Raw genomic sequence first — 57,671 nt, forward strand, 5'->3', positions numbered from 1 at the left:
CATCATCATCACTTGCGAGTGCCAGCCCCAAGCCTTCTTCGCATTTTGAGGGTACCTGTTCGAGGAGTCGAGACGATATCATTAGACCAATCACCAAGCCGAAAAAAAGCGATATCTCTCAATAGTTAACCAGTCGTTAATAAAACACGGCATACCTCTGGTCGAACCCGCGTGTGTTTTGGGCCTCGCCAGTGCGTTTTACCGCCACCCTTGAGGGATTAACCAGTCTCGGCGCGACTATCGCTTACACCGTGCGCACAGATTACGGCCAATACGCACAGGACGCATATCGCGAGGCTAGCATAGCCTCGGTCCAACCATGCCAGAATGGATACCGTTGCGATTCCGCCTAGCCGAGCAAACGTGATGTCCAGGCTTGCCGAGAGGGCGGTCAATCCCTCAGGCGCAAATCTCAGGATCAACTGCGTCGACGGTGCATTGCTACACGCCAGTCCTGCACCGATCAGAACTGACGACAGCCCGACGAGCAGAAAGCTTTGATGATTGAACAAAAGCAGCACTGCGACAGCCATAAATAGCGGAGCAGCAAGCATGATCCCTTGGATATGACGCCGATCGACCAGGTTCCTTAGCAGGGTGCTGATACAGGAAAAGGTCAGCCACGCCACTGATAAGAAGAGGCCAATACTGGAGGCGCCTATTTCGTTCTCGGACAGCCAAACCGGTAGGCGAAACAAGTAATAGGAGATGCTCCCGTACGTGCAGAACACGTATGCAAATGTTACGAGAAGGTCTCGGCTGCGGAAAATCTCCCAGTAGTTCCGTTTGCCTGAAGTGGAACGCTCCGGGTCTTGCGATACCTGTGATCTAATCAGCAATACCCATGCGCCGGCGGCGACGGTCGCCATGAAGACGAAAGCTATTCTCCAGCTGTGATCCCCGAGGAGATGACCGTATAGAAGAGGGGCGAAAGCTGCGATGTAGCCTGCGATACTTCCCCACAGAATCAATGTGCGTCCCGGGGTGTCTGGAGAGGCGCGCGTCAAATATATCGGGACAAGCGGGGAGAAAACACCGCTCCCGAAACCTTGCAGAAGTCGCCCGGCAATAAAGGTTTCATAATTCTGCGCTGTTGCTGACACCAGCGCACCCGTAGCGAAAAGGGCGACCCCCCATCCAAAAATTCTTCTTATGTTAAGGGTGTCGCCGACGAATCCGCAAAACAGCACGCCAAGGGCGACCGCTGCACCGTAGGAGTTGAACACCCAAGCAAGATCCCCAACGGACAAGCCAAATTGCGACTGTATGGCTGGCAACAACAGCGGTACGAGGGTGAGATCCAATACAAAGGCGATGTAGGCCGCAATTGGTCCAATAATCACAGCACGGGGTACGGCAAGTTCTCCGGCAATCTTGCGGATGTCTGCCGTTTTCTGCGTCAATTGCGAGAGGTATTGCTCAGCCATTGACAGGCACTCCAACATCAAGGGCCGCCCGCGCGAGTGAGGCAGCAAACGGTGTCACGGGGGTACAGGCCCCTCCTTGGGTTGCCGGTCGTGTCTTTGAAAGAGTTCGCGCCAATTCACTTGCTTCCATCCAGATAAGATAGTCTTCTTCGGTTACTTGCTGGTCTGGCCCGATCCACTGCCCGGGCTCACAATGGTTGAAGCAATAGCGCAAATGAGCCCCCTTGGTGGCTACCCGCTGCGGCACAAGTGCAAAGACATATGATGGGTTCCATGTCGCCACCGCAACCTCGAGCATCAGACGCGACAGCAGGGTAGTTACTCCTTGACTACGCGGGCCACCAAGGCCCTGGGCACGAAGCCAAAATTCGCCCTGATAGCAGACCCGCCCGGTTATGAACTGAAGCGCATCAGGCCCCGAATAAAAGGTCTGGTCCGGGTCAGGTGTGGAGTCAGGAGTGATGTATTTGTGACGATGACGATCCAAATGCATATTCAGCGAGCCTCCCGACAGGTCGAGAAGGCGCACGGCTTGCGTGTGGATCAGATCGCCGTCTTCGTTGAATCCGCATATCCAAAAGCCGTTCGTGTGGTCAATGTAAGAAGCTGCCACGTCGAACATGGGATAAATCGGCCCACGACCAGACAACTTGCTTCGGTAGGCGCGGTATTTGGTAAAGTCGTCGCCAATCTCAATGCGAATGCCCGCTTTTTCCAGATCTCGAACAATACTGGACAAGTGTGTCATCAGTTCAAAAAGTTTACTTGGCGACGTCATCTTCGAGTTGCTCCTCATACCCAGGTTGCCAAGTATTTTTTGAGTGCAATATGGTTAACATTTCGTTAGGCGCGACCCGTGACATCAACAGTGTCAAGTAGTCTTCGGCTCTGGTTCAGGATCCAATCGGCCATATCGGGTGTCAGCATTTGTGGTCGTGAACAGGATCTTTGCAGGTCCATTGCCCTGAAATTGCAGCACGCTTGCCGTCACATGACGCAAGCTCAAGTGAGGATTGTCATCATTGAGCCCGGAACGATTCCCAGTTTCATATATGACCAAGATGCTTGCGTTTGAGCGGAAAGAGATGCGTGTCTACGCGGCAAGCAAGCAGGCCCATTGCTCCCTGGGTCCATGGCAAGTATGCTGTTCGCACGTAGTTTAAGACAAATGTGGCGAAGGTTGGCATCGTATTTTCGAATAGCGGAATTGGCTTTCCGAACCTTTGCCCATTCCAAGCGGCTTTTGTGGGCGACACATTTGAGCCTGGCAAAGTGTAAGTCGTTAGAATATCTGAGAGTTGTGAGTCGGGTAAACATCATCACTCCCCGAAGACGCGCAATCCATACAGCCTTAAGGCAAATTAGACCATATCATGATCTACTGAATTTCTTAAATTTGGCATCGAAGAAGTGAAATTGTGCCTCTCGAAATACTGTTTGATATTGCTGTCTCCGTCTGCTGCCCACCGCCTGGATCGGTGAACGTGCGTCGGGGTAAACCTGTAGAAGGTCCGGGCGGACGATGGATTCCTTGCGTCTGTGCGCTCGCTGACAAGACGTTCGTGTCATGTGTCTATGAGGTTGGGCCTGGGCAAAGACAGGTTTGTAGCCTCCATCCGCCAACAAACAGTGACGACGAAGCCCTTTCTCGGGCGTTTAGACTTGCGACGCTCGCCGCTGCCTAGGCCGGCCGACGGGCGCCCCATCGCAAATTCGGGCCTTGTCAGAGGAACTTGGGTTGAGCGGGGCAGGGCGGTTGCATAGCGTCGCTAGATGACCAAACGATCCCCTTTCAAGTATTTCAAAACCAGCTCTGAGATCATCCGCCTGGCAGTGACGTATTATGTGCGGTTCCCGCTCTCGCTCAGGAACGTGGAGGATTTGCTCCACGAGCGTGGCGTAGAAGTGAGTCACGAGACCATCCGATATTGGTGGCAGCGTTTCGGCCCGATGTTTGCGTCAGAGATCAAGAAGCGCCGGATCCAAGGCCTTAAATCAAGCCGCTGGCGGTGGCATCTGGACGAGGTTTTCGTGCGGATAAACGGCAGGCAGCACTATCTTTGGCGTGCTGTCGATCATGAGGGCGAGGTGCTGGAGAGCTTTGTCACGAAGCGGCGTGACAAGAAGGCTCCGCTGAAATTCTTAAGAAAAGCAATACCAAAGCACGGCCGGCCCGAGGTGGTCGTGACCGACAAGCTGCGCTCTTACGGCGCTGCTCTCAAGGAACTAGGCGGCGCGGATCGGCAAGAGACAGGCCGCTGGGTCAACAATCGAGCGGAGAATTCGCACTTACCTTTTCGACGAAGAGAACGGGCGATGCTTCGGTTCCGACGCATGCGAAGTCTGCAGAAATTTGCTTCCGTTCACGCATCTGTCTCCAATCACTTCAACCAGGAACGCCACCTCAATTCACGCGACAACTTTAAGCTGAACCGGACCGCCGCTCTGTCGGAGTGGCGGGTTCTTTGCGCTGAATAAGTGGCAGTGACCTTGTCCTACCTGAGACTGGTTCGAATTTGTCTGACAGCACCCAACAAAGCCCTTCAATTCCTTAACGTGGACCGCTCAATTCTCCCTAATTTTTATACCCTTTCTGACCGCCAATTCACGACCAGCGAAAGCCAAACCACCACTCCACGGACTCAAATTCCTTGTTTTTTATTCAGCTTTGCGCGTAGCCTCGGGGTATTGTTTCATGCGGGGGCGTTTATTTTTGGCCCCCACCACCTGGTCGCCAAGGGCTCTGCCACTTGGAAAGGGGAGCCTTTATATGGCGAGTATTTCCGCATCCAGCCTGACGTCGTGGCTCGAACAGATCGGGGTTTTGGTTAACCTTTTGACCACCACCGACGACGGGTTTGACGTCAATGAGGCTTGGTTCGAACACCCCTGGGGCGATGGCGATATCAAGAACATCGACGGTGTGCCGCAACGCCCCGAGGTGCTGTTCCCGCTGGTTGATGCGATCCTTGGACCAGCGGCCACGGGCGGTGGCATTCCTGGCCTGACGGACCCTGCGGGTAACACGCTCAACTGGTATCCGATCAATTTCGGCGAGACGGTCACGGGCGTCAGCCTTGTGATGAGCGACCCCACTGCGTCCTTCGAGACGACGCCCGGCGATATCGGCGTGGGGATGCAGCACACGTTCACCTCCACAAGCGCCAAGGGCAGCGTCGATGTTTTCGGCTACGCGCCGATCTATGCGCTTTTGACCGGCGGCGACGCGGATTTCGCGCTGGCGGGCGCGGACACGCCCCTGACGGTGTCGTTTGTCGTCAATCTCGACACGCCTGCTCCGTTTGAAAGTTCATCCGTCTCGAAGATCACCATCACCGGGTTCCTGAGCCTGGCGGACAAGGTGTCGCCCTCTTTTGAGGTTGATTTCTTTGACGCCGACGACACCAAACTCGCCAGCGCGACCAGCCTGACGGAGCTGATTGGCAGCTCAATCGAGATGGGGCTCGACACGCTGTTGCAAACGAAATCGGTGACGGACTTCCTGAATTCGAGTATTGGCGAAACCAGCCTGACGGTTGGGCAATTGCTGGTCGCGGGCTTGCTATTGCAGGAAAATAGCGGCGTCTACACGCTGGCGGATTACTCCGCTTGGTCCGACAAAAGTGCCCTCCAGATTGCGGCCGAGATCGTGTTCCACATGCTCGACGAGCTCAGCGAAGAGCAGAGCGTTCTGATCCCGATGGGCAACGGCGGGCTCTATGTTGTGGCGCAACAGACCTCGGACACGGCCACCGATTATGGCCTGCGGATCTGCCTGCCCGACTACGCTTTGGGCAAGGTGGCCGCGGACGACAGCGGCACGACGGAGGCCCCGAATGAGCCGGACACCGGCGCCAACAAGAACAAACCGCAGCTGACCCTGCAAATCGGCAAATGGCTGACTGGAGAGGATGATTACGCCAACTCCTGGATCTCGCGCTCGGTCAACGACACACCCGCGACGGAGCCGACCGAGGCCGGGTCCCCCAACGACGATCCGACCGCGCTGCAACCGGGCGTCTCGGTCATGTTGATCGAATATGACACCGCCGCCGACCAGGAAATTGCCTTCGCACCCCGGCTAGAGTTCGTGTCCGTGGGCGTCGACTACATCGGCACCAACGGAAATCCGCTTCTGGACGTCGCGGGCGTGACTTTGGGCGGGATCGAGTTGCGCGGGTTGGTGTCGCTGAACCTGTCCTCAACTCCGGATCTTCAGATCGGCGGCGCGGCGCGGCTGGACGATCTGGGCATTCCGCTTGGCACCAGTTTCGATGCCGCCGACACGGAGGGTGACAACCCCACGGCGGCCAACAGCGTCGCCTCGGGTGATGGCGAAGGCGGCAATGCCACGACCGACGCGACCGATCCGGTGAACCCGCCGTTCTCTGTCTCTGCCGCTTATGTCGTGAACGATTATCTGGCCGTGCAGCTTTATGATGAGAACAACGCCCCCACGGACATCGTCTGGTTCTCGGCGCAAGAGGCGTTGGGGCCGGTGCATCTGTCCAAACTGGGCGTCGGCTGGGATCAATCCGAGGATATCCTGTCGTTCATCGTCGATGGCGGCGTGTCGCTTCTGGGCCTGACGGTGGATCTGGTGAACCTGTCCATCGGCATCCCGGTCACGCATCCTTTCACGCTGTCGGATTACACGCTGGGGCTAGACGGCATCGGTGTCGATTTCAAGGAAGGTCCGATCGAGATTTCGGGCAGTTTTCTGGAGAACAAGGCCTCGGATCCGGTGGATTATGAGGGCGAGGCGATGCTGCGCCTGTGGCACTACGCGATCTCGGCCTATGGCGCTTATGCCAATGATAACGGCTCGCCGTCGCTGTTTGTCTATGCCCTGATGGATGCGCCTCTGGGTGGCATTCCGGCGTTCTTTCTCAAGGGCTTAACGGGGGGCTTTGGATACAACCGCACGCTCACCTTGCCCGGCCTTAATGAGGTAGAGGACTTCCCGCTGGTCGCCGCCTTAGCCGACCCTTCGATCCTCAGCGGCGGGCCAACGGCGGTGTTGGAGACGCTAGACAACTGGATCGCGCCATCACGCGGCGAGTATTGGCTGTCGGGCGGGCTGGCCTGGACCACCTACGATATCGTCAACGCCAACGTGTTGGCCTCTGTCGAGTTCGGCAATGATTTTGAGATTGGGCTTCTGGGCATCGCCACCATGGCCCTGCCGCAGAACACGGACAAACACCTCGCCTATGTGGGCCTCGATATCGACGTGACGCTGGATATCGGCGCGGATGAGTTTCTGGCCTCTGCCGTGCTCAGCCCCGATAGTTTCCTGCTCGACCCCAAGTTCAAACTGACCGGAGGCTTTGCGCTGCAGGCCTGGTGGAGTGACAACGCGCACAGCGGCGATTTGGTGATTTCGCTGGGAGGGTACAGCCCCACGATCACGGTGCCAGACTACTACCCGGAACTTGCGCGCCTTGGGTTCTCGTTCTCTTTCGCCGAAGACCTGTCGATGAACGGGGATCTCTATTTCGCGCTGACCACCAGCAACGTGATGGTCGGCGGCGAGATGCAGTTCACCTTCGACATGGCGGGCATGAAGCTGTGGTTCTCGGCCGATATCGACGCCTTCCTCTACTGGCAGCCGGCCTATCTGGACGTCCACATGTCCGTCACCGCGGGCGCGTCCTATACGGTGTCGCTCTTTGGCTCAAAATCGACGTTGCAGGTCGAGGCCAATGGAGAGTTTGATTTCTGGGCCGCGCCGTCTGGCGGCAAGATCGCGTTGGATTTCTGGTTCATCAGCCTGCCGTTCTCGTTCGGCGCCCCGGAGCAGACCGGAAGCGACGACACCGTGTGCTGGGACGAGTTCGAGACGATGCTGCCGCCGCCGGTGGCGCAACCGACGACGAACTTGGCAGTGCAGCCCGCAACCGCTTTGGCCGAGGAGGTCACCACCGGCAATCAGGCGAACTCCAGCGTCGTGACCGTCACGCTGTCGGGCGGGTTGCTGTATATGTTCCCTGAGACGTCCGAGGACATCGGCGCCGATTGGGTCATCCGCGCGGACGCCTTCTGCTTCTCAACCGCGACCGTTATCCCGGCCTCGGAGATCCTGCTTTGTGGCGCGTCTGTCGCCACCTCTGACGCGGAGATCGGCGCGCGGCCCTTGGGCGTGACACTGACCGACACGACGCTGGCGATCAGCATCAAAAACTCCGATTGCATCGAGTTGGACGCAAGCCAGTGGCAGGCCACGACTACGCCCACGGGCGCGCCTTCGGCGGTGTGGGGCACGCCGGTGTCGGGCAAATCCGCGCCGAAATCCCCTGATCTAGTGGACGGCTGCCTTCTGGGCGCGACCACGGTGCTGGCCCCCCACGCGACCCTGAGCGGCCCGCCGGCCTTCCCGGCGTCTGCGGCCTTCGCCTACATCCCCGTCGATCCCGGGGCCGGGCCCTTGTTGCCCCTCGAAAGCACCGCCGTTCCGGCCACCAGCGGCGCGCCGACAGCCTCCACGGCAAGCGACAGCACGTTGGAGCAGATCACGAACATCGCCAGCACGGACGTCTCTGCTACACGGGACCAGATCTTTGCAGCATTGGCCGAGTTGGGCGCGGACGCGGGGCAGAACGGCGATCTCAGCATCATGGCAGCCACGCCGTCTGGCGTGTTCAGCGCGGCCCCGATGGCGGGACAGTCTACAACCGGCGGAGGCGCATAAGATGGCTCTCAAAGACCTTGGCATCTCTGTCGACATGCAGTTCTTCGACAATTACCTGCCGCTTCTCTACCCCGACACCTATACCATCGCGGTGGGGCAGAACTTCACCGCTGACACGCCGCCCGACGGCGCACCGACTTCTTTTTCGGCGGTGAAACAGCAGTTCACCGTGGCAGGCCCTCGGTTTTCCCTGAACCCGGCAGAGATCCACCATCAATTCCCGCCACCCGACAGCCAGGGCCAGTACGCGGAGGCGCTGCCTCAGGTCGTCCTGAACATGAAGGCCCTGCCGTGGGAGCGGTGCATTTTTGGCGGCCAAAGCCCGACCGATCGGGACAAGGCGACGCCGTGGATGGCGTTGTTGCTGCTGGATCAGGATGAGCTGGTGCGCCCTGTCGCCGGGACCACACCCAACACCGGCAGTGGCGCGCCCTCACCCAATGTCACCGGTGTGGCCACGATCACGCTGGATGATCTGCTGTCCCCACCCACGGGCGTTTACGGTCCGCAGGGGTTGACGCTGGGGGCTCATGAGGCCGGGACCGCAACCTGCCAGGTGTTTGAGATTACGCCCGAGATCTTCGCCAAGGTGATACCGATCAAGGCCGATCTGCCGTTCCTCGCCACCTGCCGAGAGGTGGACGTGACCGCCAAGGCCACCGGCGGCACCGACGCCGCGCCCAGCCTTGCCACGCCCGCCGTTGCCACGCCGGGCAGCCGCACATTCTCGGTCGTATGCGGCAACCGCTTCCCGGCCAACCCCGATACGGTCGCCTCCGGGCAAGCCTCGGTCGTGCATTTGGTGTCTTTGGAAGGCTTTACCGATTACCTCAATGATCCGTCGGGGTTCACCTTCCCGTCCGGCACCTCGCAGGTGCGCATGGTGTCGTTGGCGTCGTGGTCGTTCACCTCCTTGAAGGAGGCCGGGCAGAGCTTTTCGTCCCTGATGACCGGCTTGATTCCGGATGATGGCGAGGCCGATGCTTTGTGGCTGCGCAAGCCGCAGGCCACGGCTCCGGCTGCAACCGGAGACGCGCAAGAGGCGCAGACCTACGTGAGTGACGCGCTGGATGCAGGATACATTGCGCGCACCTTCGCCACCCGGCAGGGGGAGCAAACCTTCAGCTGGTATCGCGGTCCCTTCGTGCCGTCGCTGCCCGAGCCCGTAGCCCAGGACGCGCCGTTCCTCAACGCCTCCCAAGCCGCCGTCTACGATCAGACCACGGGGCTGTTCGACATGTCCTATGCTGTGGCGTTTGAGACCGGACGTTTGAAGGCGCTGTCGTCCAAGACCTTCGGCGCGGCGCTGCGCCGCTGGCAAACCCTGGCCCACCGCGCGATTGACAGGTTGGCGGCGGCGTATCTGCTGGCCGAGAAGACCGGGCACGGTGGCACGGCCACGCTTGAAGGTCTCAACAGCGCGCTGGTGGCGGATCTGGCGTCCGATCCCTTTGTGAACAAGATGACCACGGATGTGGTGCAGCAGATTGAGGGTGCGATCCACTCCAAGACCGCGCGCCCCCAGCCGTCCCGAAACGCACCGGCCCAATCCTCAAATGTGGAGGTCACGCAGGCGCTTTTGTCGAACCCCGATGTGCAGGCCTACCTGCAACAGATGGATCAGGAGGCGTTGGGGCCGATCACCGATTACCTCGCGCGGCTTTGGCTTCTGGACGGCGTGCCGTTCAATGCGCTGGTGCCCGATCAGGCCATGCTCCAGCGCGAAACCGTGCGGTTCTTCTACGTGGACAGCATGTGGCAACGCGCGATGTTGGAGGGCGCTTTGGCGACCGGCATCCAATCCAGCCGCGACGGCGCCTATCAGCTAATCATGGAATGCGTGATTGCCGAGGCGGTGCAAAAGACGGTGCAAGCCGTCCGCACGAAACTGTTGGGGCTGACGGCGGATCCACCCGCCGATGTCTCGACCCTGCCTGTTGCGGGGATGCTTCTGCGCTCCGCCGCTGTGACCGGGTGGCCGACTCTGGAGGTGCGCGGGTTCCGCGATGCAAACCGGTCCGAACTGATCCCACTTCTGCGGATGCAACGGCTGTCGCCTGACGTACTGCTGGTGCTGTTCACGGAAGTCCCCGCCTGGATCGAGATCGACCAGCCCCGCGAAGGCCTGCACTATGGGGTGGAGTTGGACACGCAAACTGAGCCGATGGTCTATCTGCGCCAGATCTCGGGCGACGCGACGGGGCAGCTTTACGATCCTCAGCAAGAGATCCCGGTCACGATTGATCCCGACACGCGGATCTTAGACGTGCAAACCCTTGTCTCGGACCTCGCCACCGCGCTGGGGGAGACGACGCTCACACCCTCGGAATATGCGCTTCAAACCATCGCCGCCCCGCAGCAGATGGTCTTTTCCGTGGCCACCCGCTCATGATCCGCGCCGCTGCCAGCCAGAAGGGAGGGTCCCATGTCTAACCCCGATCCCACCGCAACCTGCCTTGTGCCCCTTGGCATCAAGGCGTTGACCATCACGCCGAAGCTCGCTGGGCAGGGGTACGACACCCGTCCGATGAACTACGCCGAGCTGAACAATTTCCTTTCGCCGGTGCCTGCGGTGAACGCAGAGGCGGGCGTGAATGGCGATGTTGGTGTCCATGTGACGTGGACGCTGCCCTTGGCGCTGACCCGCTCCCGGCCCGTGGATCTGACCCAGGGCTCGCCGTCCGAGACCGAGTTTCCGCTGGTCCCCAACCGTTGGCTTGTGGTGCGTCTACCCCAAGACGGCGGCACGGACACCGGCGAGCCGCCCGCCAACAGCGCGGCTTGGGTGATCCTAAGCGACACGCTGACCGCAACCGAGGGCGCGGGCAATTTCATCAACCCTGCCGCCACGCCCGCGACGGGTGATGTGGTGGTCCCCGCCAACATCGGCAGCACACAAAGCCTGAGCGATTGGGTCGCGGCCAATGCGCCCGACAGGGCCAAGCAGTTCCTCGCGGCCGTCGGGCCCGGCGACATCACGTTCAGTGAGTTCGCCGGCGGTGCGCCCGGTGTCTTCTCGATGATCGACCCGCTGGACGGCATTGACAGTGGAACCTTCGCCTATGCCGTTGTCGGCTGGTACTCGGACCCCACGGTTGATCCCTTGGCGCTGCACACGGATTGGGCTGAGGTCACGGATCCCACGCTGCTAGGCAAGCTGGGGTTGGAGGATGCCGCGATCCTGAATGAGCGTCTGGGATGGGCGGTGGCGGGCGATGACCCCACTGCCGCGCCGACCCGGAGCCTCTACCACGCGATGATCTATTCGGTGGTTTGGAACGCGAATGAGGCGCCCCCGTTGCCCACCAATTATCCGAGCACGGCGGCCGAGGTCTCGGAGCAGGTGAAGGTCGCGGTCGGGGCGACCTCTGTGGATGCCTTGTCCGCACTGGTGGGCCATGCCTTGCCTGCGGTGTTGGAGGATAAGGCCGGTCTGGATGCGGAGACGGCCCAGCGGGACGCGGATGTCGTGGCCCTCATGATCGAGGCGGCGCAATATTCCGCCCTTGCCGGATTGGCGGAGCCGGGCGGTTTGCAGAAACTGGAGAGCCGCGCGCACCGGGCGGCCTTTGGCGCGCAGGGCGGCAGCATCCGATGGGAGCTTGTGCCGGTCCTCGGCAGCACCGCGGCTGCGCCGACCGAGGCCCAAGCAAGCTGGCTGATCCAGTTGAACCAGACCGAGTCCGTGTTCGAGCGGGAGGCCGCAATCCTCGGCTCCATGCAATGGCAGCTTTACGCGCTCTGGTGGGAAGCACAGGCGATTGTTGCGCCCCAAACCCCTCAGACGCTGATCAATAATGCAACTCAGGCGCTTTTTGACAACGCCAAGACCCAGTTTGCCGCGACGCCCGGGGCGGTCGCGGACTATAGCGACACGGTCTCGGACCAGATGTGCCTTGTGTCGGGGATCGCGGCAGGCCTGCCCATCGGGGCGACCCCGTCCACCACCGGAGATCCCGACGCGAGCGATCAGGACAAGCGGATTGCGGCCTTTGCCCAAACCATGCCGGACCCGGGCAGCTACACGATCAAACCCGTCCCGCAGGCGCGGTACTGGCAGCCCCAAGACCCGGTCGTGCTGATCGCGGGCGCGGGCAGCCTGACCTCGTTCCAGCCGAAACTGCTGACCTGCCGGACGCTGGCCGAAGTCGCCGCCGCTGTGGGCGCGGACACGCAAACCGCGCTTGTGTCGTCCGAGGCTGCTGCCGCCCTGCCAGAAGGCGTGGCCCTTATGGTCAGCGACGCCGCGCGCCTTCTGCCCAGTGCCGTGGCCGAAGAGGATGCCGATGCCGCGCCGATGCCGCTGGCGCTGGTGAAGTGGAAGCAGCCCTGGGTGCCGCTCTACCTCGATTGGAAGGTGGAATATCTCTTCACCTACCAATTCGAATCCTCCTCATCGACCTACGGCTACTTCACTCGACAAGAACCGGATTACCAGTTCGCCTTCGACTATGCGGATTGGGCCTTTGACGGCAAAGACTACGTCTGGGCCGGCAATGATCTGGTCGCGGATCAATCCGGCACCCTATCCTCGCAACACGTCAAACCCTACTCGGGCCGCACCTATGTGACGCCTCAGGCCACGCGCACGTTCTCGTCCACTTTGGCCGCGTGGGAGGAGACCCACCCCGGAAGCCTTGATCCCAGCGTGATCGCGCAGGTGCAGGAGTGGCAGGTCCTGTCCCAAACGCTCAGCGGGCTGACCTCGCTTCTGGTGATGCGGGACATGGGCAACAACGTGCCGCCGTCCGACGGGCTGGAGCCGCTGATTGGCCGCCAGCCGGAAGGCGTGCCGTACCCGCAGGCCTTCCCCGATCAGTCCTTGGCGTACCACGGCGGCGTGCCCTACTTCTTCCCTCTGCGCGGCGGCATGATGCAACTCTCAACCCTGCGGCTGACCGACAGCTTTGGCCGGATCTGTGACCTGACCAATGCCAATGGCGTGTCCCCGTCGTCGGGGAATAAACAGCTGGTCCCGATCCTGTCGCGGGGCATGCAACCGCCAAGCGACACGGCGGCGGTCTCGGACGGGCTGATCAGCCTGCCGCCACGGATCGTGCAGCCGTCGCGCCTTGCGGTGCGCTTTGTCTCGGCCAATGACGACACCGTAGAGACGGGCTACGGCGCGGATGACAACCCGGTCTGTGGCTGGCTTCTGGCCAATCACCTGGATCAGGCGATTTCGGTCTACGATCAGGCGGGCAACGCGTTGGGAGAGATCGGGACGCTTGTGACTGGCATCGCGGACGGTGTGGAGCAGCGCCAAGTCGTCTGGACCTGGGCGCCTGGCGGGTCCGTGGCGCCCCAAGACCTCAGCGGCAGCGCGCCCACGGGGCTCAACACGCATCTGCAAGGCGTCGTGGACAGCGTTATCATCGACGACAATGGGGCCGCGTTCTTTGCGCTCTTGAGCACAATTGATGAAACCGCCTGGACCATCGACCCCTTGGGAGGACGCGAGGATCAGGGTCTGTCGACCCTGATCGGCTATCCCATCGCCGTGGTGCGCGCCAATATGCAACTGCAACTCAAGGGGTTGGCCTATACCAACCAAGCCTACATCGACCTGTTCAAGCCGGGCAGTGATGAGCTGCTGGAGAACACCGGCAGCCTGTTGGAGGTGCCGTTTCCGGTGCGTTTGGGCGGAGAAGAACTCCGCTCGGACGGGTTAATCGGTTATTACATGGGAAGCGACTACAGCACGTTGAACGCGGTCCATGTCTCGTCCGAGGTGCTTGCAGATGACACGGGCTATGTCCGGAAGATCGGCGCGCCGCTTCCCGATGAGGGTGGGCCGAATTACGTGAACTTGCATCCGGTTCCCGCGACTTCTCATCAAACCGATTACGTCTTTGACACGACGCAGTCCCAAAACCTGACGCTGCTGGTCGATCCCCGCGCGAGCCTGCATGCGACCACCGGCCTGTTGCCGGTCAAGCGCAGCGAAATCCCGGATCGCTTCGTCTCCCCGGCGTTGAAGACCATGGCGCTGTCGATCTCTGTTGGGCCTGTTTTGTTGGAACCAGAGGCCGTGCAGATCCCGCTGCCGTCCGAGCAGAATGGCCGCTGGCAATGGATCAGCGCGTCCGATCCCACGACATGGGCCAGTGACCCGGTGGTCAGCGCCAGCGACCGCGCCCGTCTGGATCGTGCGGCCCCAAATATGGTGCAGGGGTGGTTGCAACTGACGCCGAACCCAGATGTGCCGACGGGGGAGTGAACATGACACGCCTCCCCGCTGCCCCGATCCCCACACGACAGGCCTTTTATGAACCGAGGGCGATATGACTGAGACGACAAAGCTCCAATATAACATGACAAGCACCCCGAACCCGGTGCAGGTCTCGGACGAGCAAACCGACAGCACGGCGACACTGGAGGTTGTCGCCAGCAACCCGCAGGGCCGGATGGTCACGGTCGAGAGCATTCAATTTACCTTCGCCATCGGATCAAACGCCAACCAACTCAGCAACCTTGAGGTCAGTGGTTTCACCCTCACCCTGCCCAAGGGCTGGACGCGTACCATTTCAGGGGCCAGCGTGATTTTCACTCCCCTGACCGGGTCCGCAGAGGTCGGGCCGGATGGATTGATGTTCACGTTCGAGATGCTGATCAACAACGCTCCGGGCACCACGCCCATCACGATCACGGAAATCGACGCCAGCGGCGGGGATCCCGGCACGACCACGCTGTCGGTGTCCAAATTCCCGCTAGACCTGACCATTGTGCCAATCTCGGCCGATCCGCAGGTTCTGCCGGGGCCGAACACATCCACACAACTCAGCTGGGATGTCAGCGGCTCGAACTCTGCCGACTACGCCTTTACCCTAAGCTTTGCGACGGCCACCAAGAACGGCAGCAAAACGGTGTCCGCGTCCGACACCTATATGACGCCGCCCTTGGTCGAAAGCACGCTGTTTACACTGACGGTCCAAGGCACGAAGGAAGATGGCGGGCAGATTAACAACACAAGCTCGGTCTTTGTGCCGATCGGGCCACCTCTGGTTACATGCTTCACGACCTCGGACTGCGCAGAGGAGGTGACGGTGAATTACGGCGAGCCAGCGGAGCTCGTCTGGACGACCCAGAACGCCACCAATGTGCAACTCAAACCCAGCGACGGGTCGGTCCACATCATCAACGCGCCCACCTCAGACGGCTACGCGGTCTACCCGCTGACGAAGACCAGCTACACCCTGTCTGCGGAATACAAGGATGGCAGCGCACAACCGCGCACGAACCCCTACGGCGATCCGGTGATTGTCAAGATCGCCCCGCCCGTGGTCACAGACATGAAGGTCGTGTCGGTGGAAGGCGGCAACTTCGTGAATTGCACCTATCAGCTGACCTACGAGGCCCAAAGCGCCAACTACGTCTGCCTGACAACCTCGCCCGATCAAAAGATCGCGCCCGCGTGGTATCCGGTCACGCAAACCACCATCGATATCCCCACACCCAAGACCCAAGGGGTCGAATACACGCTGACGGGTTATCAGCTGACCCGCAATCAGATCGCCATCATCAAGTCCGGCGGCGCGGCAACTGAGGTTTTGGGGGCCGAGGCGGAGACGCCGGCAAGCGTGGGGACCTCAGTAACCCTCACCTTTGAGGCGCCCGCCATTCAGGTCGCGACCCACTCCTTCCCCGCCGACCCAACCAAGCAAACCTACGCCTTCCCCGTCGGCACGACCCCGACGGCCTTCGCAGCCTTCATCAGCGGATTTTACTTCGTTTATGAGGATAGCGGCGCGAACTACATCTCGACCGTGGTAGGCCGTATTGTGAGGGCGAAGGCGGATGACGACACGGTGACGGTGAACGTGAGCCAGCTGTTGAGCGACGAGCATGACCCGCCCCACACGATCTCGGACGATTCCTATATCGATGTGCAACTGATCTGGCTGGACGGCTCTACGCCCGACGTTCTGTCGATGGCGCCCGCCAGCATCTACAAACAAGTGACCATGCCCGCGCCCGAGGTCACCCAGCCGACCAATGGCCTTTATTCCATGAGCTGGTATTCCAACCAGAACAAGATCTCGGGTTTCAACCTGACAACCGGGACGCCCGTCGTTTCTAAGGGCAACGTGGTCAAGACCAATGACGCGAAGTTCGAGGTGGATCACAGCGGCAGCGCCTACGGCCCCGGAGAGGTTCTTTGGACGACCATCGCCTCACTCCCTGGCCAGCCGGGGGGGATTGATTGGCAATCCAAAAATAAATGCAACAACGGGCTTTCGTATGAGGTGAGCGGAACGGCTCCAATTGAGTCGATTGTGGTCATTCCCACCGGGTTCTTTGTCAGCAATGGCAGCAGTAATGAGAACTTCCATTCGATGCAGATGACGATCGACGTCCAGGGCAGCCCCGGCGACACGAGCTTCTTCATTCGGCCGACCATGTATTGGCACAAATCGACTGGCGACGGCTACACCGGCCAAGTGGATTGCGATGTGTTGATTATCTACCAAGTGCCGGATTGAGGCATAGCCTTTCACGTCACACCATAAGGAATACCCATGCCTGACACCCCGTCGCTGCAATATGCGCTCAGCACTGATCCCAATCCGGTCCAGGTCTCGGGCAGTACGCACGATAGCGTCGCGACCTTCACCTATGTGTGCAGCGCGGGCCGGTTTGCCGTCAACGTGCAATCCATCGCGTTCACTTTCAGCGTTGGCCAGGACGCCTTTAACCTGACGAACCAATATCTGGAGGATTTTGGCATCTCGATGCCCGATGGGTGGACCATGACGATCGCCAGCTCCACGGTGACGTTTACTCCGACATCAGGTGCGATTTCCATTGGGCCCGAGGGGGTGACGTTCGCCTTCCAGATCACGATCAACAATGCGATCGGCACCTCTCAGATCACCGTGACAGAGACGTTGGTGGATGCGGACCATTCCACCTCGATTGATTTTGAGGTTTCCAAGTTTCCGCTGGATTTCACGGTCGAGCCGTTGACCGCCACCCCCCAGGTCCTGACCGGGCCGGGCACGTCTACGGTGCTCAACTGGTCCGTCTATGGCGGCGATGCGACCGAGGACGGCACGACCTACGATTGCGTGCTGAGCTATTCCACCGTGCAGGGAGGGGGCAGTGAAACCGTGGGGCAAACCGGCCCAAAGACGTTTGATGCGCTGGCGGAAAACACGCTTTACACGCTGACCGTCAGCGGCACGGATGCTTTCGGCGACCAGTTTTCCAACGTCAGTTCGGTCTATGTCGTCGTCGGCCCGCCCCTTGCGACAGCATTCTCGGCCCTGGATGGCAGCAGCGATATGGCCGTGGATGTGGGGCAACCGGCCTCGCTCATCTGGACCACCCAGAACACCACTCAAGTGCTGCTGCTGCCCAATGACGGGACGTCCCTGACCCTGACCGATCCGCTAACGACCACAACGGGCTACGACTTCTACGTCACCCAAGATTGCGCCGTGACGCTGAAAGCACAGTACCAGGACGGCGACGTGCTGCTGTCCAACGAATATGGCACGCCGGTCAATATCACGATCAACCCGCCCGAGGTTTTGAGCGTCACGATTGGTTCCAACGCCGATGCCAACTTCGTCGATGCCAGTTATCACCTATCATTCACCGCCAAGAATGCAAATTACGTCTGCCTGTCCTCAACCCCAGATCAAGGGTTCGACACTGTTTGGTATCCGGTCGATGGCGGCGACATCCCGATCCCGACACCCGCAAAGAACAACGTGGTCTATACGCTCACTCCCTACCGGATGACGCCCGACGAAGTGGCACTTCTGGAAAGCGGATCGCCCACGACGACGTCGCTTGCAACCTCGACGGATGACGCCAGCGCCGCCATCCCGATGTCAGCAACGCTGACCTTCACGACCCCCGGCGTCTATTTCACACAGCACAAGTTTCCCCGCGACACACAGACCTACACATTCAATCCCGGGCGCAACATCTCGGGCCACATCCTGACGATCAACGCCTTCTATTTTGAGTTTAATAACGGCGAGGATCACCACATCTCCAGCCTTGGGGCGTTTATCGCAACCGAGACGACCAACGCAGCGTCCGTCTACGCCAACGTCAACCAGTTGTTGTCTGACGATTCCTATAACACCCTGTCGAGCAACGGTTATGTGAAGGTTCAGATGATCTACACCGATGACACCTCGCCCAAAGTGCTGGCCTTCCATGGCCGCACCACGACCACGCCGACGGTTATGAACGTTTCCGAGGTCCAGAACGCGATTACGGGTCTCTATAAGTTCAACTGGAGCGTTTCCGGCGACGATCAGATCACGGGAATGACCCTGTCGACCGGGGATCGCACGATCTCAGACGGCAACAGTGTCGCGGTGTCCAGCGAAAAATTTCAAGTAGATCACAACGGATCTTCCTTCGGGTCCGGGACGCTGGAATGGGACATGGTGGCCCAAAACGGCACCAAGCCCTGTGGGCTGGACTTCAAGTATTTCGGACAGTGTAACACGGGCACGACCTATTCCGTGTCCGGCAACCATCCGATTGACTCAATCGCCGTGATGCCAACTCGGTTCAGCTCCGACACCGGCAAGAACGACCAGAATTTCCATAGCTTGAAACTGGATTTCTCCGTCACCGGATCGCCTGGCGACGACACCTTCTATTTTTCGCCCACCTGCTACTGGCACAAGAGCAACGGCGACGGATGGAATATGCCAGTGAACATCATGGTGATAGTGAAATACGCCGTCCCAGAGGACGCATAGCTGGCGATATGAGGCAACGGACGATGGTGAGGCACGCGCACAAACGGTAAATTGATTGGGAGTGCCCTGTGCGTACGGAAAATGGGCTAGGTTCAAAGTCCAGCGCAGCCAACTGTCCTGACGTCCCAGGTGTTCCTTGAAAGTAAAATGGTGCCCGGGGGCTGATTTGAGAACGTATAACCCGCGCACCCCCCACTCCCATTTAGACTGATGAAACTCAACGTTAATAATCATCAGCCTCAGTAATCTCAACAAGACTGAACACTTCGACCAGTTTAAGAAGGCTGCTTATATTGATCAGCCCCACCTGAGTGGTCCAGCTTGAATGTTAGTGCATGATTGGCCTGGGTGCCATCGGGATGATGGTTTCCGGGGCTGGTGGGCGGTAGCCTAATGCACTGTGTGGTCGTTTCGTGTTGTAGTGTTTCCTCCATTGTTCGATCAGGATTTGCGCCTCTCGCAAGCTGTAGAAGACTTCACCATTGAGCAGCTCATCGCGGAGCCGGGCATTGAAGCTTTCGCAGTATCCATTCTCCCAGGGCGATCCCGGCGTGATGTATGCGGTCTTGGCACCAACGGCTGCAATCCAATCTCGTACGGCCTCTGCAATGAACTCAGGGCCGTTATCCGACCTGATATAGGCGGGTACTCCACGCAGGACAAACAGGTCCGTCAGAGCATCGATGACCTCGGTCGAGTTCAGCTTCCGTTTGACCCGGATCGCCAAGCACTCCCGGCTATGTTCGTCCAAGATGTTCAGTGTCCGGAACGCTTTCCCATCACCAGTTCGGTGGTGTACGAAGTCGTAGGACCAGACGTGGCTACGATGCTGGGGCGTGAGCCTGACGCACGACCCATCGTTCAGCCAGAGCCTTCCTTTCTTCGGCTGCTTCATTGGCACTTTGAGCCCCTCACGTCGCCAAAGACGTTCGACACGCTTGTCGTTCAGTTGCCAGCCTGCATCCCTCAGCAGAGCGGCAATCCGACGATAACCGTAGCGTCCATACTGGCGGGTCAGCTCGATCATATCGGCCACCAAGCGTTCCTCGTCAGCACGACCAACCGGCAGACGCCTCTGTGTCGACCGATGCTGACCAAGAACACGGCAGACCCGCCGCTCAGAGATTTGGAACTGGCTTCGCACATGCTCAATGCAGGCACGACGACGCGAAGGGCTCAGTAGTTTCCCCGTGCTGCTTCCGACAGTATGAGCTTGTCCAGCGTCAGGTTCGACACGGCTCGACGCAGCCGATCATTCTCTTTCTGAAGGCGTTTGAGTTCCTTCAGTTGGTCCGTTCCCATACCGCCATATTGCTTACGCCAGCGATAGAATGTCTGTTCCGTTATCTGCACCTGCCTGATTGCATCAATGCACGGCATTCCTTGGCCGCACAGAACCTCAACCTGCCGTAGCTTCGTAACAATCTCTTCTGGTTTGTGTCGCTTGATTCCCATGTTTGATCCTCCGATTCCTAACTATAGGACTGGGCCAATTCAAAGGGGGAGGATCAACTTGCGGCGGTAAGCTTATCAGGCAGCTTCCCGCCATAGAATTCTTACGATTGGCCTTCAACTTCAGTTTTCAGCTCGGCGTTGAACGCCTGATACATCGGCAGCAGTTGGGCAACGAAACTAGCCGCGTAGGGGTTGCCCACGATCTCGTCTGACTGGACGAAAAGGGTCTGATCACCACAAGCCTCGACGCGGTAAAGGTGGTTGTCATGGCCGCCCCCGATGTCTTCGGGGAAGGGGTCTGACCACCCGATAACGCTGCCTTCTTCGTAGATCAGCGTGTGGGGTATCTCCATCACATTGGGCGCGCCATCCTCAGTGGTGCCAAAGATGAAGCTGATCGTCACGCGGCCCCCATCTTCGATGTCGCCGGTCATCCCTTGAAGGGTCCCGGAACTCCAGCTGGCCATCGCCGCAAAGTTGGTCAGCGTGGTCCAGACCTCCGCCGGGGTGGCGTCGATCAGAATGGATGTGTCCACGGTTGCATGGGTAGCGCTGAGCTGCGCGATGCTGCCAGCCATCAAAGTCGCGTCGCAGGACGTATCGGCAATCAGCGGTGTGGATATGACAGCGACAAGGGCGCTTGTGGTTAAGAACATAGGTAGCTTCATGGTCACTCCATGTATCTGGAAAGGCTGGTTTGTGTCCGACAATGCGGTGAATGTCATTTGCTGGGGTCACCACTGGCCCATGCGACCCCGTCACCTCGGTCCATCGACGCCATCTGCGCCATGTCACTGTCGTCGATGGAGAAGGAGAAGAGGTCCAGGTTCTGGCGCATTCGATCCGGGTTCAGGCTTTTGGGCAGGACGGCATATCCATTCTGAACGCCCCAACGCAGCAGCAGTTGTGCTTCTGAGACGCCGTATTTCTCGGCCATGCCTTGGAAGGCCGTCCCGTCTGCCTTCATCTCTTCGGTCTTGGCGCTGTCCTGACCGGGTTCCGTGCGCCATGTGGAAAGCGGAACAAGGCTGCTATAGGCGATCGGCGCGATATTGTGCTTGGCCATATTGGCCAGCAAGCCGGGTTTCTGCGACCAGGGATGCAATTCGATCTGGTTGGCATCGGGCATCGGTAGGCCTGCCTCCGCAATCTCTTCCAAGTGGCGCTCGTTGAAGTTGCTCACTCCGATGGCCCGTGCCTTGCCGCTGGCTTGCAAGTCGAGAAGCGCACGCCACTGGTCTAGACGCATGTCGCCGCCGTAAGGCGCGTGGATCAGGTAAAGGTCGACATAGTCGAGACCGAGGCGGGACAGGCTTGCGTCGCATTCCTCGACAGTTTGTGCACCGGTTTTGGGCACGTCGCCCCATGCGGGGTTGCCGGGCCATAGCTTGGCCGTGACGAACAAATCACCGCGGGACAGCCCTTCGGATCGCAGGCCTTGCCTGATCCCGGAGCCTACGGTTTCTTCGTTGCGATAGCCCGAGGCCGTGTCGATGTGCCGATACCCCGCCGTAATCGCGGACATGATGGCTTTTTCAGCGTCGTCATTCGAGATCAGATAGGTGCCGAATCCCACGGCGGGGATCGCGGCGTCCTTGTTCAGGACGAAAGTCGGTTGTGCGTCAGACATAGGATGCTCCGTTCAACTTTGTGGTTGATCCGAAACTATGGACATGGCGCTGAAACGTCCTGCCAAATCCTACGCCAATTTTGCCAATTCCTCTGAATGTTGGTGTTAATGGATGAAATCGAAACGTTGCTTTGGTAAGCGTCGAGATAGGAGGACAAGATGTCACTTGAGAAACTAAATCGCCTATCAACCGAGCTTGCGGTCAAGGAATATGAGACTTCTGCCAGAGTCCTTCCCGCTGCCCATGTCTTCGAACGCACAGAAACCACTGTGTTTGAGGCTGTTGTTTACAATCCTGTAATCTGTCTGATCCTACAGGGCGGTAAAGAAATGAGCGTTGGTCAGCAATTTGTCGAACTCGACGAAGGCGATATGCTCTTGGTTAGTCACGATTTGCCGGTGGTGTCCAAGATCACTGAAGCCAGCGCGAAACGTCCTTACCGAGCCCTCATATTCTCATTGGATTTGAGCGTCCTGCGCGGTTTGTACGAGCAGGTTGGCGCGGCCGTGTTGCACCAAGGCCATGCGACATCATTGTCTGCCAGCAAAGCCGACCCAGCGTGGACCGAGCCGATGGTGCGTTATTTGGAGTTGATGAATGCGCCTCTGGATGCGCAGGTCCTTGGCCCGATGATCTTAAGGGAAATTCACTATCGTCTCCTCCTGTCACCGATCGGTGGAATGTTGCGGAGCCTTCTGTCGGTGGACAGCCATGCCAGCCGCGTCGCCAAATCCATCCAGCAGATCAGGGCGAGGTTTCGGGAGCCATTGGTTGTTGGCGAATTGGCGCAGGTCGCCGGAATGAGCCCGTCGTCGTTTCATGAACACTTCAAATCCGTGACCGGCACCACGCCGCTTCAGTACCAAAAGGACTTGCGTATGATTGAGGCGCGCACGCTCTTAGAGCGTGGTGTCCCTTCTGTATCTTTTGCGGGGTTCGAAGTTGGGTATGAAAGCCCAACGCAGTTTAGCCGCGATTATTCCCGCAAATTTGGATGTTCGCCCAAACACCATCTTGCACGCGCGTCTTAGGCCAAGGCCCTCGCCCACCTAAGTGGACATTGCTTTCGGAAATTGAATGGCAGGTTTGTCCCGCATAGCGTCGCTTAAGGCTTTGTCGAACGAAGGTCCGCTCGCGATGTCGAGCACTCTAGTTACGTTAGAACGGCGTGGTCGGCTCGCAGGGATATGGTCTTTTCAATATGCGATGCAGGAGTGCACCCGAAAGCCCCCGATGCTGCGCAGGGATTTTGGGCTGCACCCCTCTCAAGTGCTGCGGTAAATCAGGAACGTGCCGCCGACCTCGACTTCGCCGTAGTCCATGGCCAAATCACGGGCGATAGCGTCATAGTCGATGTAGAATTGCAGCCGCTCGGGGATGTCACCGAAAAGGCCTTCCTCGACAAACTGCTCGGCGAGATCGCGCATTGAGCGGGTCTCGTAGATGTCGACGTCAAAGTCGTTGGGCTGGGTGTCGGCCTCGAACGTATAACCACACTCGCCCACGGCGATGATCACTACGCGTTTCTCGTGCTCGTCCCAATCCGCAATGCCCTCCAACACCTGCTCGAGATTGGCTTGATTGATGCCAACGGCGCCGACGAGGTCGCAGTCAATGGCCTCGCCATCGATGAACTGAAACTCAAACTCTTCGACAGGCTCGCCGTAGTCATTCCGCAAGGCAGCGGCCTTGGTCGTGAATTCATCGGCTGTAGTGAAATAGAACCCAGTCGCTGCAAGGTCATAGGGTTGGGCATGGAATTGAATGGTCATTTCTAGTCTCCCTTCAAGTTGAAAAACGGGTTGCGCATGCAACCCGACTAGCCACGCGGCAATGAGCGGGGGAGACTGTCATGGCTGAGCGTCAGGGATGGTGCGGGCGCAGGGCGGAACGCCTGAGCCACGGTCCCTGACGCTCACCGAAGGCCTGGCCTTGATGGTCGATGGGCCGCAGGCCCTAACCGGAGAAAGAGACAGCCAAAGGCTGACAACACTGCGTCAAGGATCAACGCCCGCAGGGATGAGACGGGCACCGGCTCAGCGTGCGCGAGCCTGACCGGCGCAGCCGGGGACGCCGAAACCAGAACGATCGATCAACTGGTCAAACGATAGGTTTCCTAAGAGCGGGCACACCCAAACGAAAAAGGGGCAGACCCACTGGCCTGCCCCTCCCTACGCAGTAAACTTAGTCGATCTAATCCGGCGTGCGCCCGAGCACTTCACCTGTCTGATCTGCATCACTGTCTTTCACGGTTCGCAACACGATGCGGCCGTCCACGGGCAACGCATCCATGCGCACCTCATAGCCCTGACCATCTTTGTGGGACCATGCCGCGCCAATCTTGCTCCAGATGGCTTTGCGACCGTCATCAATTGGCTTGACCGTGTAGGCCAGCATGAAAGGACGCTTCAGACTAGGCGCCGTCTCGGTGGTGTGTGTTTGGTTACTATTTGCATTCATAAAAACTCCTTACTCAGTACGTGTTGAACAAATAGGAACATATCAAGAACACAAATCACGCAACAGAGCAAGGTCCGCATACAAGCGTATGATTGTATTCCTATTTCTGAAGGAGAGAGGGCGGGAAGCGGAAGTTCGCTGCAGTACCGCTTTCTTCAACAACGCGAAAGTAAGCGGACATTCAGCTTACGATTGTACAGCTGGGAGATGTCACTTAGGTTCGATTGAAGATTGATTTAGGAAATTTACAGATGTCGGACGAAGCTAAAGACATAGCAGAACAATTTGAAAAAGCTATTAATACACCGAAACAGTCTTGGCTTCTAGCCGCTGGCGCGAGCTTCATGTCAAACATCCCCTTGATGTATCCTTTGACAAGGCGAGTGTTGGAACTGGCAAGAACAGAAACCTTCAAAGATGAGGGCGAAGTACTTTCTACGATCGAATTTATTGAAGGTGACATTGACCAAAACGCGCACATCGAAATATTTTTGACCCACTTGGCAGATTTAATTTCCATGTCTGTGAGGTCACGCGATCATAGTGCGCAGTTGGGAGATACGAAGGTCAGCTTTGATATCTTGACCAAGTTGCACAATGGGCTTCTGGAGATCATCTCGGATACAATCAGATGGGGCTACCGCGAAAACTGGGCAGAAGATGGCCAGCAGCTAGAATCGAGTGTAGGCACTTCGAATGAGCCTATTGTGACGGTAGAACACCATCTTAGCTTTATGAGAGCAGTCTTTGGGCGGAATAGGGCCGGGCTTGAAGCATTGCGTGGACCAGTAGAGTTCTTCACAACCAACTACGACACTCTTATAGAAGATGCACTCGCGTTGCGTGGTGTACCTTATGATGATGGATTTTCTGGTGGCAGCGTCGCATTTTGGTCTGGATACACGGGGGCCACCAACCCGACAATGAAGGCCAGGGTAGTAAAGCTCCACGGCTCTATCGATTGGGTGGCACCCAAAGATGATGCATCACGACTACTTAGAGTTAGACATCATGACGCTTATCCTGCGCCTAAGAACCAGGTAGTAATTTATCCGCAATCTACAAAATACGTGAACACCCAACTTGACCCCTTTGCGGAGCTATTCCAACGGTTTCGTGGAAATCTCGCCGACGGTTCGGAGCGCGTCTTATTGGTTTGCGGATACTCATTTGGCGATGAGCACATCAACCAAGATATTGAAGTTGCTATGTCTGCTCCAGATAGCCAACTCACGATGGTTGCATTTTCGGAAGAGAGAGACTCGCTGCCTCCGATCCTTGATGACTGGCGTAAGACCTCCTGGGGCGAGAGGATCTATATTGTCTCAAACAAAGGTTTGTATAACGGCGACCGCGGCCCGTTCTGGGCGCTAGAAGAGGGCCGTGATTGGTGGACGTTCACTGGCGTGACTGAAATGCTATCTGATGGCCTCCCAGCGGATATTCAGGAGGCAATGGCATGACCGATTTTGCCGTCGAGCCTGGACTGGAGATTGGCACGGTATTCGAAGTTGCCGGAAACTCCATTAAAATTGCTCTCGACAAACGCATCACTGAATTGACCAGAGGCTATCGTGGGAGAAGCTACTCCGTCGGTCAGCTCGGCAGTGTGATCAAATTGCATGTCGGCAGAAAGGTCATTTTTGCAACGGTTAGCCTTTTGCGCCTTCAGTCGGATGAAGAAGCTGCCGCGATTGCTGCCTCAACTGGAAGCGCTGTCACTACATTTGATAAGCGAGTCATTGAAGCCGATTTGCTCGGGGAGGCTTGGTGGCAACCAAGAGAAGAAAAGTTGGATTTCCGTCGCGGTATCAGCACATTCCCGCTTCCTCTGCAGTCTGTATTTTTAATGACGAAGGGCGAAACTGAGCGACTTTATGCAAGTGTCGAAAGCGCTCGGGATGATGGTATAGATTGTCATGTCGCAATCGGGGATTACGTTGGGGCGACCCGTGTCGCATGTCGAGCCAATATTGATAAACTCTTCGGTCAACATAGCGCGATCCTGGGTTCAACCGGTTCAGGGAAGTCGGGCACAGTAGCATCCATCCTTCATTCGGTGATTGCGCATCAACCTGTCGAAGGACAGCCTTCCAATCCAAGAATTGTGATCATTGATCCTCACGGAGAATATGCTGCCGCTTTTGGAAACGATGCCTTGCTGTACCGGGCATATGATGCGCCAAACGAGGCTGCCGTTGGACATGCAAACCTGAAGCTTCCATTCTGGCTCATGTCCAGTGATGAGTTCCGTTCGTTGATTGTTGGGAAAACTGAGAATGAAGCCACCTCTCAGTCAAACATCGTTTACAAAGCTCTGACCCACGCACGGATGGTTGAGGCAGGACTCACAAAGGCAGCGGCAGATATTGATTTGGCAACTCTCGAAGCCGATCAGCATCCTCAAGAACCAATAGTCATTGATTCAGACGATCCCAATCAGCTTGCGGAACGAAAGCAAGCCATCGCGAATTTTGACCGCGACAAGCCTCGCCCCTTTAGGATGTCGGAATTTGTAGCACATATCCGCGAGCTTCAGACAAAACGGCACACTAACAACGGTTGGGTCGACGAGACCGCTACAAACAAGCAAAAATTTGCTTCAATTCTCGATAAGGTCGCCGTGTTAGGCTCGGACACGAGAATTTCGTTCCTTTTGAACGATCATCTCGATGGGGATCAGCCGCTAACACTGTCCGACGTTCTGGCTCAGTTTCTATCGGTTGCTGACGAACCGGAGGCAAAGGTTAAGATAATCGATATTTCTGGCCTACCCAACGAAATTGCGGGACCACTTACCGCTTCGATTGCTAGGTTGTTGTTCCAATACAAGCTTGCGCAAAACCGAGAGGGTCGAGAGCGCGATCCTATCTTGTTGGTTTGTGAGGAAGCACATCGATATGTTCCAGACCGAGGCGAAGCCCAGTACGCGGTCGCGCAGGATGCGGTTCGCCGCATTGCTCGCGAGGGGCGGAAATACGGTTTAGGCCTCATGTTGATTTCGCAACGTCCAGCAGATGTTGAAGGCACCGTTATTTCACAGTGCAATTCGTGGATCGTTTTACGGTTGTCAAATAGCCAAGACCAACAACATGTTAAGCGTTTCTTGCCCGACAGCCTCTCCAATATGACCTCAGTTTTATCCTCGCTGCCTAGGCAAGAGGCTCTTTTTGTGGGCGAAGCCGCAGCATTACCAGCCCGGGTTAAGATCAGATCTCTTCCCGAAGACAAGCTTCCAGACTCTAACGACATCTCATTTGCTGGCGGGTGGTCACAAGAGCTTCAAAATAGGGCTTTGTTGGACCAGATAGCTTCCATTATGCAGAGCTGACAACAAAAAGAACGCCATTATTATTTGTGGCGGGGTTGCTAAGTGAATGCGAAACATAAAGGAACCGCGGTTGAGCCAAACGCGCCTCGCCTTTCGCGGGCGTTTCTGACCATCAATGTCCGCTTTAGGAAAGCTGCACAGCAGCGTCATTGGTCTCACTCACTGTCCGGATTGGGCCGATTTCAGCTAACAATCGCTCGGCCTGATTGCGGGCACTTGCCACCATTCCTCCGGCGCGATGCTATCCCAGCTTGGAGCAAAAGCCCCTCGGCTTCGAGACTCGATAAACCCACGCCAACGGCCGAAAAACTCTGCGTCGTCGTTTGCCGGAGCTTGCAACCAATGACACGGGAGGGGCGGGATCAATAAGCCGTCTGGAAGTCTCACAGAACCGTCTAGAAATGCATCCCTTAGATTGGTATCTTCGTCAAATGTTGCTTCCGATAGGTCATAGTTTCGAATCGCTGAATATCGAAATTCCGTACCACTAATGTTCAATTCTATGGTTGGCTCGAGGTTCTGCTGCTGCCCCCATGCCATCCCATTTATCGTACCGTTAAATAAATTCAATGATTGCATCAGCTGTTCACCGGCAATGTACGCATAAGAAAATCTTGCATTTGATAGGTTTGCCCTATCCAGATTCACCGCGGGCATATACGCATACGAAAAATCCGCACCGAGTAGTTGTGCCTGTACGAAATTCGCACTGTGCAAGTTAGCTCTGCCAAAATCTGCATGGCTAGCTTCGGCGCCGCTAAAGTCGACATCGTACAGCCTCGTCCCAGAAAAGTCAGCTTGTTCAGCAACAGCGTTTCGGAAAGAGGCGCCTGTCAAGTCCATGCCCCTGAAATCGAGGCCTGGGAGGAATGCTTGGTCAAAAACAACATACGAGAGATTCAAGCCCAAGAGATCTGATTTCCGCAGTATGCCTATGTCGAAGTCGCGTCGATCTCTCCAAGCATTTCGGAATGCCTCGGAATTTTCAGACAATTCTGAGCAGTCTGCAACGATGTTTTCACACCAATCCGCAAAAAAGACTTCTCGAGCTTGTGTGTGGGCGACCCACTCATTAGATCCAGATGCTAAGAGGCTACTGGAGAGGTCAACCCTTGCGCGGTTGGCGATGGTCCCTGCCGTTCTTTCCCAAGAAGCAAGAATGCCTACAGCAAATAGTAGGGCCCAGAAAGCAGTGAACACTGACGAGGTGAACAGTTTCTTCTCGAAGGGTTGACCTGACCCGCTCCGCCAAATCGCCAAAAGACTCGTAGTGCCGACACCAATTGATACCAGTACACCAACGAATGCAGTTGACGATACATAAGGATCGCGGGCTGTCATGGATTCCCACCAAAGCAAAGAGATCACTACAGGTCCCGCCAGCCAGACGGAAAAGAAGTTAAACCCAAACAATAGGCTGTCTAACGGTTTCGAAGAAACGCAGCCGTCGCGTCTAAGTAACTGCCGCAGTTTCAACGCCGAGTCGGTGACAATCCAAGGAGTCAGAATGTCACCGACACGCGAACCGTTTTGCCTTGCCTTCATTGAACCTAATGTTTCAAACAATCGGATCAGATAAACATGAAGATATGAGTACGAAGCGCTGGCAATTATCGGTGCCAATGAAAAGAAAATTCGCGTTGGAACGCCGATATCAACAAGCGGAAGTGTAGTTGAGCGATCTAGGCCGAAGAAGTCTTCGTCATCCACTCCAAGGGCTGTAATGCCAAGGAAAACCACAATTGCAAGGTAAGCTAGCCACGCGCTTCGGGCTGTAGAAGTCAGGAGATTTGCACGGTTAACCTGAGCATCGATTTGTTCCATATTCATTCCAAAACTCTAGTACCAAATTTGTTCTTTCGTAAGGCGATACTGTTCCTTCAAATTCAATTGAATCTTAGCTGGTCAGGCACAGCAAAAAGCACTCGATCTTGATCCCCGCTTCCCCCCAAAAAGATTATTCTGGAGGTCCGCTTTAGGAAAACTTTAGCACAGCGTCGACTGTATCGGCAAACGTCGGCTATGGGCCGTAAGTGAGCGTGAAGTGGTGGGTTCGGCGCTCTATTGCAGCAACGCGAAGTTCGACAGTTGCGTTCCCGTAGCGCAAGGTCTGCGGCGGCTCAATTTACAGCGGTAAGAGTAGGGTCACCTTAGTTCCTGCAGAAGAGCTTTCGATTGCTATGCCTCCACCCAGATCTTCGGCAAAACCTAGCACCATGGACAAACCAAGTCCGGTACCCTTTCCGGGGTCCTTCGTGGTGAAGAATGGATCTACAACGCTGGATAATTCCTTTCGGGGAATTCCTTGGCCTGTGTCGGAAACGCTAACTGCCGCGTAGCTACCAACCTTCACGTTGCCCCCCGTTACAAGTGCTGGGGTATCAGCTGCATCGACTTCTGACACGCGGATTTCGATGGTGCCGTTCCTTGGAATTGCGTCAATTGAGTTTTTAACCATGTTGAGCAACGCTGCTGTCAGCTGTCGTTCGTCTAGCTCAAGAGCAAGCCGTCGCGGGAACCGATGGCAAGTCAATGCGATCCGCTCAGGCACCATCGTCCTGCTAAGAGCCTCTATATCATCGAGAACACTGTTGGGGTCCACAATCCGCCGGTTGGTGGGCGCTTTGCGTGCATACACCAACAACTGCTGAATTACCCCCTCGGCACGTTCTGCGGCCATGTGAGCTTCCGCCATTACCGCATCTCGTTCATCGGTAGCTTCGAGGAGTTGGTACAGCTCAAGATTGCCCTTGATGACCGTCAAAGCGTTGTTGAAGTCATGAGCGACGCCGCCAGCCAATCTTCCTATCGCTGACAACTTCTGCTCTTGAGCCAAGTTTATCGAGGCGTCCGCAATCTCAAGCTGCTTTTTGTGCGCCGCACGCATAGTCATCGCAACGTATAAAACTGCCATAGCCGTGACCATGCACACTCCAATGCGGACAATCATATCGTCGCTACGCAAGACGTGAGCTGTGGCGATGTAGAACAGAGACGCCGAAAAAATCCCGATCTGTGCAAGGACCAGCCAGTACGCGGTATCTGAGCGACGAATGTGGTACATTGAAGTCGTGACAAAAACGAGCAGGCCCACCAACATCAGGTTAGCGTCTTGCGTTGAAGCTAAGTGCGTAGGCAACCAAATGAAAGAGATATGCACGAAAACAAATAGCAGGCCGCCGACGACTGCTTCCCGTTCTGTTGGATTCTCTTGTCTGCTCCGAAGGTAAGGCCATTGCACCGCATGTACGGTCGCAAAAACAAGACCCCAGATGTATGAAGCAGCCCAGCCTGTGTAAATGTAAAGCAACGCACCACCGGCCGTAATACCGATAGTGCGCATTACGATGTCCAGGGCGTCACCGTACTCTGCTTGATACAATTTCTTTAGTTCGGCTTGCGGATCTGTCATGCCACTTCGCGGTGTAGTCTGTTGCTATTTTGCAATATTCAAAGACACCTTGCGCGTCAACGGATACACATCGTTCCGCAATACATGCGACCGTATTATGACCATATTTTGAAACCAGATTTCAGTACAGACGCGTTTCGTTCCATCGATATTAGCATTGCGCCTATCTCGCACTGCCGAAACTCCGTGGAAATGATCAAGGTCTGCTTAGAGGAAGCCGCGGTGCAGCGTTGTTGACCGACGCAAAGGTCCGGTATGGGCCGCAAGCTCAACGAAACTGAGCAACTGGTACGGGACATTCCCACTAAGAACGACCACATTTGACACTGGCAAGCACCAGCCCAGTCGGTAGTCAGAGTTCGATGGGGCAGCTAAACTTAAAGCCGATCAGCTCACCTTGACGCGGTTAGGAAAGATCGCTTCCAGGCCGCCCGACGAACTCAGAATTCTTGTGAACCCACTGGCTTGCAGGTGGTCGGTGAAGTTCTTGAACGGATACCCAGTCACGGCAACAACATCGTGGTCATACTCAATCGCACCTGCTGTTCGAAGTTGATCGACGATCGACGGCCCATACTGCTCGCAATTATCCACATGGATAGCTACAGCCTCAAATCTTGAACCATGAGCGCTTTTTGTTTCCTGAGAACACCCACGCATGAAGTGTGCCTGAGTTTGAGAGTGCTCGTACAACCGTGAGAGCTCCATGGTCTCTACTTTGGAAAAACCGATGAAAAGCAACTTCTCTCCCGTTTGTGCCTGTTGAGTGCATCCACCCTGGGTGGCAACAGGCAATTCAATGGAGCTACTCCATCGAGAGCGCGCCAGATCTCGGCGCGGTGGCTTGAGAGCACTCAAAGCAATAAAACGTACTGAGCCCATAATTCGCTTCCTCAAATTCCTTGAAGAAGCACCTAGGCTAGTATCCAAAGACTGGGGATCACGCAGTTACGTGATCTTAGCTCAGTTTGATAACGGCACTGCCAACACTTCGAAGGGCGGCACTCGTGCGATCAGCCACTCCAAGTTTTGCGTAGATCTTCCGCATATGAGCGTCGACCGTGTGCTGCGAAATCGAGAGTATGTCTGCGATCACAGAGTTGCTCTTTCCCTGTGCAACCCATTCGAGGATCTCGGACTCGCGCTTAGTGAGGGAAGGTCGAGGAGTCTTTTCGCTTTGAATTTCGCAGAATTTGAGATGGCCAGCTTGTGCGATACTTTGGATGCGAAGGAGGTCGCTCGGGTCAAGCTCCACAAATTCTTTCCCAAAGCCCAATCCGACATAAGCGTTCTGCAGACCAGGCCCGAACACATAGAGCGCGATACCATCACCAATATTGGCATTTGCCATAAGGGCCAGATACCTCTCAGTGTCCGCGGTCGAGGGGGCCAACTCTTCAATCTCATGCCAAAAAAAGGGTCGCGATAGCCTTGCAGCTAGTTCTGGTATCGGATCAATCTGGACCAGGTTTTCATCGATATACTGGCATACCCAACTCTCTGGAAAACCGTCTGAAGCTATCGATAGGGGAAGGCCATCGCTCCCGGTCGTATGATAGCTTACCATCTTGATGCCGAACTCATGCATCTGTTCGAGCAGAGTTTCCCAAAGCTGCCGTCGGCTTTGAGCGTTGGAAATTCGATCAAGCATCGCTTGAAAATCTTCCACCGTGTCCTCTCCCTTAAGCGTCAGAATTGAGCTGTACACCTTGAGCCATTGCAAGGGTAACCTGTTCTGGCATCTTGCGCACATAGCCTTTTTGTACAGCTTGAAAGCGCAGGGTCATTTTTGGTTTGATCCGTCGGAGTATTTGTTGGGAGCGTTATGCCCGCGTTTCCTCATCGGACAGGTAGATAAAAAAATAGTGGCACTCCGCATGGAAGTTTAATCGTAACAAGCATTCGCTGCGTCCAGCGAAATGACAATTTGGGACCAAACGCGTTTGCCAAGGATAAGCCAAGAGGAATTCATCGACTTTCTTGATCGGATTTCTGTCTCCTTCATCGAGAGCGACTTTTCGATGTGGTGTGATTGCGTCTCGTTGCCGTTTTCCTTGATCAAGACACAGGGGCCAGTCGCGATCGCAACAACACGGGAGTTGGAGGAGAACTTCGGGCAGTGCCTACAGACATACAGGATAATGGGATTGGATCGAATCATCCGCACCCCGATTGCTTTGGAAGACTGCAATGACGGTACGTGGATCGGTACTTTCTCAACTCGATTGATCAGTCGCAACCTATTGGCGGCACCGTCATACACGTCTTCGGCTATTTTGACGAAGACAGGAGAAGGCGTCCGAATGAGCGCAATGTTGAATCCGGGGCCACGTTGAGCTGTAGTTGGCCACAACCGTTAGATGATCAGCCAACATGAATGAACAGACTACTGGTCCTTATGAGCGAATGCTGGCAATAAAGGGCACTTCTGGCGGGCCTTATCATCCTCACTTAGGTCTGCGGCTTTGCATCGACAAACAAGCCCGCCCGCAACGTTTCCGTCCCAGGCAGGTATCAGTCAGGCGGCAACAGCGGGACATTGTTATCGGTGAAAGTCAGCTTCGGCTTTGGTGCGGTGCAGCAACTCAGGGCGGTTTCAACTTCTGGTATGGGCCACTATTCGTCTGGTTTCAGTGAACCTCACATTCAGCGATCCAATCATCTCCCGTTTTCTCACCAGTCCATTGGACGCGCGTCTCGGAAAAACCCACCCGTTGGGCCGTCATCAGGTAGAGTTGCCGCCCAGGTCACCCCTGCAGCGCCTTGCGGGATCGGTCTGCCTCCCCCTCCCATGTCAGTTGCAACCCAACCCGGGCAGACGGCGTTCACCAGGATCCCTGCACTCTGCAATTCGGAGGATAGCTTTAAGGTCAATGCATTCAGTGCGGCTTTCGAGATGCCATAGCCAGCCGTGCCACCTCCCATATCGCTCAAGGCCCCCGCACCTGACGAGACATTAACTATGCGCGGGGACGTGCCCCTTTTGAGAAGTGGGACAGCGGATCTTGCGACGTCCCATGCGCCAAACAGATTGGTGTCAAACGCGCGCCGCACTCGGTCCAGATCGGCACTGCTTGCGGATTGATCGGTGTCGTAGTCAATGCCCGCATTGTTCACGAGAACATCCAGATAGCCGAAGTCCTGCATGATCTGCCTGAACGCGTGCGACACAGATGCGGGGTCCGCCACATCAAGCTGGATCGCCGAGGCATTCTGCATGGCACTTGAAGCTTCCTCGCCCTTGGCGAGGCCACGAGAGCCAAGCAGCACGTGAAGGCCGTTATCGTCAGACAATTGCCGGGCAACTTCGCGGCCGATGCCGCGGTTGGCGCCGGTGATCAGGGCGATACGGGGGCGGGTCATGGTCATCTCCTTTGGGTGTCGAGAGGCGGGCAGCCCCGAAGATGGGGCCACCCGGACAGTTTACGCGGCTTGTGCAGCATCATCGTGGTTGACGGCGTGGGCGACCGGCTCCCACTGGCTCAGCTCAGCCAGAAGGGCCTCGCCATGATCGCGGATCGCGTCCACTGCGTCGTGGCCAAGAGCCAGGCGCAGGGGTGTGGTCTGGCTGCTAAGCGCCGTTTCAATCGCGGCGGCGGCTTTCGCGGGGTCCCCTGGCTGAGTGCCATGCATGCCGCTGGCGAAGTCTCGCGTGCCGCCGACGATCTCGTCATAGGCGTTGATCTTGGGCATGTGGCGGAGGGCGGTATCGGCGAACTCGGTACGGAACGCGCCGGGCTCCACGATCAGGGCCTTGAGACCGAAGGGCGCGATTTCCTGGGCCAGTGCCTCAGTCATGCCTTCCAAAGCGAACTTGCTTGCGGAGTACGGACCGAAGCCACCGAAGGACAATTGCCCACCAAGCGACGACATCATCACAATAGCGCTTGTGCGCCTTTTGCGCATCATTGGCAATGCGGCTTGGGTTACTGCGACGGCGCCGAAGAAGTTCGTCTCCATCATCGCGCGCAGCTCGGCCTCCGGCGTTTCCTCGACTGCGCCGACAATGCCGTAGCCCGCATTGTTGACCAGCACATCGATACCGCCAAACCTGTCTTCCGCAGCCTTGATCGCCTTGGTGATCTGCGCGGTGTCCGTGACATCCATTGTTTGCGCCAAGACCCTGTCAGGCGCGAGAGCCGCGATCTGCTGAAGCTTGCCGAGGCGGCGAGCCGTGACCACGACGTTGTAGCCTTGGGACAGCGCGTGATGGGCGAAGGCGGCCCCGAAGCCGGAGGATGCGCCGGTGATGAACCATGTCTGTGTCATTGAGTTGTTCCTTCTATGTGAGGGGAAGTGTTGGGATTAGCTACCTGGCGTATCGCGGACGTAGTCATTGCCGCGCTCGGCCGTGGCGGTAAATGTCATGGCCGAGACGAGCCAGCCCTCTGACGTGCGGGTGAAACTGTGGGTGTACATGCCCCAGACTTCCCACATCGGATTGCCCCCGTTCTCCTCCAGCGCGCCTGACGGCATCTGGTTCCACGCGTAACCGTGGCTTTGCATCAGGGCCGTGTCAGGGCCGTCAAAAGAAATGCGATGGTTGCCGCGCAGGTGGAAGCTGGACTTCTCTCCGGTAAGGTTGGCGGACCATCCCGCAATGAGGCCATCAGCCGGTATCGTGGCAGGCTCGCCGACGACCAAAGATGTGAAGTCGACGTAAATTTCGTCAGTGAATAGCGCCCGGGCGGCGGGCCAATCCTGAGCATCGACAGCGGCGTCAATCGCATCGGCAATGCGGATCATCTCCGCCCGGCCCAGAAGTGTGTCGGCTGTGACAGGATCGCCTGCGATCTGGGCCAAAGCAGGAGTTGCAAGAAGGGTGGCAGCGGTCAGGGTTGAGCGGATCATGGTGAATTCCTTTAGTTGCGTGATGTGAGTGATTGAGAGGAGTTGGGTTGCGCGGCGATATGTGTCTCGCCGCGCGAGGCGTGTCGGATCAGGCGTCACTGCCTGCGCGGAAGTGAGCGGCCACGGTATCAGCGGCGCGGGTCACATCCTCGGCGCTGTCGTAGAAGTCGAACTGCGTGACGTCTTCGAGCCATTGCTGTGTCGCCTCGCCGGTGAACCCGTCAAGGAAGGCGCGCACGCCATCCGGGATCGCGGCGGCATCGGAATGGACTATGGCTAACGGCTGCGACAGACGCTCAGGGTTGTCGGCGGGGTGATAGGTCAGCCAGCCTTCCCACGACGCGTTGTTCCACTGGTTGTCGTACTCGGGGATCGCGCCACGGTCGGCCTCGTAGTAGTAGCCGCCGATGGGCATCAGCACACCTTCAGCCCCCTCAGGACCGGCCGCTGGAATGATCTGGCCACCAACAGCGTCTGCGGCGCGGCCCATCTCGATCAGGCCGTTTACGCCCTCTTCACCGCCATAGACGGCGTTTACGAGCTCTTCGTTCTGCAGCCAGGGGGCGACAAGGCCAACGCGTTGCACCAGATCGTTCCCGGCAGCAGCGTCTACCATGTAGCCAGCTGACGCACAGATCCCGAGGCCGTAGATCTGACTTGCGTCGACCTCTGGCAGTGTGGCGACAAACTCGAACGCGGCGCTGATGTCAGAGGTTTTGGCCTCCGGGCTTTCCACGAAACGAACGTTCTGCGGAAGATCGCCCGACGCGCCCCAGCCGCGGAAATCAAAGGTGAAGGCCGCAAAGCCACGTTCCACCATTTGGGCGGCGTATGTGGCTGGCATCTGCTGCTGGACGGAAGTCCAGGCACCGGTCACGACGACGGTCGGCAGGGCGGACCCGTCATGATCCGATGGCAAGTAAAGCGTGCCAGTCAACGTAGCACCTTCGTTCTCAAAGGTGACGGTGCGGGTTGTGATATCGGCCATGGCCGAGGTGGCCAGAAGGGTGGCGGCGGTGGACAGGGTTGCGAGTTTCATCTTGGTATCTCCGGTTTGTCATAGTGTGGGCTGCTTGCCCGATGACATTGGAGATACTCCGCCCCCGCCCCCATTAATTGAAGCAGCTTGATCGGTTTTTGAATGATCCTGCTTTTTGAACGATCAGCTCAGGCTGGCACGGTGCTGTCGGGGCGTTGAGCCCATCAGTTGCTTGAAGCTGCGGCTGAAATGCGCCTGATCGGCGAACCCGCAGGCTAGGGCGATATCGCCAAGCGGCCGAGCGTGGTCCGTCATCATCTCAAGCGACTGCTCGATACGGTAGGCCATGACGTATTGCATCGGCGGTGTCCCGACCGTGTCCTTGAACAGGCGGCTGAAATGCGACGGGCTCATGCCCGCCTCGGACGCCAGATCATCAAGCGTGATCGTGCGGTCCAGATTGGCTCGGATGAATGCCAACACGCGGTTGTAATGGGCGGAGGTGAAGCGCGATGAGAGGGCCACATCCTCGGGGCGCCGCTTGCCGTAGCGTTGCAGCAACTTGACGAGGAACACGCGGCTCAACGCCTCAAACATCACCGCCGAGGTCATATCGTCGGCCTCCAACGCATCGCGCAACATCACGCCGGCCGCGCAAAGATCTGCATCCGAGAACAGGGGCAGGTCCTTGAATTGTTGCGGATCCAGAAGCAGGCCCAGTTCCGCCTCGGCAAAGCGCTGCACCCGCGCGGGATCAAGCGTCACGACGATCACATCCGACTGCGCGAACCACCGCCATCCGGATTTCACGCCAGCGGGTGTCACGATGATATCGAATTTGGAGAACGTGAAATCGCGCAGTTCGCCGTCTCGCGTGTTTTGCACGCGGTGCGGTTCATCTTTCAGGTTCAAAAGAATATGGTGTTCCGCAAATACTTCCGTTGGCATACTGTCGGGCTCTGCCTGGAAATAGCGCACCGACATCAACGATGCCGCCGACGTGTGCTCAAACCCATCGCTGTTGAGTAGCGGCAGAGACGGATAGATCTCTTCGTAACGGCGCGGCACCGGTCATCCTCTATCATTAATCCGGAAGCTAAGGCACAGACGCAGCGTGTCGAGAGCCAAAGCATGTTCAAGTGCCTCGAAGAGATTTCTCTTCCTGAATTCGACCCGTGAGCACCTCAGGTCCTTTCGGATACTAGGCCTAATTCGTTAGCAACAAAACGTCTCGGGTTGCGCTTGGAGCGAACGACGGGATCGCAGGCTATGATCGCAAGACTGCTGAACTTTGCTCAATGTCGGCTTTGAAGAGCTGCAGTACAGCAATTAGTTCCTGCGGCCAGTGTCCGTTTTGGGCCGAACTCCACCGATGCTGCGGTCGACTTCAATGTGCACTTAGTAGTACCAAGCTAAAGCAGGTAGCGGGTTTTGTCAGGCGGCTCGTAGCGCTGTTTGGATCAGCTCCGTTGCGGCCTCTTGACCATGCATGCGGTAGAGCTCGCGCAGGCGGTCGCGAAAGGCATCGAACTCCGGCTGCGACATAAGTCTCCTGGGTTCAGTAGTTGAAGCGTAAGCCTCGAACAAAATTCCAACTTCTACTGCGCGCACCAATTGTTCGTTCAAACTAGTACGAGCATTGGAGTCTGAAAAAATAATCCATAGCCAATTCAATGCTCGCATATACGCGGGAAGGCTCGAAAAATACTCGTTGTCGGATGGGTGTGGGTATAGAATGGCCAGTAGCAGCGCCAATCTTGCATCCGTTGGAACTTTTGAACCCTCACACAGGACCGCGCGAGCGTCTAGGTCATAGGCTTTTGCAAGTGCCGCGAAAGGTTCGGCGAGTGCTAGCTCTGGTACATCTAAGAGACGGCCATACACATCCCGCACGGGGTCATCAGTTGCAAGGATTGCTGCCAGACTTTCATTCAAGCGCCCAGCACTAGCCAAGGCGCGAGTTGGTATGCGGCGCGCCAGATTGAGAATAGACGCAAAGCGCTCTGGGCACATTTGTGACCTTTCCCGTTTCATATCATCGGGCCACCTCACTTAAAAAAGAGGTTCAAGCGGCACGTGTTGAGTATGTGAGATCTTAACATCAGTCTTTCGGTGTGAAAACGCCCAGCGGTATTTTTAAAGCTCACCGATAGTGCAGTCTTTCACTTGGAACTTGCAGTGGAAACCCCTAGTGACTGGCAGAATTCGCGCTCTGCTTCGGCGACCCCAGAGCTAATCAGGCATCCGGAGCAACCTCCGACGTCCCCTTCGCGCTGTAATGACCGCCATCGACAAACTTAGATGGAATGCCTGCTTGGTCCGCAGAGCTGACCTCAAACACCACTGAAATCGAGCCTCTGCAGCGAAAGGCCGCTCTGGTGAAGCTGCAACGCGGCGCTTGATGTCGGTATGAACGTCCGGTATGGGCCGTCCGCTACTTCGCCTCCACTACGATAGGATAGGCCAACCCGAGCCTTTTGAAGCTACGTTGAAGCGTGAGACGTGAGACGCCCAGTGATTGGGCGATGTCCTTGCATGGCGTGCTGCCAAGGCTCAAATATGCGGTGCGGATCGCCTCATCCGAGAGCTTAGGTCGGCGTCCTAACGTCACGCCACGGGCGCGGGCGGCATCAAGGCCCTCTTTAGTCCGCCTGGATATCATGCGGCGTTCGAATTGAGCGAACCCTGCGATCATCGTGTAATACAGCTCGCCTTCCGCCGTACTGGTGTCGATGGCCATCGACAAGATGCGAAACGTGATCCCGTTTTGGCGCAAGTGTTCCGCGGTTAGTATGGCGTCGATTGAAGATCGGAAAGCGCGGTCGAGGTCCATCACAACGAAGCTGTCACCTGGAACAAGGCGACCCAGCAGCGCCTCAAAAATGGGGCGCTCATCGGCAACTGCCGAGACTTGCTCGATATGCAACTCGTCGCATACCACGCGCAGGGCTTCGATCTGGCGATTTGGGGCCTGCGACCGAGTGGAGATGCGGATGTAGCCGATGCGACGAGGCTCTGACATGTGATCGGGTCGAAAACGATCCTCTCTGACCTGGGTCATCTCACCCATGCGCAAGGAAGCGCACCGACCGCAAACCCGCTGTTTACCTGCCGATATGTTTACTGATTGAGTAGAATCCCGTAAAGCACTGACTTGAACAAAAACCATGGAATATGAACAGCATAGCGGCATGGGCGCTGGCAAGCGGCGCATGTATTTTGGGGCTGACTTATCCACAGCACGGGTCCGCTCAAGACTTCACCGGCGCAGAGTTTGCGACTTGGTCCGAAGAAAGCCAGAACGGCTTCATGCAGACCTCAGTCACCATGGCAGGGATTGTCTTCACGCAAACACACCCGGGCCATGCCAGCTGCATCGATGCGCAATACTTCGCAGATGGGGCCTGGGACACGTCACGGGGTCAGCTCAGGAATACCATCCTGGACCATCAGGACGCCCATCCTGGCGGGGTTATTCTAGCGGTCATTCTGCGGGACTGTGGCGCCTTGGACTAAGGCGCCCCCAACTCGGGGATAGCAACCTGCGCTGTTGCGGAGGGTTCAGGTTCCGGTTGTTCGGTTTGAATCAACTGACGGGCAGAGTTTGGCATCTGATTGCCAATATCGCCGATGATTGCGTCCAGCTCCTCAAGGGAAGGCGGATTTTCTTCGTCGCTGAGCCGGTTGCGCGCGTCGCCGAGAATGTCGGTCTGATACCGTTCGACCTCCGAGTGGTCGCGCACCAACCCTTCCAAACGGTCCCTTTGCCCGGCGTAATCCTCGAAACTCGGCTCGTCCCCGCGCCAGAGGATCGTAGCCGCTAAGGTTTCATCAACAATAGTGCCGTCTTCGCGGCGCACGGCGCCGGATTGATCCTGGTAGACCCGCGTTCCGTCTGGAAGACGGGCGGCCCGTTGTCGCATATCAGCCAGTTCGGATTGAGCTTGGGAGATCAGAACGCCCAGATTTGCCAAAGCAGTTACTGTCGCACGTTCCGCACGGCCCAAAGCATCCCGAACCGCTTCATATCTCGCGCGATAGACCGGGTCTTGAAGCAGCACGTCCAATGTGCGGCGCAACGCTTCCTCGGCACGTTTTCGTCGCTTACCTTCAGCGCTGCGTTCGTCATCTTGGGTCAAGAAACGCGAGATGCGACCGACCTCGCGTCCTGCAATCTCATTCTGCAGGTCGTCAAAATCCCGTCGCTGGCGGTCGCTTAAGTCATCTGTTTCACGCACATTTACCTCCGCCTTTATTATACCAGATCGGGATGACCCGGCGCAAATTTGAGGCATCGCAAATCCATGCAACAGCCGGATGCAACGGGGCGCAGCCCCTTGCCAAGTCGGGCGCGTATTACGCCGCCCACAGCTTGCCTTAACCTTTTGCTTATGCTGACTTTCTTTGACCTTTGACCTTTGACCTTTGACCTTTGACCTTTGACCTTTGACCTTTGACCTTTGACCTTTGACCTTTGACCTTTGACCTTTGACCTTTGACCTTTGACCTTTGACCTTTGACCTTTGACCTTTGACCTTTGACCTTTGACCTTTGACCTTTGACCTTTGACCTTTGACCTTTGACCTTTGACCTTTGACCTTTGATTACTTGGTTGAAGAAAGCTGTGACGCATCTTTGCGTCGGCTTGATATAGGGACCCTGGTCCACAGCTCGCCCTACTGACTTTTGGGACGTCTCCTCTTCGTGCATGCATCTGTATTGAGAACCTTTGAGGGCAAGCAGCTACGCATCTTTGCGTCGATGTGACGGGGACCTCAGTCCACAGCTCGCAGTCCCCAAAACCTAGAAGAAACTCGAAGTGAGCAAACAATTTTGAGATCTTCGCCGCAACTTGCCACCGGAGTCCTCTAAACTGAATTCGAGAGGAAAAACCAATCACAGCCCCCTGTTTGGCGGCCGCGTACTGATTGGCAAATCAACTCACAATGGAACTACTTCGACAACGATAACCTCACCAGACTCAAGGCCAATTGCCAAAGCCCGCTCATGGGCATCGACGCTCGTAGCTTTAAAGTCAAAAGATATGCATGCCGCTTCGGCCTTTGTCACTGTATCCCAGAGACGCGCGGTCCGATCATCAGATACTGTAGCGATTTGTGATCCCCCGAGGAAAAACGCTGCGCCATTGACCCGGTCAATGTGCATGTCGAACGGATGACCGATCGGAGCACCGGTCTCCGAGTTCCAAAGTCGCGCGGAGTGATCATCTGAGACCGTCACAATGCGTTTGTCGTCGCGGCTAAATGCTGCGCTTCTGACCGACGCAGAGTGCCCTGCTAGAGGGTCGACAAGGGGCGTGCAGGTGGCAGAATCCCAAAGTCGGGCAGTCTGATCAGTTGAGACCGTTACAATGCGACTGCCATCGTGGCTGAAAGCTGCGTTAACCACAGCGCCTTCATGGGCCTCGAACGGTTTGCCAATCGGGCTAAAGGTTATCGTATCCCAGACGCGCACCATATTATCGACCGAAGCCGTTACAATACGGGTACCATCCCAACTGTACGCAGCCGTAGTGATCCGGGCTCCTTGAACTTCGAGCGGCCGCCCAACCTGACCGCCGCTCGCCGTTTCCCAAAGCCTTACGATACCATCCAACGACACTGTGACAATTCCATTGCCATCTGAGCTGAATGAGGCTTTGACTGCGCGGGGTCCGTGACTCCTTGGAAAACAGCCGAGACGATTACCCGTCTGAGCATCAAAGAAGCGGGCTGATGCTGACACCGAGGCGGCGATGATGCGCGTGCCTTCTGGATTGAACCCGACAGTCGTGATCCTCTGCAGGCCGCCGCTTTGGGGCGAGTAGGTACTTACTACCAATTTAAAGTCCCAAACGCGTGCGGTACCATCGTAAGATGAAGTCAAGACGCGAGTACTGTCGCCCATAAAGGCAGCTCTGCTTATCGAGTCTTCGTGACCCTCAAGTGGTCGGCCAAGCCGTTCGCCCGTCGCAGCATGCCAAATACAGGTTGCTCTTCCGGATGAAGTCACAATGTACTGACTGTCCGAGCTAAACGCAGCGCTAGTTAGCGGGTATTTGTCATGTTTGATTGTCTTGCCGATCTTCGCGCCGCTAGCGGCGTTCCAGACGCGTACGGAATTGTCGAATGACGTTGTTACGATGTAGCTGCCATCTGGACTAAACACAGCACTCGCGACTCCGAGACCATGTCCCTGAAGCGGCGCACCAAGTTGCGTGCAATTCAACGAATCCCAGAGAAGAGCTGTTTTGTCTATCGAAGCGGTAACGACGCTAGCATCATCCTTACTGAACTCAGCGGTCATAACCGCGCCCGAATGGCCCACTAGTGGAACGCCAAATGACGTGCCATCCTCCGCGTTCCAAAGGCGGGCCGTTTGATCTCTGGAGGCCGTCACAATGCGTTCGTCGTCTTGGCTGAATGCAGCGCTTAAAACCGCATCTCGATGTCCCCTAAGAGGGTTTCCGATCGGGGCTCCTGTCCTCGCGTCCCAAATTCGCGCTGTATGATCCTCTGATGCCGTGACAACACGGGTACCGTCCGAGCTGAATACAGCACTCGTTACGCGATCTTCATGACCCTCAAGTGGCAGTCCGACCGGGTTGTCGCTATCCACATCCCACAAACACGCTGTATGATCGTCCGATACTGTTACAAGTCGCGAACCGTCTTGGTTGAACGCAACGCTAGTAACCCAGTCCCAATGACCTGAGAGCGGGTCGCCAATACCGGCTCCAGTTTCCGCGTCCCAAATCCGGACGGTGCCGTCTGAGGAAGCCGTCGCGATGCGGTTAGTTTTTTGGCAAAACGCGGCACCTAAGACAGCGCGCTTATGCCCTTGAAGGATCAACCTCTCTGGCCCAAGCGGTGTTAGGTGCGGCCATCGGGGCCTAAGCGGGTGAAGTTGTGATGACATCGCTGCCTTCAGCAGCTCGCAGATCGCTGGACTAACTGCGCCGTGGCCAAGACGACCAAAGAGTTGGAGAGGCAGTTCAGCTTTGTTTTGTCTAAGGGCGTGAGCGGACCGATCGATGCAGCGCATGACCCAGTTTGCGTCGGTGCTGAGATTTGTTGAGCTAAACGACTTCTGGAGGGCAACCACATCAAGGTTGGAGAGTTGGCCCCATAGGAAATCGAAGTCGAGCCGGAGTTCGTTTGCCTCCGGGGTTCGCCCGGCCAGCTCTAGGTGATTGAGCAGGTGGTACCAGGCGTAACGGTTGCTGTTTGGCAACGCGGTCCAGACATGCGCACATTCACGCCCGAGGGCATCAAGGAGCGCGCAATGGCGATTTCGCAATTCGCTCGCACTATGGTCCCCCAGGAGGCACGCGAGCATCTCGTCATGCAACCGGATGGTTTTCCGTTTCTGGTCGAAGTCGCGCAACAGATTGTAGTCGCGGGCTACCTGGCGCAGCGTAGAGAACTGTGTCCTTTCGTTCAATTTCCTGTCGCGTGAAAGCTCTTCCCAGAGCCCATCGACAATCTCGAACGGAATGTCGGTATCATCCGGAAAAACAGCAAGTGCTCGGAACAGCTCGCGGTCGCTGTCATCTCGGAAAATCGCCTTGATGCCGGTTTCAATGCATAGCTTTGCGAGTCCCCTACGCATGACGGCGTTGGCCCCATCCTCAGCGCCTTTGTGGTCCCAGCCAGTGATGTTTCCGCGCTCGAAGAAGGCTCGATACTCGGCAATGGCGTCATCGACACTGCCTCCGTGATCCTGAAGCGCCCTAAATGCGCCGTTCGCGAGCCGCAGAAGAAGGGCCCAGCCGTTGAAACGCTGAGCAAGGTCTCGCAGGGCCACGTCTTGCGACGCGGTCAGTGTCCCCATACCGGACGTCAGGAGAGCGAACGCCATGTCGCCCTCGAGCGCCCCAACCGTTTGTTCGATGGACGCGCGACGCGCGATTTCTGAACTTCGTGTGGAGAACAAAACAGATGCATGCGTGGGCACCTGATCGAGAAATGCGACTTGGCTCTGCCTCCACAGATCATCGGCGATGATCAGGAAGCGCGCCTCGGGCAGCGCGTTAAAGAGCAACGACGGAGTGCTGAGGTTAAAGTTGCGCAGATCCACATCGTGGAATTGGCGCGCCAACATTTCACTGATGGCCTCATCGGTGCTGATCTCGCCACCGACGCGCTCATCCTGCTGGACGAACCGCAATCCGTGCTGCAGCCAGTAAATGCCGCCGGGAAACGCCTCACGAATATCGGCGTCCATTGCGATCTCCTCGGCGATCGCTGTTTTTCCGTAGCCGCCGGGACCAGTTACTGCAGTAACAAGGGCGACGGTCTTTGAGCTGCGATCGCGAAGAACTGCTTTTACCATTTCGAACTCGGGTCTGTTCCGCTGGTAGCTTTCTTCCTGCTCAAAGGTGAAGAACCGCGGAGGCAGTCTGGCTGGCGTTTTGAGTGCTAGTTCGTCGCGGTGAGGTTGCTTGGGGTGAGGTGGATGCTTGTTGGCATTGTTTTTCCGGTAGGTCTCTCTTGCGGGGCGATGCGGTCCTAGAAGCTTGGTCTCGATGGCTTCGGCTGCCTTTAGGCTACGCGATCCCTCATCTGGCGGACCAACGCGCTCGGGTTCGTCTAGAAACCGGAGGCAATAGAGGATCGCCCAGCATTTCTTGATACGTGTTGGGCCACCCAAGTAGAGTTTCGTGAAGTCTCCGTCGATGTCGTCCCAGAAGCTCTGCCCTGTCCAATCCGTGATGGTGGCGGCAAGTTCGAGTTTGCCATTGCTACTATTTTTTTCGACCGCGTCTCGATAGTCGGTGAATTGCTCTTGGACGCTTCTGCAAAACTCTCGATGAGAGTCATCGTCCTTGCGAATCCTGCCAACGATCCGCTCGATCTTGTCTCTATAGACGTTGACATGTCGCTTGCCGCGATGACGGGCCATCGGCTAGCCGGACACTCTAGGAAGGGGACGGTGGAGGCCTTGCAGTTGGGTCAACTTCTTCCCCTCGGTCGTAGAAGCTCTCTGTGAGGATCGCTCCAGTCTTAGGATTGCGCTCGATGTATGCCGGGCCATCAGCCCGATGCCTATCTCCATGCTCCCAGTATTCCTCGCGTTCGACAACACCTGTTGAAACGTCAGTGAGGATGATGGCGGGTTTGCCACCCAACCTGCAGGGCGATCCGTCATCCGACCATTCCTGCAGAACTGCCGTTCCCGTCTCTTCATCGACTACGACCATGCTCGGAAGATCGCCTTCTCGATAGATGGTCCCTTGATTGTAGAAGGTCTCGCTTCGGCATCGCCGGCCCTCCCACTCGTAGAAGTCTACCTCCGCCGGTCCGTTCGGGCGATGGGCTTTTCCTGTTTTCGGGTCGAACCAGACTTCGCGTTTGATCTCATCTGTGAGCGGGTCGCGGTGAAATTCGACCGAGTACGTCTCGGTTCTTCGTTCTGCCATTAGGTCAGCATAACATACCTAATTATTTCACTCAAATAAAACGTGACAATTCCGATGGTTAGGCTGCCCATTGGAAACCCGCTGGACGTTTCCAACCGCATTCTACTGACCACCGAGCGCACCTTTGCGATGCCATCTAAAGGGATCAGGAAACCGGTCCCAAGCCTCATCTCGAGGGGGCACGTGGCGACCCGGCCGGTCATCCAGATGCAAGGGCAAGTGTTTGGATACCCCCACCTCTGCACCCTCGGACCAAACTAGAGCGCTTCGGCGCGGAAAGGACCGAGATGACTGAACGCATCTTAGGACGCTGCTCAAATTGCTTTGACGCAGACGGGCAGCTAAGAAAGTACGACGGAACCCCAGCCGTTCAACCGGCGGCCCCCGCAGGCCCAAACGAAATCGTCGCCAAACCTGCGGAGAAACTGCTGACAGTTGCAGCCTTCACTACCCTTGGCCTTTGGCTGCACGAGTTGAAGATCGACGTGCCGATTGGTTTGCGGAACGACAAACGCCCTTTCTCGGTGCCGATGGTACGTTGGATGGTGGCCTATGCGCTCTACGGAGGCTTGGAAAAGGGTATTCAATACCGCTGGTCCTGTGGCTGTCCGCTGGTTATTGCGCCAGAGACGATTGACGAGGTCTTCGATGGAAAGAAGACCGAATATCTTCCTGTGACCGAGGATTGGTCTGATGACCCGATCAGCTATGACAGGGGCATCCGTTTCTGGGTTGAACGTGCCGTTGCGGGCGAAATCACCGAACCACCTGGTGAACATTGGCTCGGTCGTCTGACGCTGATTCAGCTCTGTCGTGATGTTCTGGCGTCTGAACAGTTCAACGACGGCTGATCTCTCAACCCTCTGCCAGCGCGCTCGACGCCTCCGGTGCAAACCGGGGGCGTCAATCGTTTTTGGGGTTATCCATGTTCAACTTGTTTGGGATATTCGTCCTTGTTGTCGCGACTGGTGCATCTGCCCTGGGCACTATTGCTCTGAAACATGCCGCGCTGTCCGCGAACCCGGCTTTGGCCATCCTTGGCGCATCGCTCTGGGGATCCTCTGCTGCGGGTTTTGTTTGGCTAAGCCGAACCGCGGACCTTGGCGTCCTTTCGATCGTCACCAGCGCGTTTGGTATCCTCCTCGTCCAAGCCGCCGCTCTATTGATATTTGGCGAAAGCATAACACAGGCCAAACTTGTCGCGCTGGCGCTGCTGATCCTCGCCATGGTTCTGCTGAACGAACCGCCGAGCGGTACCTGACCCTGCCAGCGGGAAACTTCCGAAATCCGTACTCCGGAGGAATCGCCTTGGCTACGCTGCTGCGCGGTCCGGGCCTCACTTCCTTCGGAGAATAGGCAAATGCACAAGCATCCTTCGCTGCCGCCGTGGACGAGCCCTTGGCTGGAAGACATGATTGCCCAATATGAAGCCATCGCCAAACCGAGCCTGAATGGATTGGCGATTATCTCCTCGGCAACCGCGGTACTCGGCTACGCCAGCCAGTTCGACCATCCCGACCTCGGCGTTTATCTGCGCTGCGCGGCTCTAGGCCTCGCCCTCTGGCTGATTGCGCGCACATTTTGGGCAGGCGCATGGGCTCTTCCCGCTCTGGAAACCCGCAAACCTCTCTTGATTTACGCGCTGGTCGGCACCATCGGCTTCTTCGCGTTCGCCATCCCGTCGTCCTTAGGCAGCCTAAGCGCCAATGGCGGCGGCATCAGCCTGAGTGTCACTCAGCAGAGCGACATCGACGCGCTGGACAATGCCCGCCAGGACTTCGCCCTCTATATCGGCGAAATGGCTCTGACGCGGGCGGCTTTGGTTGAACGCGCAGAGCAGGCTCAGCAAGCCGAAGACGACGAGATTGCCGGGCTTGGACCAACCGGGGTGCCGGGCGAAGGGTCGGTGTCGCGGTCCTATGCGGCGGCGGCCGACCGTTATCAATCCGCCGCCGGTCTTGTTGCGGCGGCGTTAGATCAAGCCAACGGGCGGATCGATGCGTTGGAAGCCATCTTGGCTGAGATGCGGGCCTTCCAGGCCAATCCAGAGGTCTCTGGAGCCGAAGCTGCTGCGCAGCTCGATGTTCTCTCAGGTCGCGCCATTGCGGAAATGCGGGCCTTGCTGGCGCTTGATCCGGCGCGGGCCGTCCGTTCCGCTGCGTCTCATGTGGCACAAGGCGTACCGCCCCGCAGCCAGACCAATGCGCAGTCCCAGGCCCGGATCGCTGAGATCACCGCTGACATGCGGGTGTATGCAGGTCAGTTGGAAACCGAAGCCGACCGAATTGCCGCCCTGGTTCCCAATCTACCGCAACAGACAACGTTGAGCCCTGCGGAACGGCTGGTCGCAACGATGTGGCGGACGCCTGGCCTGACGGTTGCCGCCATCCTCTTTGACCTCTGCGGCTGGATCGCGGTTGGCTTCCGCCTGGCGCTCTACCAAGCCTTGAAAGCCAAGCTGCGCGAAGAGAACGAACGGCCTGTCCCGAGCTTCGTCATGATGGAGGACTTCGATAAGGTTGAGGTCTTCGTGAACCGGTCCGAGGAGACCAAAAAGAAGATCGAGGCCGCAAAAGGGACGCGCCGTGGGCGTCCGCGTTCGACAGGACCGGCGAAGGCGAGCCCGACCAAGCGCAAGCCGAGCAGCACGACCAAGCCCACGTCCACCAAGAAACCCGGAGGCAAGGATGATGTATAAGGTCGTGTCTGTCCTGCATGGCTGGCCGGTGGCCGCTGCCGGTCTTCTGAGCCTCGCCATGCTCCTCGGCTCAACGGTGGATGAGATCGACGCGCCGGAGTGGCTTGTCGCGGCGTGGACCCAATTGTGGTCCACGCCAGAGCCCGAGGAGGATGACGCGCCTGACTTGCCGCCGGTCCCGGAGGGGCCGGAAGCACCGGGGCGTGGCGCCGCCATCCCCTTCGCCCCCTCGCCAGGTCGGGATGACCGCACGCCGGTCGCGTTCCTCGATCAGATCTTTGCGCTGGATAGCCCTGCGCTGCCTGACCATCTCTCCGGCATTGGTCCCGTCTTCTGGGACCATGCGGGCCAAGGGACCGGGGCGCTGATCTCGCCCACGTTGGTGCTGACCACGGCCCATCTCTTTGCCGAGGCCGGTCAGTGGGAAGGCCCGTACGGGCGCACGCCGCGGCCCCTGCCGCCGTCCGACGGGCGTATCTATCTGGAGGCCTGCGGACGCGCCTACGACTTCGTTACCCTGGATCTCGGAAGCATGGCGCCGCGGGCGCGCCTCGGCCTCGACTATGCGATTGTGGAACTTGCGGACCCGGCCTGTGACGCGGCCCATATACTGCCTGTCGCGCTGACGCCGGATGATCTGGTGGGGGCAGAGGACCAGATCGTCCTGAACGTGGGTGCTTATCGCTTCGCCGAAGTCGACTTCTATGCCGACCATCCCCTCTTTGCGGATCGCAACGTATCGGATCGGTTTGAACGCCACGCCGTCTTTGGCGTCCGTTGCAGGGCAACAGGCCGTCGGGACACCGGCGATATGCCAGAAGGCTCCACGGCGGTGATTGAGACCGAGGGCTGCGATGGCATCCCAGGCGGCTCCGGTGGGCCGCTTCTGGTCTCCCGAGATGGTGGGCGGAGTTACACGATCATCGGCGTGGCCAACAGCTACCGGCGCACCGACCCGGAATACAACAACTACACCCGGATCGAGGGCGCCTTTGCCGCCCATCTGAGCAGCTATGTCGAGTTGATCGATCTGCCGCCTGCCAGCGCCGTCACACCGACTCCGTCATCCTTCGTATCAGCCGGACCCAGTGGGGCTTGGCTTCCCATGCTCTCTCATCTGGAGGATTTGCAATGAAATGGCTCTTTACGGCAATTGGGGGGAAGGACTCTCCGCAACCTCACCCTCTTATCGCCTCCAGCGGCAAATGGATGTCTGCATTCGTTGGCTTTTACGCCGCCGTCTTCTGGACGCCTGACGTTTGGGCAGCGTTGGAGCCGTCGATCATCGACGCGATCCTCGCGCGCTATCAGGATGGATGGGCGACATTGATTTACTGGCTCCTTCGCATCGCGGCCTATCCGTTGATGTTCTTCACCACCATGCTGGTTCTGGGCGTGGCCTTTGTGTCCATAGTGCTGTTTGTGATGCTCAAGCTCTTTGGCGGCCGCCGGTGAGCCGGGATGATAATGCGTCGAACCGGTTCGGTTCGACGCGACCCGCAACCTATGACGAGCTGCTCCGCGCGGGCTTGTTCGAACAGCACCCCCATTCGATCTTCCTTGGCTTTTTTGAGGGCCGGGAAGTCTACACACATGGCCCGGCGGGAACGGTCGTGACCGCGGGTGCACGCAGCGGTAAGCTGCGGGATTTGCTCATTTTTAATCTGCTGTCGGGCACGTGCCTAACGTCTTCGGTGACTTTGGATCCTAAAGGGGAAGCTGCTTACATCGCCCAAGACCAGACGGCCGATGGCAAGTTCATAGCGACTTGGAACCCAACGGGCTGGCACGGGTTGCCCCAAGACCGGATCAACTTCCTGGGTCATATCAAACGCGGCAGTCCCATGCTGGTCTCGGACACCAAGGTGCTGTGGCAGAACCTGATCCCTGTCGGTGGGCCACGGACCGATAAGTACTTCCCCGAGAGGGGTCAGGAGTTCGGCGAGGCGCTGTCGCTGGCCATCGTTGAGTTGGAAGGCGAGCTCAGCTTCCCGTCGCTCTATCGGGTGATCAATATGATCCCGACCGAAAGCGAAGAATGGCTCGACTTCGCCTTCCACATGTCTCGTTCGGAGTTCCCCGTCGTGCGGCGGGTGGAAGCCGAAATCGCCGCCTCGCGCAAAGACACCGGCAATGGCTTCCGCGGCATCATCGGGGAGCTGATGCGCGCTGTGGCTTGTCTCTCCGATCCATTGCTGATGGCGTCTGTCTCGCCGCCCTATACGATGAAGATGGAAGACTTAGTTGCCAGTGATCAGATCTGGCAGCTGTATCTCTGCCCGCCTGCAGAGTTCATCTCCGGCTGGAGCGCCGTCATCAAAGCGGCCTTTGTCTCCGCCATGCTGGTGAAATCCCGCGCGCCCGCCGCGAACCGCATCACCTTCTTCATCGACGAATGCGGCCAGTTTGGCGGAGAGGCTGGTGGCTTTCCGCTGATACCACGGCTTTTTACCTACGGTGCCGGAATTGGGTGCGTGCCGGTCATCTTCCTGCAGTCCAATGCGCAAATGAACGGGTTAGCGCCTGGCGCCAAGGATCTCATCCTGTCGAGCGCCGGCGCCTCCGTGATGTTTGCGCTGCGGGGCGATTGGGAGAGTTGCCAGGATTGCTCCCGCCGCATGGGCGCTCAAACGCTCGCGTACGACGACACCATGGCGCAGGAGCGTGCTGTTCATGCCCGCAACCAAGCCATCCAATCCCTGATCACCGGCGGTGACCCTCTGAAGGCTGGGTTTGACCTCGCGCATCACGGTTTTGCGGAGACACACCAGACCAAGACCCGCCGGGAGCTGCGCACGCCCGACGAGATCATGAACATGCCGTCGAACAAGGCCTATCTGTTCCACGAGGATGTGGAGTACCCGATCGAGCTGGAACGGCGGCCTTATTACGAGCAGCGCAGCTTGACGGGTAAGTTCCACCCCCATCCGGCGATGCCTCCGTTGGATCGGGTCACCGTGGCGACGAGATGGGGCAAACGCACCCGCCGCGTCATCACCGAGCCGGTGCCAGCACGCTTTGCTCACTACCCGCAATATCGGAATGGCCTTTGGTCGAGAGTGGAGAGTTGATCCGTGTCGAAGCGCGAACCCATCACGTACGCCGATAGCGTACCGGATCTCCCGGGCGACAACTTCTCGCGTCGTTTGCGGGAATTGCGCGTCGCCCGGCTTTTTGCGGCGGCCAATGACGACAGGCCGTCGGAGGAGCACATGAAGGCGCAAGCACGTGAGCAGATGCAGGACGAACGTGCTGCTCACGTCCGCCCCCGCACAATGATCGAGGAAGACCATCCACGCCCTGTCCCGCGTCCGTCGCCCAACTTTGCCGCTGAGGTCGATGCAGAGGCCTTCAACACCCGCTGGGAGGCCGAACGCCTGCGCGCGGCCCCCCGAAGCAATCCAAACCACCCCAACCTGAAAGGAGACTTCATGTCTGACCAAGACCGCAACCCACCGGAGGAGACCTTGCGTGACGGCAACCTTAAGGCTGCCATATGGCGCAATGAGTCGGCGGAGCACGGCGCATACCATTCCGTCACGCTGGCCCGGACCTACAAGGATCAGGACGGCAATATGCGGGACACGTCCAGCTTCCGCGCCAAGGACATGCTCGGACTGTCAGAGCTGACCCGCCGCGCCCACCATAAGACGATGGAGCGTGATCGCGCCGCCTTCAAGGAGCACCGCATGGCCCAATCGCAGGAGGGTCCGAAGCAAACGAAGGGGCATACCAAGTAAGGCTCCCGCTCACCCTCACTTCCCAGGTCTAGGAATTTAATCCTTGCAAAATAATGGGTTGTCGGGCAAAATGTTCCTCTTTTGTTCTGCGCGCTGTGCGCAGAGCAAACTGCCCGGCATCCCCACAACCCGCAACGAAAGGAGGTCCCATGTCGGTCCCCAATCCCCCGTCGTGTTCGGACGCATCAGGTGCGCCCACAACGCTCTCGCCCAATCCTACGTCTGCCGCATCCCGGCCCAGTCTTCATCTCGATTGGGAGGCGTGGCTGCCGTATCTCGACGATCCAACGGCCACGGAAGACGAGAAGCGTCAACTTATTGAGACCCTCTGGTCCATCGTCATCGCCTTTGTCGATCTGCAATGGAACATCGTTGCAGAGCCCGCCCCAAAAACCAGTGGACAAGTCCTCCACCTGACCACCGCGCTGAACGCCGCTGTGCTAGACTGGAAGACACACACCAACGAGAAGGAGGATGTATGAGCCGTAAAGCCGTAACCTATGCGAGGGTCAGCTCACGTGCGCAGGCCAACGATGGAAATGGCCTGGCCAGCCAAGAAAAAAGGTGCCGCGATCACGCCAAGGCTAAAGGTCTTGAGGTCGTCGCTTCGTTCTCTGACACAATTAGCGGCGGTGTGGATTACGCCGAGCGTCCAGGCATGACGTCATTGCTCGTGTTCTTGGATGCACAACCCCATGAAAACTTCGTGGTCGTGTTCGACGATCCCAAAAGGTTCGCCAGATCGGTCCGGTTCCACTTGGAATTGCGCGAGGCTCTGCGCCAGCGCGGAGCGCAAGTGGAATGCCTGAACTTCAACTTTGAGGACGACAATCCCGAAGGCGAGTTCATTGAGACTATTATTGCCGCCCAGGGAGAGTTGGAACGCAAACAAAACGGGCGTCAGGTCTCCCAGAAGATGGAGGCGCGGATGCAGTCCGGATACTGGGTTCATGATGCCCCTATCGGCCTGAAGTACACGCCCGTTAAGGGTAGAGGGAAGATGCTGGTGCGCGATGAGCCTCTGGCCTCAATCATCACCGAGGCCATTGAGGGCTACGCGTCCCGACGGTTTGAAACCCAGGCCGAAGTGAAGCGCTTTTTTGAGAGCTTTCCTGAGTTCCCGCGCAACAGGCGGGGTGAGATTAAGCAGCAACGCGTCACCACGGTCCTGACGCAGCCCATCTACGCCGGGTACATCTGCAGCGAGCGGTACGGCATCACCTGGCTGAAAGCGCAGCACGAGCCGCTGATATCGTTGGAGACCTACGAGAAGGTTCAAGAGCGGCGTGCAGGGAAGGCAAAAGCCCCGAAGCGCAAAAATATCGGCGATCACTTCGCGCTAAGGGGTGTAGTCGCCTGCGCATGCTGTGAAGCGCCGCTGCGGTCCTCGTTTACGCGCGGGAACGGTGGAACCTACGCGTATTACCTCTGTCAGACGAAAGGCTGTGAGGCCTATGGCAAATCTATCCGACGCGACAAGCTCGAGGGCGAAGTCGGCGACATCATCAAGACATTACAACCGACGCAGCCGCTGATGGCGCTCGCCACGGCGATGTTCCGGAGCGTCTGGGACGCACGGGTTGAACAAGCCAAGTCCAAAAAAAAGGCAGCGGCGGCAGAACTCAAGCGACTCGACCAACGCATCAAAGCGCTGATGGACCGCATCCTGTCCGCACAAAGCGAGTCTGTCATTCCGCTTTACGAAGGCGAAATTGTCGCCTTGGAGCGTGGAAAGGCTGTCTTGGTCGAGCAGATGGAGAAAACCGAAGAACCAGCAGGAAACTTCGAGGAAAAACTAGAACCTGTCCTCACATTCCTCGCAAACCCCTTTAAACTATGGGAAAGCGGGCATATCGAGTTGCGTCGGACCGTGCTCAAACTGGCGATAGCTGACCGGGTTTTATATTGCCGAAATGAAGGCGCTAGAACCACAAAAATAGCGTTGCCGTTCAAAGCGTTAGAGGCACTGGACGGTGCCCATATGAGAAGTGGTGCGGGCGGCGGGACTCGAACCCGCACGGGCACAAGGCCCAACAGATTTTAAGTCTGGTATGTCTACCAATTCCATCACGCCCGCATCTGCCCTAGCCCTAGCGGGGGCGCGCGGGGATGACAATGGAGGAGGGCGCGGTATCAAACGCTGCGCGTCCTGGATTGGGGTCAAGACGCGCAGCTTTGCGATACTACAAGCACAGAAGTCCGCCACGTACACGGCGGTTCCCTCTTTGCTATGGGAAGATACTTAACGTTAGGTTAACCCGCGCAGTTGATTGCAAAATTTCTGCCCAGGGCTGCTCGATCCGGGCCTCTAGTGCCCCTCGTAGACACAGATCGCATGGACCGGCACGCCCATGGCCTCCAGCTTGGTGCGCCCGCCAAGGTCCGGCAGGTCGACGACAAAGGCGCAGCCGATGACCTCGGCGCCCAACCGCTCGATCAGTTTGATCCCGGCCTCGGCCGTGCCGCCGGTTGCTAGAAGATCGTCCACGATCAGCACCTTGTCGCCGGGCTGGACGGCATCGTCGTGGATCTCGACCACGGCCTCTCCGTATTCCAGCGTATAGGCCTGCTCGATCGTGGCGGCGGGCAGTTTGCCCTTCTTGCGCACGGGCACGAAGCCCTTGGAAAGCTGGTGCGCCACCGCGCCGCCCAGAATGAATCCGCGCGCCTCCAGGCCCGCAACTGCATCGATGGTCTCGCCCACGAAAGGCGACAGCAGCTGATCGATGGCCAAGCGGAAGCCGCGTGGGTCCTGAAACAGGGTGGTGACGTCGCGAAACATGATCCCCTCGTGGGGGAAGTCGGGGATCGTGCGGATGTAGTCTCGCACGGTTTTCTGGGCGATCATGGCGGTTTGGACCCTCTTGGGATGGGTTAATTGGTGTCGCGTTCTGGCACGCCGGGGCGGGGGTAATGACGGCGGAGCGCGCTGGCGTCCTGGCCGCGCAGGCGGGTCATGGAATTGCCGTTCTCGGCAAAGATCGACAGCTCATAGGCGGGTGAGGCAATGTCCGTCACCAGCCCCAGGGATTGCACCAGCTCTTCCAGCACGACCGAGGCGATCTCGCGCCGTCGGATGTCCTGGCTGATGGCGATGGTCGCCGCGACGATATCATCCCCGCGCGAGCGGATCGCGACGCGGCCGATGGCGATGGAAGAGCCGTCAAGCTCGTCCACGCCGGTCCCGAGGATCGTGCCGCCCTGGGGCGTATCGACGAGGTAGAAGGGGATATCCATCTCGCCCTCATAGACCCGTTCGAGGAACAGATGGGCGCCCGCGCCGTTGATCTCGGCGATGGCGGCATCGATGGCGGCGTCCACAATATCGAAGCGGTAATCGAGGAAACTGTCGGCGGTGCTGGCGATGCCGACGCGCAGGGCAAGGCGGCGGTCTTCGGGCCAATAGATCAGCGGCTTCGCACATTCGCCGCCGGGCGGCGCGGCGCAAGAGACGACACGGTAGAATGCCTCGTCCGAGATGAGGTCGGGCACGGCGATAAACTCCTGCGCGTGCGATCCGCGCGGGAAGAGCAGGCTAAGAGCCAGGAGAACGATGAGGACATGCCGCATGGGCTTTTGATGGCAAGGCCTGCGCAGCGGATCAAGCGGGCGCGGCACATTGACGGTCACCTGTTGCGCGGGCGCATGGGTTTGGCGCGTTTATCCGCCCCAGCGGGTGACGTCGCCGGTCACTCCGTGCCAGTCGCCGGTGCCCAGAACGCGGGCCGGGTTGGTGGGCGGCGGCATGGTGACGTTTGAAAGCTGCGTGAAGCCGAACTTGGCGTAATAGGGCGCGTCGCCGACCAGAAGGATGCGTTGCCAGCCCTTCTTCTGCGCCGCCTGCAGGCCCGCGTCCATCAGAAGGCCGCCCAGGCCTTCGCCCTGCCGAGTGGGGTGGACGGCGATGGGGCCAAGCAGAAGCGCCTCGGCCCGGCCCACGCGCACGGGCCAGAACCGCACGGCGCCCGAGACGATGTTCAGATCATCGCGCGCCACCAGGCAGAGGCCCGCTACCGGCGGCACGCCGTCGCGCAGGCGGTAGCTGCTCAGCGCCTCGCGGCCCGGCGCAAAACAGGTGTCGTAAAGCGCCTCAACCTCCGGGCCGTCGTCCAATACTTCCTGGGAAAGCGTATACATCGCGGGCCCGGTCTGCTCCTCTGCCTCTGGCGCTTGGCGTAGCACGGGGCTAGGTCTTTGCCAAACCACGCGAATTCAACGGAGGCTTCGCCCCATGTACTACCGCCCCGCAGATGGCCACGGCCTGCCGCACAACCCGTTCAACGCCATCGTCTCGCCACGGCCCATTGGCTGGATCTCGACCCGGGGCGCGGGCGGGGCGGACAACCTGGCGCCCTATTCGTTTTTCAATGCGGTCGCCTACGTGCCGCCGCAGGTGATGTTTTCCTCGACATCGGCCAAGGAGGATCGCGGCGACACGAAGGACAGCGTCGCCAATATCCGGGAGACGGGCGTGTTCTGTGTGAACATCGTGGAATATGCCGCCAAGGACGCCATGAACGAGACCTCGGGGCCCTGGCCCGCGACGGAGGATGAGTTCGCGCGGGCCTCGATCGCGCGGGCAGAGTGCACCGAGATTGCCTGTTCGCGCGTCGCCGATGCGCCGGCCAATCTGGAGTGCCGCGTGACCCAGATCGTGAAGCTGGAAGGCGCCCACAACTTCGCCGTTTTCGGCGAGGTCGTAGGCGTGCATATCCGCGAGGATTGCCTGGTGGACGGGCTCTTTGATGTGACCCGCTTCAACCCGCTCACCCGCTTGGGCTACCGGGATTACTCGGTGATCCGGGAGGTGTTCTCCTTAAGCCGTCCGGGGGAGTAATCCAGCCG

The 57,671-nt window shown here is 57.8% G+C and carries 45 protein-coding genes, 1 tRNA gene and 1 pseudogene (1 of these 47 only partly in view); 20 read left to right on the forward strand and 27 right to left on the reverse strand.

Translation table 11 applies throughout. The features are described from left to right. The 3 genes from AC6I9R_RS07225 to AC6I9R_RS07235 form a co-directional block, all read right to left on the reverse strand. Positions 1–31, reverse strand: the 5' end (the start) of a protein-coding gene (locus AC6I9R_RS07225; RefSeq protein WP_461428148.1) for an EAL domain-containing protein. It extends 1,772 nt beyond the left edge of the window; 31 of the gene's 1,803 nt are visible here — the first part of the coding sequence; it begins with the start codon at positions 29–31; its stop codon lies off the left edge, out of view. Between the two features lie 187 nt (positions 32–218). Beyond that, entirely contained in the window at positions 219–1,427 is a 1,209-nt protein-coding gene (locus tag AC6I9R_RS07230) for an MFS transporter (protein WP_461428149.1), read from the reverse strand. Continuing rightward, entirely contained in the window at positions 1,420–2,175 is a 756-nt protein-coding gene (locus AC6I9R_RS07235) for a hypothetical protein (protein ID WP_497863111.1), read from the reverse strand. The genes AC6I9R_RS07230 and AC6I9R_RS07235 overlap by 8 nt, the downstream gene beginning before the upstream one ends. A 1,025-nt stretch (positions 2,176–3,200) precedes the next feature. Here AC6I9R_RS07235 and AC6I9R_RS07240 point away from each other — a divergent pair. From AC6I9R_RS07240 to AC6I9R_RS07265, 6 genes are all read left to right on the forward strand, one after another. Further along, complete coding sequence (locus AC6I9R_RS07240) at positions 3,201–3,905, forward strand: IS6 family transposase (protein ID WP_461428151.1); 705 nt, start codon at positions 3,201–3,203, stop codon at positions 3,903–3,905. Between the two features lie 292 nt (positions 3,906–4,197). Next, positions 4,198–8,118 carry a DUF6603 domain-containing protein gene (locus AC6I9R_RS07245; protein ID WP_461428152.1) on the forward strand — a complete coding sequence of 1,307 codons (3,921 nt, stop codon included), beginning with the start codon at positions 4,198–4,200 and terminating at the stop codon, positions 8,116–8,118. A 1-nt stretch (position 8,119) separates the two neighbouring features. Beyond that, entirely contained in the window at positions 8,120–10,510 is a 2,391-nt protein-coding gene (locus AC6I9R_RS07250; RefSeq protein ID WP_461428153.1) for a hypothetical protein, read from the forward strand. A 33-nt stretch (positions 10,511–10,543) separates the two neighbouring features. Then, positions 10,544–14,338 (forward strand): hypothetical protein, encoded by a 3,795-nt coding sequence (locus tag AC6I9R_RS07255; protein ID WP_461428154.1) that lies wholly within the window; start codon positions 10,544–10,546, stop codon positions 14,336–14,338. A 64-nt stretch (positions 14,339–14,402) separates the two neighbouring features. Beyond that, positions 14,403–16,601, forward strand: coding sequence for a hypothetical protein (locus AC6I9R_RS07260; RefSeq protein WP_461428155.1), 2,199 nt, complete (start codon positions 14,403–14,405; stop codon positions 16,599–16,601). 36 nt (positions 16,602–16,637) lie between these two features. Then, the gene (locus AC6I9R_RS07265) at positions 16,638–18,848 is read left to right on the forward strand and encodes a hypothetical protein (RefSeq protein ID WP_461428156.1); all 2,211 of its coding nucleotides are present in this window, start codon (positions 16,638–16,640) and stop codon (positions 18,846–18,848) included. A gap of 328 nt (positions 18,849–19,176) precedes the next feature. Here AC6I9R_RS07265 and AC6I9R_RS07270 read toward each other — a convergent pair. From AC6I9R_RS07270 to AC6I9R_RS07280, 3 genes are all read right to left on the reverse strand, one after another. Further along, positions 19,177–20,303, reverse strand: a protein-coding gene (locus AC6I9R_RS07270) for an IS3 family transposase (RefSeq protein ID WP_461428157.1) whose coding sequence is annotated in 2 segments (ribosomal slippage) — positions 19,177–20,039 and positions 20,039–20,303 — 1,128 coding nt in all. Because the reading frame shifts where the segments join, the coding sequence is not laid out codon by codon here. Between the two features lie 101 nt (positions 20,304–20,404). Continuing rightward, positions 20,405–20,959 carry an SRPBCC family protein gene (locus tag AC6I9R_RS07275; protein ID WP_461428158.1) on the reverse strand — a complete coding sequence of 185 codons (555 nt, stop codon included), beginning with the start codon at positions 20,957–20,959 and terminating at the stop codon, positions 20,405–20,407. Positions 20,960–21,024: 65 nt separating this feature from the next. Continuing rightward, the gene (locus AC6I9R_RS07280; RefSeq protein ID WP_461428159.1) at positions 21,025–21,933 is read right to left on the reverse strand and encodes an aldo/keto reductase; all 909 of its coding nucleotides are present in this window, start codon (positions 21,931–21,933) and stop codon (positions 21,025–21,027) included. Positions 21,934–22,092: 159 nt separating this feature from the next. Here AC6I9R_RS07280 and AC6I9R_RS07285 point away from each other — a divergent pair, with 159 nt between their 5' ends. Further along, the gene (locus AC6I9R_RS07285; RefSeq protein WP_461428160.1) at positions 22,093–22,965 is read left to right on the forward strand and encodes an AraC family transcriptional regulator; all 873 of its coding nucleotides are present in this window, start codon (positions 22,093–22,095) and stop codon (positions 22,963–22,965) included. 234 nt (positions 22,966–23,199) lie between these two features. Here the strand turns inward: AC6I9R_RS07285 and AC6I9R_RS07290 are convergent, their stop codons facing one another. Beyond that, complete coding sequence (locus AC6I9R_RS07290) at positions 23,200–23,706, reverse strand: antirestriction protein ArdA (RefSeq protein WP_461428161.1); 507 nt, start codon at positions 23,704–23,706, stop codon at positions 23,200–23,202. 421 nt (positions 23,707–24,127) lie between these two features. Beyond that, positions 24,128–24,331, reverse strand: a complete 204-nt coding sequence (locus AC6I9R_RS07295; RefSeq protein ID WP_461428162.1) for a hypothetical protein — start codon at positions 24,329–24,331, stop codon at positions 24,128–24,130. A 314-nt stretch (positions 24,332–24,645) separates the two neighbouring features. Between AC6I9R_RS07295 and AC6I9R_RS07300 the strand changes: the two genes are divergently transcribed. Next, a complete protein-coding gene (locus AC6I9R_RS07300) occupies positions 24,646–25,857 on the forward strand; it encodes an SIR2 family protein (protein ID WP_461428163.1) in 1,212 nt (403 codons plus the stop codon). Beyond that, positions 25,854–27,725, forward strand: coding sequence for an ATP-binding protein (locus AC6I9R_RS07305; protein WP_461428164.1), 1,872 nt, complete (start codon positions 25,854–25,856; stop codon positions 27,723–27,725). The genes AC6I9R_RS07300 and AC6I9R_RS07305 overlap by 4 nt, the downstream gene beginning before the upstream one ends. 186 nt (positions 27,726–27,911) lie before the next feature. On the opposite strand, the gene AC6I9R_RS07310 is transcribed toward AC6I9R_RS07305, so the two are convergent. From AC6I9R_RS07310 to AC6I9R_RS07360, 11 genes are all read right to left on the reverse strand, one after another. Beyond that, positions 27,912–29,549: a pentapeptide repeat-containing protein gene (locus tag AC6I9R_RS07310; protein WP_461428165.1), complete on the reverse strand. Its 1,638-nt coding sequence runs from the start codon at positions 29,547–29,549 to the stop codon at positions 27,912–27,914. 301 nt (positions 29,550–29,850) lie between these two features. Next, positions 29,851–31,137 carry a sensor histidine kinase gene (locus tag AC6I9R_RS07315; RefSeq protein ID WP_461428166.1) on the reverse strand — a complete coding sequence of 429 codons (1,287 nt, stop codon included), beginning with the start codon at positions 31,135–31,137 and terminating at the stop codon, positions 29,851–29,853. 387 nt (positions 31,138–31,524) lie between these two features. Continuing rightward, a complete protein-coding gene (locus AC6I9R_RS07320) occupies positions 31,525–32,019 on the reverse strand; it encodes a hypothetical protein (RefSeq protein WP_461428167.1) in 495 nt (164 codons plus the stop codon). 76 nt (positions 32,020–32,095) lie between these two features. Next, complete coding sequence (locus AC6I9R_RS07325) at positions 32,096–32,806, reverse strand: autoinducer binding domain-containing protein (protein ID WP_461428168.1); 711 nt, start codon at positions 32,804–32,806, stop codon at positions 32,096–32,098. Between the two features lie 1,004 nt (positions 32,807–33,810). Next, a complete protein-coding gene (locus AC6I9R_RS07330) occupies positions 33,811–34,506 on the reverse strand; it encodes an SDR family oxidoreductase (protein WP_497863081.1) in 696 nt (231 codons plus the stop codon). A gap of 54 nt (positions 34,507–34,560) precedes the next feature. Beyond that, a complete protein-coding gene (locus AC6I9R_RS07335; RefSeq protein ID WP_461428170.1) occupies positions 34,561–35,406 on the reverse strand; it encodes an oxidoreductase in 846 nt (281 codons plus the stop codon). Between the two features lie 36 nt (positions 35,407–35,442). Further along, positions 35,443–35,988 carry a nuclear transport factor 2 family protein gene (locus AC6I9R_RS07340; RefSeq protein WP_461428171.1) on the reverse strand — a complete coding sequence of 182 codons (546 nt, stop codon included), beginning with the start codon at positions 35,986–35,988 and terminating at the stop codon, positions 35,443–35,445. An 88-nt stretch (positions 35,989–36,076) separates the two neighbouring features. Beyond that, entirely contained in the window at positions 36,077–37,027 is a 951-nt protein-coding gene (locus AC6I9R_RS07345) for an alpha/beta hydrolase (RefSeq protein WP_461428172.1), read from the reverse strand. A 123-nt stretch (positions 37,028–37,150) separates the two neighbouring features. Next, positions 37,151–38,035: a helix-turn-helix transcriptional regulator gene (locus AC6I9R_RS07350; RefSeq protein ID WP_461428173.1), complete on the reverse strand. Its 885-nt coding sequence runs from the start codon at positions 38,033–38,035 to the stop codon at positions 37,151–37,153. A 366-nt stretch (positions 38,036–38,401) separates the two neighbouring features. Beyond that, the gene (locus AC6I9R_RS07355; RefSeq protein WP_461428174.1) at positions 38,402–39,001 is read right to left on the reverse strand and encodes a thioredoxin domain-containing protein; all 600 of its coding nucleotides are present in this window, start codon (positions 38,999–39,001) and stop codon (positions 38,402–38,404) included. 400 nt (positions 39,002–39,401) lie between these two features. After that, a complete protein-coding gene (locus AC6I9R_RS07360; protein ID WP_461428175.1) occupies positions 39,402–40,136 on the reverse strand; it encodes a recombinase family protein in 735 nt (244 codons plus the stop codon). A 5-nt stretch (positions 40,137–40,141) separates the two neighbouring features. On the opposite strand from AC6I9R_RS07360, the gene AC6I9R_RS07365 reads away from it, so the two are divergent. Then, the gene (locus tag AC6I9R_RS07365) at positions 40,142–40,483 is read left to right on the forward strand and encodes a hypothetical protein (RefSeq protein ID WP_461428176.1); all 342 of its coding nucleotides are present in this window, start codon (positions 40,142–40,144) and stop codon (positions 40,481–40,483) included. On the opposite strand, the gene AC6I9R_RS07370 is transcribed toward AC6I9R_RS07365, so the two are convergent. The 4 genes from AC6I9R_RS07370 to AC6I9R_RS07385 form a co-directional block, all read right to left on the reverse strand. Then, positions 40,480–41,205 (reverse strand): hypothetical protein, encoded by a 726-nt coding sequence (locus tag AC6I9R_RS07370; protein WP_497863082.1) that lies wholly within the window; start codon positions 41,203–41,205, stop codon positions 40,480–40,482. The genes AC6I9R_RS07365 and AC6I9R_RS07370 overlap by 4 nt on opposite strands. Positions 41,206–41,356: 151 nt before the next feature. Continuing rightward, positions 41,357–41,677, reverse strand: a complete 321-nt coding sequence (locus tag AC6I9R_RS07375) for a hypothetical protein (RefSeq protein WP_497863083.1) — start codon at positions 41,675–41,677, stop codon at positions 41,357–41,359. 231 nt (positions 41,678–41,908) lie between these two features. After that, complete coding sequence (locus AC6I9R_RS07380) at positions 41,909–45,871, reverse strand: NB-ARC domain-containing protein (RefSeq protein WP_461429329.1); 3,963 nt, start codon at positions 45,869–45,871, stop codon at positions 41,909–41,911. Positions 45,872–45,887: 16 nt separating this feature from the next. Continuing rightward, complete coding sequence (locus AC6I9R_RS07385) at positions 45,888–46,388, reverse strand: hypothetical protein (RefSeq protein ID WP_461429330.1); 501 nt, start codon at positions 46,386–46,388, stop codon at positions 45,888–45,890. Between the two features lie 287 nt (positions 46,389–46,675). On the opposite strand from AC6I9R_RS07385, the gene AC6I9R_RS07390 reads away from it, so the two are divergent. From AC6I9R_RS07390 to AC6I9R_RS07430, 9 genes and pseudogenes are all read left to right on the forward strand, one after another. Then, positions 46,676–47,239 carry a hypothetical protein gene (locus AC6I9R_RS07390; RefSeq protein WP_461429331.1) on the forward strand — a complete coding sequence of 188 codons (564 nt, stop codon included), beginning with the start codon at positions 46,676–46,678 and terminating at the stop codon, positions 47,237–47,239. A gap of 74 nt (positions 47,240–47,313) precedes the next feature. Beyond that, on the forward strand, positions 47,314–47,649 hold the full coding sequence (locus tag AC6I9R_RS07395; RefSeq protein WP_461429332.1) for a hypothetical protein: 336 nt from the start codon (positions 47,314–47,316) through the stop codon (positions 47,647–47,649). A 99-nt stretch (positions 47,650–47,748) separates the two neighbouring features. After that, positions 47,749–49,086, forward strand: a complete 1,338-nt coding sequence (locus AC6I9R_RS07400) for a hypothetical protein (protein ID WP_461429333.1) — start codon at positions 47,749–47,751, stop codon at positions 49,084–49,086. After that, a complete protein-coding gene (locus AC6I9R_RS07405; protein ID WP_497863084.1) occupies positions 49,079–50,221 on the forward strand; it encodes a trypsin-like serine peptidase in 1,143 nt (380 codons plus the stop codon). The genes AC6I9R_RS07400 and AC6I9R_RS07405 overlap by 8 nt, the downstream gene beginning before the upstream one ends. 74 nt (positions 50,222–50,295) lie before the next feature. Continuing rightward, positions 50,296–50,541: a hypothetical protein gene (locus AC6I9R_RS07410; RefSeq protein ID WP_461429335.1), complete on the forward strand. Its 246-nt coding sequence runs from the start codon at positions 50,296–50,298 to the stop codon at positions 50,539–50,541. Beyond that, positions 50,538–52,157, forward strand: coding sequence for a type IV secretory system conjugative DNA transfer family protein (locus AC6I9R_RS07415; protein ID WP_461429336.1), 1,620 nt, complete (start codon positions 50,538–50,540; stop codon positions 52,155–52,157). Before AC6I9R_RS07410 ends, AC6I9R_RS07415 begins: the two co-directional genes overlap by 4 nt. A 3-nt stretch (positions 52,158–52,160) precedes the next feature. Then, positions 52,161–52,826, forward strand: coding sequence for a hypothetical protein (locus AC6I9R_RS07420; RefSeq protein WP_461429337.1), 666 nt, complete (start codon positions 52,161–52,163; stop codon positions 52,824–52,826). A gap of 149 nt (positions 52,827–52,975) precedes the next feature. Then, a complete protein-coding gene (locus AC6I9R_RS07425) occupies positions 52,976–53,308 on the forward strand; it encodes a hypothetical protein (protein WP_461429338.1) in 333 nt (110 codons plus the stop codon). Then, positions 53,305–54,309 (forward strand): annotated as a pseudogene (locus AC6I9R_RS07430) (recombinase family protein); the annotation flags it as partial. The gene AC6I9R_RS07425 and the pseudogene AC6I9R_RS07430, both read left to right, overlap by 4 nt. 506 nt (positions 54,310–54,815) lie before the next feature. Here AC6I9R_RS07430 and AC6I9R_RS07435 read toward each other — a convergent pair. The 4 genes from AC6I9R_RS07435 to AC6I9R_RS07450 form a co-directional block, all read right to left on the reverse strand. Then, positions 54,816–54,903, reverse strand: a tRNA-Leu gene (locus AC6I9R_RS07435). A gap of 231 nt (positions 54,904–55,134) precedes the next feature. Next, positions 55,135–55,671 carry an adenine phosphoribosyltransferase gene (locus tag AC6I9R_RS07440; RefSeq protein WP_461429372.1) on the reverse strand — a complete coding sequence of 179 codons (537 nt, stop codon included), beginning with the start codon at positions 55,669–55,671 and terminating at the stop codon, positions 55,135–55,137. A gap of 29 nt (positions 55,672–55,700) precedes the next feature. After that, a complete protein-coding gene (locus tag AC6I9R_RS07445; RefSeq protein WP_461429339.1) occupies positions 55,701–56,396 on the reverse strand; it encodes a DUF2927 domain-containing protein in 696 nt (231 codons plus the stop codon). A gap of 90 nt (positions 56,397–56,486) precedes the next feature. Further along, positions 56,487–56,963, reverse strand: coding sequence for a GNAT family N-acetyltransferase (locus tag AC6I9R_RS07450; protein WP_461429373.1), 477 nt, complete (start codon positions 56,961–56,963; stop codon positions 56,487–56,489). Positions 56,964–57,057: 94 nt separating this feature from the next. On the opposite strand from AC6I9R_RS07450, the gene AC6I9R_RS07455 reads away from it, so the two are divergent. Further along, on the forward strand, positions 57,058–57,663 hold the full coding sequence (locus AC6I9R_RS07455) for a flavin reductase family protein (protein ID WP_461429340.1): 606 nt from the start codon (positions 57,058–57,060) through the stop codon (positions 57,661–57,663). The last annotated feature ends 8 nt before the right edge of the window (positions 57,664–57,671 follow it).

This window comes from Gymnodinialimonas sp. (assembly GCF_059726805.1).

Coding starts and splice junctions, on each gene's coding strand:
- AC6I9R_RS07230 (WP_461428149.1), bottom strand. CDS start 1,427: ATGGCTGAGCAATACCTCTCGCAATTGACGCAGAAAACGGCAGACATC.
- AC6I9R_RS07235 (WP_497863111.1), bottom strand. CDS start 2,175: ATGACACACTTGTCCAGTATTGTTCGAGATCTGGAAAAAGCGGGCATT.
- AC6I9R_RS07240 (WP_461428151.1), top strand. CDS start 3,201: ATGACCAAACGATCCCCTTTCAAGTATTTCAAAACCAGCTCTGAGATC.
- AC6I9R_RS07245 (WP_461428152.1), top strand. CDS start 4,198: ATGGCGAGTATTTCCGCATCCAGCCTGACGTCGTGGCTCGAACAGATC.
- AC6I9R_RS07250 (WP_461428153.1), top strand. CDS start 8,120: ATGGCTCTCAAAGACCTTGGCATCTCTGTCGACATGCAGTTCTTCGAC.
- AC6I9R_RS07255 (WP_461428154.1), top strand. CDS start 10,544: ATGTCTAACCCCGATCCCACCGCAACCTGCCTTGTGCCCCTTGGCATC.
- AC6I9R_RS07260 (WP_461428155.1), top strand. CDS start 14,403: ATGACTGAGACGACAAAGCTCCAATATAACATGACAAGCACCCCGAAC.
- AC6I9R_RS07265 (WP_461428156.1), top strand. CDS start 16,638: ATGCCTGACACCCCGTCGCTGCAATATGCGCTCAGCACTGATCCCAAT.
- AC6I9R_RS07275 (WP_461428158.1), bottom strand. CDS start 20,959: ATGTTCTTAACCACAAGCGCCCTTGTCGCTGTCATATCCACACCGCTG.
- AC6I9R_RS07280 (WP_461428159.1), bottom strand. CDS start 21,933: ATGTCTGACGCACAACCGACTTTCGTCCTGAACAAGGACGCCGCGATC.
- AC6I9R_RS07285 (WP_461428160.1), top strand. CDS start 22,093: ATGTCACTTGAGAAACTAAATCGCCTATCAACCGAGCTTGCGGTCAAG.
- AC6I9R_RS07290 (WP_461428161.1), bottom strand. CDS start 23,706: ATGACCATTCAATTCCATGCCCAACCCTATGACCTTGCAGCGACTGGG.
- AC6I9R_RS07295 (WP_461428162.1), bottom strand. CDS start 24,331: ATGCTGGCCTACACGGTCAAGCCAATTGATGACGGTCGCAAAGCCATC.
- AC6I9R_RS07300 (WP_461428163.1), top strand. CDS start 24,646: ATGTCGGACGAAGCTAAAGACATAGCAGAACAATTTGAAAAAGCTATT.
- AC6I9R_RS07305 (WP_461428164.1), top strand. CDS start 25,854: ATGACCGATTTTGCCGTCGAGCCTGGACTGGAGATTGGCACGGTATTC.
- AC6I9R_RS07310 (WP_461428165.1), bottom strand. CDS start 29,549: ATGGAACAAATCGATGCTCAGGTTAACCGTGCAAATCTCCTGACTTCT.
- AC6I9R_RS07315 (WP_461428166.1), bottom strand. CDS start 31,137: ATGACAGATCCGCAAGCCGAACTAAAGAAATTGTATCAAGCAGAGTAC.
- AC6I9R_RS07320 (WP_461428167.1), bottom strand. CDS start 32,019: ATGGGCTCAGTACGTTTTATTGCTTTGAGTGCTCTCAAGCCACCGCGC.
- AC6I9R_RS07330 (WP_497863081.1), bottom strand. CDS start 34,506: ATGACCATGACCCGCCCCCGTATCGCCCTGATCACCGGCGCCAACCGC.
- AC6I9R_RS07335 (WP_461428170.1), bottom strand. CDS start 35,406: ATGACACAGACATGGTTCATCACCGGCGCATCCTCCGGCTTCGGGGCC.
- AC6I9R_RS07340 (WP_461428171.1), bottom strand. CDS start 35,988: ATGATCCGCTCAACCCTGACCGCTGCCACCCTTCTTGCAACTCCTGCT.
- AC6I9R_RS07345 (WP_461428172.1), bottom strand. CDS start 37,027: ATGAAACTCGCAACCCTGTCCACCGCCGCCACCCTTCTGGCCACCTCG.
- AC6I9R_RS07355 (WP_461428174.1), bottom strand. CDS start 39,001: ATGAAACGGGAAAGGTCACAAATGTGCCCAGAGCGCTTTGCGTCTATT.
- AC6I9R_RS07360 (WP_461428175.1), bottom strand. CDS start 40,136: ATGGTTTTTGTTCAAGTCAGTGCTTTACGGGATTCTACTCAATCAGTA.
- AC6I9R_RS07365 (WP_461428176.1), top strand. CDS start 40,142: ATGAACAGCATAGCGGCATGGGCGCTGGCAAGCGGCGCATGTATTTTG.
- AC6I9R_RS07375 (WP_497863083.1), bottom strand. CDS start 41,677: ATGCACGAAGAGGAGACGTCCCAAAAGTCAGTAGGGCGAGCTGTGGAC.
- AC6I9R_RS07380 (WP_461429329.1), bottom strand. CDS start 45,871: ATGGCCCGTCATCGCGGCAAGCGACATGTCAACGTCTATAGAGACAAG.
- AC6I9R_RS07385 (WP_461429330.1), bottom strand. CDS start 46,388: ATGGCAGAACGAAGAACCGAGACGTACTCGGTCGAATTTCACCGCGAC.
- AC6I9R_RS07390 (WP_461429331.1), top strand. CDS start 46,676: ATGACTGAACGCATCTTAGGACGCTGCTCAAATTGCTTTGACGCAGAC.
- AC6I9R_RS07395 (WP_461429332.1), top strand. CDS start 47,314: ATGTTCAACTTGTTTGGGATATTCGTCCTTGTTGTCGCGACTGGTGCA.
- AC6I9R_RS07400 (WP_461429333.1), top strand. CDS start 47,749: ATGCACAAGCATCCTTCGCTGCCGCCGTGGACGAGCCCTTGGCTGGAA.
- AC6I9R_RS07405 (WP_497863084.1), top strand. CDS start 49,079: ATGTATAAGGTCGTGTCTGTCCTGCATGGCTGGCCGGTGGCCGCTGCC.
- AC6I9R_RS07410 (WP_461429335.1), top strand. CDS start 50,296: ATGTCTGCATTCGTTGGCTTTTACGCCGCCGTCTTCTGGACGCCTGAC.
- AC6I9R_RS07425 (WP_461429338.1), top strand. CDS start 52,976: ATGTCGGTCCCCAATCCCCCGTCGTGTTCGGACGCATCAGGTGCGCCC.
- AC6I9R_RS07445 (WP_461429339.1), bottom strand. CDS start 56,396: ATGCGGCATGTCCTCATCGTTCTCCTGGCTCTTAGCCTGCTCTTCCCG.
- AC6I9R_RS07450 (WP_461429373.1), bottom strand. CDS start 56,963: ATGTATACGCTTTCCCAGGAAGTATTGGACGACGGCCCGGAGGTTGAG.
- AC6I9R_RS07455 (WP_461429340.1), top strand. CDS start 57,058: ATGTACTACCGCCCCGCAGATGGCCACGGCCTGCCGCACAACCCGTTC.